The organism is Sulfuricurvum sp. (genome assembly GCF_041651515.1).
In the GTDB taxonomy this organism is placed as follows: Bacteria; Campylobacterota; Campylobacteria; order Campylobacterales; family Sulfurimonadaceae; genus Sulfuricurvum.
The window spans coordinates 57,672-115,342 of the sequence record NZ_JBAZJF010000005.1; the positions used below are offsets into that span (position 1 = coordinate 57,672).

56 protein-coding genes and 1 tRNA gene (2 of these 57 cut by a window edge) are annotated in these 57,671 nt (G+C 42.2%); 28 read left to right on the forward strand and 29 right to left on the reverse strand.

Going from position 1 to position 57,671, the window contains the following annotated elements:
• The 7 genes in view from WC407_RS10490 to WC407_RS10520 are tightly spaced (at most 52 nt apart) and all read right to left on the reverse strand, a layout consistent with a single transcriptional unit that may run on beyond the window.
• Positions 1-233: the beginning of a 6-phosphofructokinase gene (locus WC407_RS10490; protein WP_373022597.1), read on the reverse strand. Its footprint begins 748 nt before the window's first position; the window shows 233 of its 981 coding nt (coding positions 1-233); the start codon lies at positions 231-233; its stop codon lies off the left edge, out of view.
• Entirely contained in the window at positions 221-832 is a 612-nt protein-coding gene (locus tag WC407_RS10495; RefSeq protein WP_373022598.1) for an ABC-type transport auxiliary lipoprotein family protein, read from the reverse strand. Before WC407_RS10495 ends, WC407_RS10490 begins: the two co-directional genes overlap by 13 nt.
• A 2-nt stretch (positions 833-834) precedes the next feature.
• Positions 835-1,803 (reverse strand): MlaD family protein, encoded by a 969-nt coding sequence (locus WC407_RS10500; protein WP_373022599.1) that lies wholly within the window; start codon positions 1,801-1,803, stop codon positions 835-837.
• Positions 1,787-2,566, reverse strand: a complete 780-nt coding sequence (locus WC407_RS10505) for an ABC transporter ATP-binding protein (protein ID WP_373022600.1) — start codon at positions 2,564-2,566, stop codon at positions 1,787-1,789. The genes WC407_RS10500 and WC407_RS10505 overlap by 17 nt, the downstream gene beginning before the upstream one ends.
• Complete coding sequence (locus WC407_RS10510) at positions 2,563-3,681, reverse strand: ABC transporter permease (protein WP_373022601.1); 1,119 nt, start codon at positions 3,679-3,681, stop codon at positions 2,563-2,565. Before WC407_RS10510 ends, WC407_RS10505 begins: the two co-directional genes overlap by 4 nt.
• Before the next feature lie 24 nt (positions 3,682-3,705).
• Complete coding sequence (locus WC407_RS10515) at positions 3,706-5,781, reverse strand: TonB-dependent receptor plug domain-containing protein (protein ID WP_373022602.1); 2,076 nt, start codon at positions 5,779-5,781, stop codon at positions 3,706-3,708.
• Positions 5,782-5,833: 52 nt separating this feature from the next.
• Positions 5,834-6,121 carry a hypothetical protein gene (locus WC407_RS10520; RefSeq protein ID WP_373022603.1) on the reverse strand — a complete coding sequence of 96 codons (288 nt, stop codon included), beginning with the start codon at positions 6,119-6,121 and terminating at the stop codon, positions 5,834-5,836.
• 63 nt (positions 6,122-6,184) lie between these two features.
• Between WC407_RS10520 and WC407_RS10525 the strand changes: the two genes are divergently transcribed.
• Complete coding sequence (locus tag WC407_RS10525; protein WP_373022604.1) at positions 6,185-6,985, forward strand: D-alanyl-D-alanine carboxypeptidase family protein; 801 nt, start codon at positions 6,185-6,187, stop codon at positions 6,983-6,985.
• Here WC407_RS10525 and WC407_RS10530 read toward each other — a convergent pair.
• Positions 6,974-7,453, reverse strand: a complete 480-nt coding sequence (locus WC407_RS10530) for a DNA-deoxyinosine glycosylase (protein WP_373022605.1) — start codon at positions 7,451-7,453, stop codon at positions 6,974-6,976. The genes WC407_RS10525 and WC407_RS10530 overlap by 12 nt on opposite strands.
• Before the next feature lie 93 nt (positions 7,454-7,546).
• Here WC407_RS10530 and purH point away from each other — a divergent pair, with 93 nt between their 5' ends.
• The gene (gene purH, locus WC407_RS10535) at positions 7,547-9,082 is read left to right on the forward strand and encodes a bifunctional phosphoribosylaminoimidazolecarboxamide formyltransferase/IMP cyclohydrolase (RefSeq protein ID WP_373022606.1); all 1,536 of its coding nucleotides are present in this window, start codon (positions 7,547-7,549) and stop codon (positions 9,080-9,082) included.
• Between the two features lie 100 nt (positions 9,083-9,182).
• Here purH and WC407_RS10540 read toward each other — a convergent pair whose 3' ends face one another.
• From WC407_RS10540 to WC407_RS10550, 3 genes are read right to left on the reverse strand one after another with little or no spacing between them, the layout of a single operon-like run.
• Positions 9,183-12,209 carry an efflux RND transporter permease subunit gene (locus WC407_RS10540; RefSeq protein ID WP_373022607.1) on the reverse strand — a complete coding sequence of 1,009 codons (3,027 nt, stop codon included), beginning with the start codon at positions 12,207-12,209 and terminating at the stop codon, positions 9,183-9,185.
• A 1-nt stretch (position 12,210) separates the two neighbouring features.
• Positions 12,211-13,269, reverse strand: coding sequence for an efflux RND transporter periplasmic adaptor subunit (locus tag WC407_RS10545; protein WP_373022608.1), 1,059 nt, complete (start codon positions 13,267-13,269; stop codon positions 12,211-12,213).
• Entirely contained in the window at positions 13,269-14,507 is a 1,239-nt protein-coding gene (locus tag WC407_RS10550; RefSeq protein WP_373022609.1) for a TolC family protein, read from the reverse strand. The genes WC407_RS10545 and WC407_RS10550 overlap by 1 nt, the downstream gene beginning before the upstream one ends.
• A 281-nt stretch (positions 14,508-14,788) precedes the next feature.
• Between WC407_RS10550 and WC407_RS10555 the strand changes: the two genes are divergently transcribed.
• Genes WC407_RS10555 through ung form a run of 3 tightly spaced genes read left to right on the forward strand, consistent with a single transcriptional unit; the run spans position 14,789 to position 16,730 of the window.
• Positions 14,789-15,661, forward strand: coding sequence for a DnaJ C-terminal domain-containing protein (locus tag WC407_RS10555; RefSeq protein WP_373022610.1), 873 nt, complete (start codon positions 14,789-14,791; stop codon positions 15,659-15,661).
• A 3-nt stretch (positions 15,662-15,664) separates the two neighbouring features.
• Positions 15,665-16,051, forward strand: a complete 387-nt coding sequence (locus tag WC407_RS10560; protein ID WP_373022611.1) for a heat shock protein transcriptional repressor HspR — start codon at positions 15,665-15,667, stop codon at positions 16,049-16,051.
• 4 nt (positions 16,052-16,055) lie between these two features.
• Complete coding sequence (ung, locus tag WC407_RS10565; protein ID WP_373022612.1) at positions 16,056-16,730, forward strand: uracil-DNA glycosylase; 675 nt, start codon at positions 16,056-16,058, stop codon at positions 16,728-16,730.
• Here ung and WC407_RS10570 read toward each other — a convergent pair.
• From WC407_RS10570 to WC407_RS10580, 3 genes are read right to left on the reverse strand one after another with little or no spacing between them, the layout of a single operon-like run.
• Entirely contained in the window at positions 16,669-17,451 is a 783-nt protein-coding gene (locus WC407_RS10570; protein ID WP_373022613.1) for a CHAD domain-containing protein, read from the reverse strand. The genes ung and WC407_RS10570 overlap by 62 nt on opposite strands.
• Positions 17,452-17,468: 17 nt before the next feature.
• Positions 17,469-18,482, reverse strand: a complete 1,014-nt coding sequence (locus WC407_RS10575; RefSeq protein ID WP_373022614.1) for an endonuclease/exonuclease/phosphatase family protein — start codon at positions 18,480-18,482, stop codon at positions 17,469-17,471.
• Positions 18,482-20,434, reverse strand: a complete 1,953-nt coding sequence (locus WC407_RS10580; protein ID WP_373022615.1) for a M3 family metallopeptidase — start codon at positions 20,432-20,434, stop codon at positions 18,482-18,484. The genes WC407_RS10575 and WC407_RS10580 overlap by 1 nt, the downstream gene beginning before the upstream one ends.
• Positions 20,435-20,522: 88 nt before the next feature.
• On the opposite strand from WC407_RS10580, the gene WC407_RS10585 reads away from it, so the two are divergent.
• On the forward strand, positions 20,523-21,143 hold the full coding sequence (locus WC407_RS10585; RefSeq protein WP_373022616.1) for a DUF502 domain-containing protein: 621 nt from the start codon (positions 20,523-20,525) through the stop codon (positions 21,141-21,143).
• On the opposite strand, the gene WC407_RS10590 is transcribed toward WC407_RS10585, so the two are convergent.
• Together WC407_RS10590 and WC407_RS10595 are read right to left on the reverse strand one after the other, a co-directional pair.
• Complete coding sequence (locus WC407_RS10590; RefSeq protein ID WP_373022617.1) at positions 21,106-22,203, reverse strand: trypsin-like peptidase domain-containing protein; 1,098 nt, start codon at positions 22,201-22,203, stop codon at positions 21,106-21,108. The genes WC407_RS10585 and WC407_RS10590 overlap by 38 nt on opposite strands.
• Before the next feature lie 2 nt (positions 22,204-22,205).
• Complete coding sequence (locus WC407_RS10595; protein ID WP_373022618.1) at positions 22,206-23,534, reverse strand: hypothetical protein; 1,329 nt, start codon at positions 23,532-23,534, stop codon at positions 22,206-22,208.
• A 96-nt stretch (positions 23,535-23,630) separates the two neighbouring features.
• Between WC407_RS10595 and pyrH the strand changes: the two genes are divergently transcribed.
• Genes pyrH through WC407_RS10625 form a run of 6 tightly spaced genes read left to right on the forward strand, consistent with a single transcriptional unit; the run spans position 23,631 to position 30,642 of the window.
• Positions 23,631-24,341, forward strand: a complete 711-nt coding sequence (gene pyrH / locus WC407_RS10600; protein WP_373022619.1) for a UMP kinase — start codon at positions 23,631-23,633, stop codon at positions 24,339-24,341.
• 20 nt (positions 24,342-24,361) lie between these two features.
• Positions 24,362-24,577 carry a DNA-directed RNA polymerase subunit omega gene (locus WC407_RS10605; RefSeq protein ID WP_373022620.1) on the forward strand — a complete coding sequence of 72 codons (216 nt, stop codon included), beginning with the start codon at positions 24,362-24,364 and terminating at the stop codon, positions 24,575-24,577.
• A 20-nt stretch (positions 24,578-24,597) separates the two neighbouring features.
• Positions 24,598-26,763, forward strand: a complete 2,166-nt coding sequence (locus tag WC407_RS10610; protein ID WP_373022622.1) for a bifunctional (p)ppGpp synthetase/guanosine-3',5'-bis(diphosphate) 3'-pyrophosphohydrolase — start codon at positions 24,598-24,600, stop codon at positions 26,761-26,763.
• 2 nt (positions 26,764-26,765) lie between these two features.
• Positions 26,766-27,968: a tyrosine--tRNA ligase gene (gene tyrS, locus WC407_RS10615; protein ID WP_373022623.1), complete on the forward strand. Its 1,203-nt coding sequence runs from the start codon at positions 26,766-26,768 to the stop codon at positions 27,966-27,968.
• Complete coding sequence (locus tag WC407_RS10620) at positions 27,965-29,056, forward strand: nitronate monooxygenase (RefSeq protein WP_373022624.1); 1,092 nt, start codon at positions 27,965-27,967, stop codon at positions 29,054-29,056. The genes tyrS and WC407_RS10620 overlap by 4 nt, the downstream gene beginning before the upstream one ends.
• An 8-nt stretch (positions 29,057-29,064) precedes the next feature.
• The gene (locus tag WC407_RS10625; RefSeq protein ID WP_373022625.1) at positions 29,065-30,642 is read left to right on the forward strand and encodes an N-acetylmuramoyl-L-alanine amidase; all 1,578 of its coding nucleotides are present in this window, start codon (positions 29,065-29,067) and stop codon (positions 30,640-30,642) included.
• A 23-nt stretch (positions 30,643-30,665) separates the two neighbouring features.
• On the opposite strand, the gene galU is transcribed toward WC407_RS10625, so the two are convergent.
• Positions 30,666-31,487, reverse strand: a complete 822-nt coding sequence (galU, locus tag WC407_RS10630; protein ID WP_373022626.1) for a UTP--glucose-1-phosphate uridylyltransferase GalU — start codon at positions 31,485-31,487, stop codon at positions 30,666-30,668.
• Positions 31,488-31,602: 115 nt separating this feature from the next.
• Between galU and WC407_RS10635 the strand changes: the two genes are divergently transcribed.
• From WC407_RS10635 to WC407_RS10695, 13 genes are read left to right on the forward strand one after another with little or no spacing between them, the layout of a single operon-like run.
• Positions 31,603-35,955 (forward strand): LamG-like jellyroll fold domain-containing protein, encoded by a 4,353-nt coding sequence (locus WC407_RS10635; protein ID WP_373022627.1) that lies wholly within the window; start codon positions 31,603-31,605, stop codon positions 35,953-35,955.
• Entirely contained in the window at positions 35,952-36,599 is a 648-nt protein-coding gene (locus tag WC407_RS10640) for a type II secretion system protein (RefSeq protein WP_373022629.1), read from the forward strand. Before WC407_RS10635 ends, WC407_RS10640 begins: the two co-directional genes overlap by 4 nt.
• Complete coding sequence (locus tag WC407_RS10645) at positions 36,599-37,489, forward strand: prepilin-type N-terminal cleavage/methylation domain-containing protein (protein ID WP_373022630.1); 891 nt, start codon at positions 36,599-36,601, stop codon at positions 37,487-37,489. The genes WC407_RS10640 and WC407_RS10645 overlap by 1 nt, the downstream gene beginning before the upstream one ends.
• Complete coding sequence (locus WC407_RS10650; protein WP_373022631.1) at positions 37,489-37,929, forward strand: hypothetical protein; 441 nt, start codon at positions 37,489-37,491, stop codon at positions 37,927-37,929. Before WC407_RS10645 ends, WC407_RS10650 begins: the two co-directional genes overlap by 1 nt.
• The gene (locus WC407_RS10655; RefSeq protein ID WP_373022632.1) at positions 37,926-38,384 is read left to right on the forward strand and encodes a type II secretion system protein; all 459 of its coding nucleotides are present in this window, start codon (positions 37,926-37,928) and stop codon (positions 38,382-38,384) included. The genes WC407_RS10650 and WC407_RS10655 overlap by 4 nt, the downstream gene beginning before the upstream one ends.
• 60 nt (positions 38,385-38,444) lie before the next feature.
• Positions 38,445-39,905 carry a hypothetical protein gene (locus WC407_RS10660; RefSeq protein WP_373022634.1) on the forward strand — a complete coding sequence of 487 codons (1,461 nt, stop codon included), beginning with the start codon at positions 38,445-38,447 and terminating at the stop codon, positions 39,903-39,905.
• The gene (locus WC407_RS10665) at positions 39,902-40,531 is read left to right on the forward strand and encodes a hypothetical protein (RefSeq protein WP_373022635.1); all 630 of its coding nucleotides are present in this window, start codon (positions 39,902-39,904) and stop codon (positions 40,529-40,531) included. The genes WC407_RS10660 and WC407_RS10665 overlap by 4 nt, the downstream gene beginning before the upstream one ends.
• A complete protein-coding gene (locus WC407_RS10670; RefSeq protein ID WP_373022638.1) occupies positions 40,528-40,884 on the forward strand; it encodes a hypothetical protein in 357 nt (118 codons plus the stop codon). The genes WC407_RS10665 and WC407_RS10670 overlap by 4 nt, the downstream gene beginning before the upstream one ends.
• A complete protein-coding gene (locus WC407_RS10675; protein ID WP_373022640.1) occupies positions 40,881-42,419 on the forward strand; it encodes a type II secretion system protein GspD in 1,539 nt (512 codons plus the stop codon). The genes WC407_RS10670 and WC407_RS10675 overlap by 4 nt, the downstream gene beginning before the upstream one ends.
• Entirely contained in the window at positions 42,420-43,214 is a 795-nt protein-coding gene (locus WC407_RS10680) for an AAA family ATPase (RefSeq protein WP_373022641.1), read from the forward strand. It begins immediately after the preceding gene.
• Entirely contained in the window at positions 43,207-43,935 is a 729-nt protein-coding gene (locus tag WC407_RS10685) for a tetratricopeptide repeat protein (protein ID WP_373022643.1), read from the forward strand. The genes WC407_RS10680 and WC407_RS10685 overlap by 8 nt, the downstream gene beginning before the upstream one ends.
• 21 nt (positions 43,936-43,956) lie before the next feature.
• On the forward strand, positions 43,957-45,633 hold the full coding sequence (locus WC407_RS10690) for a GspE/PulE family protein (RefSeq protein ID WP_373022645.1): 1,677 nt from the start codon (positions 43,957-43,959) through the stop codon (positions 45,631-45,633).
• Positions 45,634-46,872 carry a type II secretion system F family protein gene (locus tag WC407_RS10695; RefSeq protein WP_373022646.1) on the forward strand — a complete coding sequence of 413 codons (1,239 nt, stop codon included), beginning with the start codon at positions 45,634-45,636 and terminating at the stop codon, positions 46,870-46,872.
• 158 nt (positions 46,873-47,030) lie between these two features.
• On the opposite strand, the gene WC407_RS10700 is transcribed toward WC407_RS10695, so the two are convergent.
• The 3 genes from WC407_RS10700 to WC407_RS10710 form a co-directional block, all read right to left on the reverse strand.
• Positions 47,031-47,513: a type II secretion system protein gene (locus tag WC407_RS10700; RefSeq protein WP_373022648.1), complete on the reverse strand. Its 483-nt coding sequence runs from the start codon at positions 47,511-47,513 to the stop codon at positions 47,031-47,033.
• A 3-nt stretch (positions 47,514-47,516) separates the two neighbouring features.
• Positions 47,517-47,972, reverse strand: coding sequence for a type II secretion system protein (locus WC407_RS10705; protein WP_373022651.1), 456 nt, complete (start codon positions 47,970-47,972; stop codon positions 47,517-47,519).
• A 234-nt stretch (positions 47,973-48,206) separates the two neighbouring features.
• Complete coding sequence (locus WC407_RS10710) at positions 48,207-49,826, reverse strand: DUF4214 domain-containing protein (protein ID WP_373022653.1); 1,620 nt, start codon at positions 49,824-49,826, stop codon at positions 48,207-48,209.
• Between the two features lie 131 nt (positions 49,827-49,957).
• On the opposite strand from WC407_RS10710, the gene WC407_RS10715 reads away from it, so the two are divergent.
• Both WC407_RS10715 and WC407_RS10720 read left to right on the forward strand, forming a co-directional pair.
• Entirely contained in the window at positions 49,958-50,311 is a 354-nt protein-coding gene (locus WC407_RS10715) for a tyrosine-type recombinase/integrase (RefSeq protein WP_373022655.1), read from the forward strand.
• Positions 50,312-51,092: 781 nt separating this feature from the next.
• Positions 51,093-51,317: a hypothetical protein gene (locus tag WC407_RS10720; protein WP_373022656.1), complete on the forward strand. Its 225-nt coding sequence runs from the start codon at positions 51,093-51,095 to the stop codon at positions 51,315-51,317.
• A 543-nt stretch (positions 51,318-51,860) separates the two neighbouring features.
• On the opposite strand, the gene WC407_RS10725 is transcribed toward WC407_RS10720, so the two are convergent.
• From WC407_RS10725 to pyrF, 9 genes are all read right to left on the reverse strand, one after another.
• Positions 51,861-52,691, reverse strand: coding sequence for a hypothetical protein (locus tag WC407_RS10725; protein WP_373022659.1), 831 nt, complete (start codon positions 52,689-52,691; stop codon positions 51,861-51,863).
• Between the two features lie 7 nt (positions 52,692-52,698).
• Positions 52,699-52,977: a hypothetical protein gene (locus WC407_RS10730; protein ID WP_373022660.1), complete on the reverse strand. Its 279-nt coding sequence runs from the start codon at positions 52,975-52,977 to the stop codon at positions 52,699-52,701.
• A complete protein-coding gene (locus WC407_RS10735; protein ID WP_373022661.1) occupies positions 52,977-53,156 on the reverse strand; it encodes a helix-turn-helix transcriptional regulator in 180 nt (59 codons plus the stop codon). The genes WC407_RS10730 and WC407_RS10735 overlap by 1 nt, the downstream gene beginning before the upstream one ends.
• A 138-nt stretch (positions 53,157-53,294) precedes the next feature.
• The gene (locus WC407_RS10740) at positions 53,295-54,197 is read right to left on the reverse strand and encodes a hypothetical protein (RefSeq protein WP_373022662.1); all 903 of its coding nucleotides are present in this window, start codon (positions 54,195-54,197) and stop codon (positions 53,295-53,297) included.
• Positions 54,198-54,199: 2 nt separating this feature from the next.
• The gene (locus tag WC407_RS10745) at positions 54,200-55,456 is read right to left on the reverse strand and encodes a tyrosine-type recombinase/integrase (RefSeq protein ID WP_373022663.1); all 1,257 of its coding nucleotides are present in this window, start codon (positions 55,454-55,456) and stop codon (positions 54,200-54,202) included.
• A 200-nt stretch (positions 55,457-55,656) separates the two neighbouring features.
• Positions 55,657-55,746 (reverse strand) — tRNA-Ser (locus WC407_RS10750).
• 72 nt (positions 55,747-55,818) lie between these two features.
• Positions 55,819-55,965 carry a hypothetical protein gene (locus tag WC407_RS10755; protein ID WP_373022664.1) on the reverse strand — a complete coding sequence of 49 codons (147 nt, stop codon included), beginning with the start codon at positions 55,963-55,965 and terminating at the stop codon, positions 55,819-55,821.
• Between the two features lie 58 nt (positions 55,966-56,023).
• Positions 56,024-56,743, reverse strand: a complete 720-nt coding sequence (locus tag WC407_RS10760; RefSeq protein WP_373022665.1) for a hypothetical protein — start codon at positions 56,741-56,743, stop codon at positions 56,024-56,026.
• A 59-nt stretch (positions 56,744-56,802) separates the two neighbouring features.
• Positions 56,803-57,486, reverse strand: a complete 684-nt coding sequence (pyrF, locus tag WC407_RS10765) for an orotidine-5'-phosphate decarboxylase (protein ID WP_373022666.1) — start codon at positions 57,484-57,486, stop codon at positions 56,803-56,805.
• Positions 57,487-57,614: 128 nt separating this feature from the next.
• On the opposite strand from pyrF, the gene WC407_RS10770 reads away from it, so the two are divergent.
• Positions 57,615-57,671: the 5' end (the start) of a YceI family protein gene (locus WC407_RS10770; RefSeq protein WP_373022667.1), read on the forward strand. It continues 510 nt past the right edge of the window; the window shows 57 of its 567 coding nt (coding positions 1-57); it begins with the start codon at positions 57,615-57,617; its stop codon lies beyond the right edge, outside the window.

A 57,671-nucleotide genomic window follows, 5' to 3' on the forward strand; every position in this document is an offset into this window, starting at 1 on the left:
TCCTGAAATCGAGATGAACGTGCAGAACGGATTTTTGTCCCCCCTCGGGTGATTATTCCGGCAACGTCTGAGTAGGATGCTGCAACGATTCGATCATCGATTAATCCTTCAAATCCATCGTACACAAAATAGGGTTGAAGGTTCTTTGCATAGGCATATTCGACAAATCGTTTAAGGGCAGGATTCATCCCTGAAACATCACCTCCAGAGCAAAGAATGGCTATTTTATCCATTGATTTTCCCTCGCAACGTTTTCCAACCAAAGTACCGTTTCATCACTTAGTTGCTGTGTAGCACTGCTAAGGGCCTTAACTCCACCTGCCGCATCTTGAGTGGGTGAGGGAGAGGTAATAATAAAGCGTTTTGATGCAACCGTTTTTTTTGTTTTGGAATCGATAAGACGATAGGTAATATCGATTAGCCCTTCGCTTTTTACGTCACTTGGAAAACGGTGATAAAAGGCATGGAGCTCCGATTCCAATGAAAGATCAGCATAGGCACTTGATGTTGTTGGAATCAGTGTTACAAAAAGACGACGGTTTTGAAGAGAAGAGGTTAATGCCGTGTCGATCATACTTGCTGGCGTATCTACCCATCGGCTGTAAAGATAAGAACCGATATGGGTTGTCTCTCGAAGATAGTAAATCTCTTTGGATGAGAGAGATGCGATACTTTTAGTCGATGTGAGTTTGAGCGTCAAATTGGTAGGAACAGCACGTGTATCTGATGGATAATATGGCGGTATAATCGTATATTCATTAATAGCCGGAACGGTAATAGAACATCCTGTAATGAGAAGAGCGAGGATAGTTGCAAGTAGGGTGTTATTCATGATTATTCTCCTGGTCCGGGGGTAGGTTTGGATTGTTTGAACAGTATATCCGATGGGCTGCTTCTAAGGCTTTGGAGAGTACGCTCCATCTCAGCACTTAGTATCCGAGTCTGTTCTAAAAGGGCATTCAGTTCGGAAGTTGTGGGTGAGGTGATTGAATTTAAATCATAATCTCCGCGATCAATGGATTGCTCGATTTTTTGGATGAGCACACGGCTTTTTTCTGATGTTTCATGCATCGATTTGAGGGTCGGTGCCATGTTGTCTCTCATGACGATTTTGAACGTATCGGCAGAGTGATTGACACTATCGGCAGAATCACTCACTTTGCTCATCGTTTGATTTAGATTATTTTCGGTTTGAATGGTATTTTTAAGGAGAAAATCAATTTCTTGTTGGTAATCGGCTGTTTTTTGACTAAAATTTTTCAGATTTTCCAAGGTTTCAGAAATATTTTGGGTGTTTTTTGTACTTAAGGTCTGATTGATATGCTCAAGAGTATCGGTCAAACTTACAGCTACTTGACTCAATGACTCATCGATTCGTTTGATGATGGAGGGGGTCGTCGGTATAACCCCTGGCACATCCGCGGAGGTTTCAAGCAAAGGCGCATTTTTTGTGCCGCCGTTAATCTCTATAAACGCTAAACCGGTAATTCCGAAGAATTTTAAGGTTGCGGTTGAATCAACTTTTATAGGGGTCTCTTTTTTAATTTTAAGGATGAGTTCCACCTCTTCGCTGTTACGCGGATTGATCTCCATCGATTCCACCATTCCGACATCAACACCATGAAATTTGACGGATGCTTCGGGTGAGAGCCCTGAAACCGATTCGGTGATATAGACTTTATAGCGCTGGTATTGGCTCTCATCATCGTTGTATTTTCCCAGCCAAAAGGCAAAAGCAAGCAATGCGGCGCTAAAGAGTAGGACAAAAAGGCCTACGAGGGGGTAATTAACCTTGGATTCCATGTGTCTCCTTCGAATAGGATGAGATGCGTTCCGTTTGGAAAAAATAATCGATAAGGGGATGTTCAATCGAAAGAACTTCGGCGAGTGTCCCCTCCGCAACTACTTTTTTTTCACCCAGAAGGGCAAAACGATCAACAATATGATGTATCGTATCCAAATCATGGGTAACCATGACCACGGTTAGTCCTAGCAGATCGCGTAACTGCTGAATTAACGCATCAAACTGGCGTGAGCTGAGAGGATCAAGACCGGACGTCGGTTCATCTAAAAATAACAGTGTCGGATCGAGGGCAAGGGCGCGAGCAAGTGCGGCACGTTTAGTCATTCCGCCGCTTAGTTCACTTGGGTAAAGGTCTATAGCATGCCGAGGAAGACCCACGAGATCGATTTTAAGCGCCACGAGTTCTTGAATAAGCGTTGCAGGAAGATCGGCATATTCTTTGTACAGGAGTGCGATATTTTCTCCTACCGTTAGGGAAGAGTAGAGGGCGCCGGATTGAAAGAGAACCCCCCATTTCCGCCGTAAATCGTGTGCAGCTGAGGGGGTAATAGACTCAAGGTTATGTCCTAACACTTCAATGGTGCCGCTATGCGGACGGTTAAGCATAATCATCTCACGCATCAAGGTTGATTTTCCCGATCCGCTCCCCCCTAAAAGGGCATAGATCTCATTTTCTTTTACCGTACAGCTGACGTGATCGTGTACAAGGGTATTTCCAAAGGTGGTAACGACGTTTTCCACACGGATGATGGTGCGGCTCACAGACTAAGCTCCGTCAGTAAAATGGAGAACAGTGCATCACACGCTATGACCAAAAAGATGGCATTAACAACGCTTTTGGTGGTATATCGACCGATACTTTCGGTATTGAGCGAGACTTGAAATCCACGGTAGGTACTCACGGTTGCGATCAAAAAGGCGAAAAACGGTCCTTTTACAATTCCGATAATGTAATGTTTGATCGGCAATGCCCCTTGCAGTCGGTGGGTGAATTCGCTAAATGAGATATGCGATTGTGTCTGCGCGATCACCATCCCCCCGAAAATTCCGATAAGATCGGCAAAAAAGATGAGCAAAGGCAAAGCAATCATCAGTGCAAAAATCCGAGGCCATACCAAAAAAACAAACGGATCAAATCCCATGGTTTTCATCGCATCAATTTCTTGGGTCATTTTCATGGCTCCCAGCTGAGCGGTAAAGGCTGATCCGCTTCGTCCTGCTACGACAATAGCCGTTATAAGGGGGGCGAGTTCACGGGTAAGAGAGATACCGATAGTATCGACAATAAATATGTCGGCACCGAATTTTTGAAGCTGTACGATACTTTGGTAGGCGACAACGACACCGATCAAAAAAGCGCTGATGGCAATGATAGGGAGGGCTTCGATACCGGTAGTGAAAATATGGGCAACAATGGCACGGGTACGAATTTTTGAAGGGTGGCGAAGGGTGTAGAGGAGAATGACAAATGCTTCTCCTAGAAAATGGAGAAAATTTCCAATCCCTTGTGCCGCTAAAAATGTTTCACGTCCTAGAGTGTGGAGCCATCCGGGTCGTTTCGGGAGCGATACCTCTTGATGGTTGTTGGAATAGAGAAGATGATAGAGGCGTAAGTGTTCATTTCTGCCCCCGATGACTTCGGTCGAAAGTCCTTTTTTTTCAAAACTACTTTTATGAAGATGCCAGAGGGCAATGCCGGCAGAATCGACTTTGCTGACGCCGCTTATATCCCACGTTAAAGGAGATGTCGGCTGAAGAGATTCAAGTTGAGCTGCAATATCTTTAAGGTAGGTAATTGTCCATGCACCGCTGCATCGTATCAGTGTATGGGACGAATCACTAACAATGCTAAGGGTGGCAGGATCAGTGCTTTGCATCCTCTATTATAACGCAGATACGTTTTAAAATATCATTTTTAGTCCTGCATAAACTGTCCGACCGCGTAAGGGTCCCCAAACATAGGAGGCATTAAAACTACCGTCGGAAGTATAGAATAATGGGGATTCGGTATTTGTCTGAACGTAGTTAAAGAGGTTTTTTGCTCCGGCATAGAGGGTAAAATTCTTACTAACGGTTTTGGAAAGTTTGAGATCAACGGTTGTATACGCTGGCGCAGTCGTATTTTTGGGTGAGGTAAGGGCGAGGTCATTATAACGATTCGCGTAACCGAATGGAGCCAAATCACGTGCACCGACCCATATTGCTTCCGTATATACATTCCATCCGTATAGGTCGTAATTTACACTGAAACGAGTACGCTGTTCAATGGCGGCAAGGGCAAGGTGCGCTTTGTATGCATCATCGTAGTGATACGTTTCATAAGCTCCTGAGAGGGTTAGCGCCTCATTAAGAGCATACCCGATAACGATATCTCCATTTTTAACAGTAACTTCTCCCTCGTAGTTTTTGAGTGTTGGAATGCCTGTTGTATCAACATAAGCGAGATTTTTGACTTTGGTGTAGGCGGTAGAGAGTGTTATGGTTAGTCCGTTTGCATTGTAGGCAAGAGAATAGTTTGCCCCTTTTGATTTTTCAAGTTCAGTAATCCCCATAGCAAATCCGCTGTCAAGCAAGCCGTGCTCCGACTCAAAAAAAGTTAGTGGAGAGCGGTACCCAAGCCCTGCACTTAGACGTGAAGTGAGATCATTGGTATGGTTGTGGCGAAAATGGAAGCGGGGAACGAGCAAGGTTTGATCGATTTCATTTTCTTTTGCTGTTTGTGCAAGCCAGTTGGTCGTAATTTTAGTTCCTCGTAAAGCGAGAGTGAGCTCGTTAGCCGAATCAATCAGCCATGCATCCTGCGCATAAATTCCCAATGCAGAATAATCGAAATCATCTTTGGCTTTTCCTTGATCGACATAATAAAATTTTGACTCCGATCGGGCCTTTTCAATTTTGGCATCGGTTCCATAGGTTACAAAATGGTTGTTGTTAAGGGCATGATCGATTTTTATATCCGTGAAATAGGTTTTATCTACATTGGCATAGTCTGCTCCCTCATACAGAGAGTCTTGTTTTTGCTCAGAATATGCGAGAGTTGTTTGGAGGTTCATGCTATTGTTTAGAATATGGTGTTCTTTGAAATAGAGCTCATTTCGGGTCGTATTGACCCGCTCTAATACAGACATAGGATTGCCGATGAACGTATTTTTAACATTGTCCCCTATAAAAACAGGATTCGTCTGCGTACCGTTATAACGTGCTACGGCGGAACTCTCAGAGACCATAGGCCCTCCGAAGACATTGGAGGTAAAATGGGATGCTTTTAGCTCCATCGAATCGTACAGCGAAAACTCATGGGTCAGCATCAAAGAGAGAGATTGGTTCTCCATGGAGGGCGATTCACTGATGCCGTTATGGTCATTATCAACCTGCCCTTGTGCATGGTAAGCCGTAGATATAAGGATACCTGTCTTTTTATCGCTGGTCATCATTTCCCCGAGTAGGGAATAATTTTTGGTTCCGAGTGTTCCCATGGAAGTATCAATTTCGACTCCGTTACCATGTGGTTTACGCGGGATTATGTTGATTGTTCCGCCAATGGCTTCGGGAGCGGTTAGAGATGCTCCCGCACCACGGGCAATCTCGATACTTTCGATATCCGCAGTGCTGATCGCGTCCATCCCGTAAAAACTGGATACGGTGGAGTTAAAGGGGATACCGTCGACGAGTACGGTTGTATGTTCCCCTTGAAGCCCGTTGATTTGAACCCGTTTGAATCCGCATAATGAATCTCCGGTGGAGACACTGATCCCGGCTTGTTTGCTTATGGCTTCGGCAAGGGTAGCCGACTGAGTTTGGTTGATCTCTTTTTGGTTGATGACTTCAGTCTTTTCGACCAAATCCTTCAGAGCCCCTTTTTGTTGAAAGGTTGAAGTATCGGAGTCTTCAACTGTAATGGTATTAAGCTGAATATCGTTTGCTGAGGCAAATGTGCAGAGTGCTATACATGCAACGCATGAAAGGGTCTTTTTCATAGAAATATCCTAATCGTTTAATAAAAAATGTTAAAGTGGTAATAGATATTGATTAGGAAAGCGGGGGAGAGCGGCTTCGATCTGTGATGGCTGATGCTATCGGTCGGCTTGTTTTGGGAGAGGCAAAAGGTTCATACGATTGTTCGAGCGATACTAACGCGGGAGTATCACTCAATAATGCAGGGGCATGTGCAAGAACACACACTTCACATACATCGCCGTGATGATGGGCATGGCTTAGTTCATGAACTACCCCTACAAAGAGGGAGAGGATAAATAACAGCGCGAAAAATCGTCGAAAACGTCGCATTATCCCCCCTTTTTTTGCGAATTTTAGCATACTCTACCTCGGTTTGGTATATTGTTTGCTAGACTCCGTGAAGAAGATATAAAAGGTTGTTGTATGATTAAAAAATTTACAGGGTTGTGTTTAACGCTCAGTGTGAGTTTATTTGCCGATATTAATAAACATGAATTGAACCAATTGAACATTGATGCTATGGTCGTAAAAGATTTAAACTCCAAACATATTTTATATTCCAAAGAGCCGTTAAAAGAGTTAAAACCGGCAAGTTTGACCAAAGTGATGACGGCGTTGCTCGCAATAAACAGCGGAAAAATGAATCAGTATGTGACGATTACTCGTGAAATGACCCATGTCGAGCCGACAATAGCAGGGTATAAGCGGGGAGATGTGATACTCCTGAGCGATTTGGTGAAGGCGGCAATGATCCAGTCCGATAATGATGCGGCGATGGCAATAGCGATTGCCATCGGGGGTGATGAAGAGAAATTTGTAGCAATGATGAATGCCAAAGCGCGGCAAATCGGCTTGAAGCATACCCATTTCACTAACCCCTGCGGATACGATGACAAAGAGCACTATTCCACGACGAACGATTTACTCACATTAACCGAATACGCGATTAAAAATTCGACCTTTAATGCTATCGGTAAACTGAACGAATATACCTATTATTCCCTCAATTCCCATAAAAAGTTTTTTGCTTATACCCACAACCGCCTTTTGAACCGATATGAATATGCGGTAGGGATCAAAACAGGGTATACGGCAAAAGCGGGTGCGTGTTTAATCGCCAGAGCTAAAAAAGACGGGCATGATTGTGTCATCGTGATGATGCATGCCAAAGTCGATCGTTGGAAAACGGCGAAAAATATTTTTGAGCAAGTATTAAACAGTTAGAAACTGATTTAAAAATGCTTTATAAATAGCGGTTTTTTCTTCCCGTTTCATCGCGGCATGGGCAGGTGAAGTGGAGGGGAGAAGCACCTTCTCGACGCTCAAATTCTTGTAATATTTCAAAAACAGATCATAGCTTTTTTTTCCCGTAAAGGCGAATACCTTGATATTCGGATAATCGTTCAACAGGGTTTCAAAATTGTTAGGGAGACAGTTTTTGAGATTCGTATCGCTCGAATTGCTCCGCTCGCATGAGCTGATGACGTCCCATAACCCGATCCCTTTTTCCAAACAAAAGGTTTTTTTAGCTTCATTCGTTTCTAATCGGACATGAAAAATGATCTTGACACTTGATAAGTTTATTTTAAAGTAGACCTGCTCGAATGAGGCGATACTGGGGAAACTTCCTAAAAAAAGGATACGAGTAGATGCGTTGATGATCGGGGGAAAAGGATGACTATAGGATTCCATGGACGTATTTTAACTCAATTTACCTTCCCCTAAACCACCATTTGTTACAATTCCGCCATTAATTCTGGGTTAAAACCCAATCAAAGGATCTGCATGAAGCGTGCACTGCTAAGTGTCAGCGATAAAAGCAACATCGTTGAATTCGCCAAATCTCTTATCGGTTTGGACTATGAGATCGTCTCAACGGGCGGAACGTACAAAATGTTACGCGATTCAGGTGTAGATGCTATCGAGATAGATGATGTCACCGGATTTCCTGAGATGTTTGACGGACGGGTTAAAACCCTGAACCCGTATATTCACGGCGGTATTTTATTTCGTCGTGATTTGGACTCCCATGTGAATATGGCAATGGAATATGGGATCGTTGAGATCGATTTGGTGTGTGTCAACCTCTATCCGTTCAAAGCGACGATCGAAAAAACCGACGATTTTGAAGAGATCATTGAAAACATCGACATCGGCGGCCCTGCAATGGTCCGTTCTGCGGCGAAAAACTTTAATGACGTATTGATCGTTACCGATCCGAGTGACTACTCCGTAGTCCTTAACGCAATTGAAAATGACGAAAACAGTGTAGAGTTCCGCCGCGATCTGATGATCAAAGCGTATGAGCATACAGCGGCATACGACTCTATGATTGCTAACTATATGAACAAACGTTTTAATAATGGTATGGGGGCTAAACAGTTCATCGTCGGAAACAAGGTGATGGATACCCGTTACGGCGAAAATCCTCACCAAAAGGGTGGATTGTATGAGTTCGAATCGTTCTTCTCTAAAAACTTCAAAACCCTCAAAGGGGAAGCAAGCTTCAATAACCTTACCGATATCAGTGGTGCGGTGAAAATCGCGGCGGCATTCGGGGACGAGAACGCTATCTGTATCGTCAAACACGGTAATCCGTGCGGTTTCGCGATTCGTGAGAATCTTCTTGATGCGTATAACGAGGCACTTAAATGCGATCCGGTATCGGCATTCGGCGGTGTGGTTGCCGTAAACGGTGTCGTTACTAAAGAGCTTGCTGAGAAAATGAACGAAATGTTTCTTGAGGTAATTATTGCAGGATCTATCGATGAGGAAGCACGCGCGGTATTTGAACCGAAAAAACGTCTCAAACTCTTCGAGTATGGTAGTGATCGTATCGCTTTGAGCAACGATGTTATCGATTTCAAACACATCGACGGCGGGTTTGTCTTCCAAGACGCTGATCGTGTTACTGCGGATGAAGTGAAAAATGCTAAGTTGGTGACCAAACATACCGCGAGCGAATCCGCCCTAAAAGATGCTGAGATTGCATACAAAGTGGCATCTTTGACCAAATCAAACTGCGTTGTGTATGTTAAAGATGCGGCAATGGTTGCGGTCGGTATGGGGATGACATCACGTGTCGATGCGGCGCGTTGTGCATTGCGTAAAGCCGAAGAGATGGGATTGGATGTCAGTGGATCAGCTTTGGCTTCTGAAGCGTTTTTCCCGTTCCGTGACTCGATTGATGCGGCAGCGGGTGCCGGTGTTAAAACCGTCATTCAGCCGGGTGGTTCGGTACGTGATGAGGAAGTTATCGCAGCAGCAGATGAACACGGTATGGCGTTGTACTTTACCGGAACTCGCCACTTTCTACACTAATAGCTACGCTTGCCGCTAAGGCACCGAAGCTTGCCTTTATAGAGGCAGAATTTTCTATCTTCGTGCAGCTTCCCGCGATAAGCGGGAAATCTTCTTATTTTTAATATTCTTTTAGTTTAACAAAACGTAATAACGGCGGCATTAGCATCAGTAGGATGAAGGTTCCGATCAGCATTCCCCCTACAACAACAATGGCAAGCGGTTTTTGCACTTGTGAGCCGACACCGGTCGAGAGCATTGCGGGCAATAACCCGATGGAAGCGGTTAATCCCGTCATGAGAATAGCTCTAAATTTATCCGATGCAGTTTGTCGTATGGCATCTTCGGTATCGATTCCATGCTTATGCAATTGCATATAATGAATAACAAAGATGGAGGCATTGAGGATACTGACCCCTAAAATAGAGATAAATCCTACGGATGCCGATACGCTGAGCGATTCTCCCAAAAGAAGGAGAAAGGTTAATCCTCCGAACACGGAAAACAATGCGGCTGTGAGGATAATAACCGTATTTTTAATCGATCCGAAATAGATAAATAAAACCAATGTGATCAGAAACATTGCGGAGGGAGTCATTATTTTTAAACGCCCGAACGCACTTTGCATTTGCTCGAAACGACCGGATAGACTGGTTAGGTACCCATCCGGCATTTTAACCGTATCGATGGCGGCTTGTACTTTTGCTACCGTTCCGGCTAAGTCATTCGAAGCAACCGCAAATTTGATCGGGATAAATCGTTTGAAATTTTCACGGTAAACAAAAGAGGCACCCGTATCGTAATAAATTTTGGTAATTTTGGAGAGGGGAATAACGCCGCCGCTGTCCAAAACGATAGGGATTTCTTTGATATTTTCGATACTTTTTCGGTACGTATCCGGAAATCGGACGACCAAATCGAAACGTTTATCCTGTTCTATAATTTTAGTGATAGCACGGCCATCGAGCGACGATGCGACGACGTCCATCAAATCAACAACGTTAACACCATACAGAGCGGCTTTTTCTCGATCGACTTCGACAATCAAACTCGGTTGTCCGGTCTCTTTGAAAATTCCGACGTCGGTAACACCCTCAATCTTTTTGATTTTAGCTTCCACCTCTTTTGCGAGACGATCGAGTACATAGAGATCATCCCCGAAAATTTTGACCGAGTTTTCCCCTTTTACTCCGGACATCGCTTCGGCAAGATTGTCTTCGATGTATTGGGATACGCTTATATCGGCATTCGGGAATCGGGCTCTAAGTGCTTTGCGAACTTCATCTTCGAGCTCTGGTTTCGTAATACCGCGATGCCAATCTTTATAATCTTTAAGTTTCACAAAATATTCGGTATTGAACGGTCCGGTAGGGTCAGTTCCGTCTTCAGGGCGTCCGGCTTGAAACTCGATGGTTTGCACCTCCGGATACTTCGCTAAAACATCGCGCATTTTTTTAGAGTTCTCATAGCTTTTGTTTAGGCTGATCGAATAGGGGAAAATGGCACGGATATATAAATTCCCCTCATCCATTTTTGGTAAAAATTCAGCACCGAGAATATTTGCAATAAAGAGGGTTAGAACGAGAATTACCCCGGTCGCCATAACCGCCATCTTGCTCGTAATACGAGAAATGGTCTGCATGTATTTTGCTTTTGCCCAATCCAAGAACGGTAAGACTTTTTCATGGGAGTGGAGCAGAAAAGTGTATTTGCTCGCCAATAGAAAACTAAACGTGAGTATAAATGCGAAACTGATCGCGTAGACGTAGGTTTTTGCCATAGGGAGAAAGATTTGTGATTCTGCCCCTTTCATAGCAAAAAGAGGGATGAAAGCAAGAAAAATGATAAGAATCGAAAACATAATCGGCTTGCCCACTTCGGCTGCCGTTTCTTGAATAGCCGGAATATGTTGCCGTCCCTGATGTTTGAGCCGGAAATAGTTTTCAATAACGATCAGTGGAATATCGACAATGATCCCAAAGTCAATTGCTCCTAAGGAGAGTAAATTGGCCGATTCATGCTGATTGGCCATTAATGCGAGGGTATAGAGCAGTGACATTGGAATGATTGCGGCGACAATAAAGGCTGCACGTAGATCACCTAAAAAGACAAGTATAATAAAGAATACTAAGATCATCCCGATCGATGCGGTCTCTTTGAGTTTATCTACAACGGTATGGAGAAGGTCTTGTCGATCATAAAACGGGACGACTTTGATGTCTTTTGGAAGGACTCCGTTATTAAGTTCGTCAATTTTTTTATGGAGCTCTTCCATGGCAGAAACACTGGGTGCATTTTTACGAAGAACAACAACCCCCATGACGATATCATTGGTTTCATTGAGTCCTGCAAGACCGGTACGCGGCATGGTAGAGATGGAAACATCTGCAAGATTTTTGACATAGATAGGGCGATCATTGATAGTGTCAACAATGGTGTTCTCAATATCTTGGGTCGTTTTGATAAGACCGATACCTCGAATCGTATAATATTGGTCTCCGAACTCCAATACACGGCCGCCAACGTTGACATTGCTTTTTGAGAGGGACTGAATTACATCACTGAGAGGAATTTTGTACTTGATAAGATCCTCAGGATGAACGACCACGGAGTAGGCTTTTATCGCTCCACCGTAGCTTCCGATATCGGCAATATTGGGGACGGTTTTGAGATAGCGTGCTACAACCCAGTCTTGATAGGTACGCAACTCACTCATGCTGCGATTTCCGATAACACGGTAGCGCATGATTTCACCGATGGCATTAGGGATGATTTCCGGAGTCACTTCAGCAGGAATATCGGCTTGTGCAAGACGGTTTAAGACCTCCTGTCGAGCATCTTTATAGGAGACATCGTAGGAGAATTTACATTTGATATCAGAAAGCCCATACAGTGAAACACTGTTGATGTTCTCCAATCCAGGCATACCTGCCAAAGCAATTTCCAAAGGGGTCGTAATCTGCTTCTCGATCTCTTCGGCGGAGTGCCCTTCATTGGTGGTAACGACTTCCAAAATCGGAGGTGCCGGATCGGGGAATGCTTCAATATTTAAATCCCGTACGACGACGATACTGACAGCAACGGTGATAGCGGTAAATAACAATACGGCCAGAAAATTATCGATAAAAAAATTGGCGAGACGGCGCATCTTATTCTTTCTCCAACGCAATAGCTTCAAGCGCTATTTGGGTGTTTTCAGGGAGACCTTTAACCAGTGAAAAACTGTCTTTTGGATCATCACTGACAAGGGTAACGTTAAGAGGAGTGAATTGGTTGTCTTTTTTCACAAAAACGATAAATTTTCCTTCTTTATAGAGAAGTGATTTTTTAGGGATGCGGAAAACATCTTTTTTCTCGGTACCGGAGTAGATATTGGCAAACGTATTGATCCGCAGTTCAGAAGAGTCGATGGAGGGCTGAATATAGACTTTGATGGTTTTATTGTCCGGATCAAGAACATCGCTGATATACGTTACCTTACCTTTAATCGGTCCCGTTTCACTGTTTTCAAGTTTTATATCTACCTGTTTTCCGACAAAGAAAGCGGATAAATCTTTTTCATAAACCGTGGCGACCACTACTTTTTTATGAGGATTGGCAATTTTTACCAAAGCTTGCGTTGTATCATTGCTTATTTTTTCCCCCAAGTGGGTTGCTATTTCATACACTACTCCGTTGATTGGAGAATGAAGTGTGAGGGTTTGATCAGAAGCAGCATCGAAATAATTGAGTTTCTGAGAAAATCCTTTTACCATAGCTTCAGCTTGGGTAAGATTGCTTTGCGACAGCGCTAGATCATTGGCCGTAATAGCACCCAGTTTGAAAAGCTCTTTATTCATAGTGTAGATATGTTTAGCTTGGGTATATGCCGCTTTTGCCGAGAGCTGATCGCTTTGTACATCACTGATGTCGGAGGAACGGATGGTGATAAGCGGCGAACCGGAAGAGATTTTATCCCCTACCGCTATATGAATTTTATTGATGGTTCCATCCACGGGTGCAGTGATCGATACAATGCCATCCGGAGAAGGCTGAACCGAGGCGGTTGTTGAAATTTCAGTATTAAAAGTGCCGAATTCCGGTGAAACCAAGGTAATGTCCGGAGCATGGGTTGCAGCTACTTTTTCAGAACCGGACGGAGGTGCTTTATCACATCCGGTGAGTAAAAGCAAAGCAAGTGTACACGACAGAGTAAGGGGGAAACGCATTAATATCCTTTTGAATCAATAAAAGATTGACCTGAGTTTAATTTTAGATGGGCAGTAGCAATATGTAAATCAATAAGGGCGTGAGTCATATTTTTTTGATACTCTCGATAGCTTTTTTGGGCATCAAGGAGTTCAAGTACGGAGATTCCTTTTAGAGCGAAAATCTTTTCTTGTTTCTCTTTGAGCTCTTTGGCTGCACTAAACCCTTCGCTCATAGCTTTATAAACACTTTGTCGCGATTGGGCAGCTTCATAGCTTTGAATAACATCCGACTTCGCCATACGAAGGGTTTTTTCGTAAAGGCTGGAAGCTTGGAGGGTACTGATGCGGGCTTTTTCAATATCCCCTTCGTTTCTATCATAAATCGGAAGGGGCATAGAGACGTTCACTCCGGCTAGAGGCTCATACGTAGGACCGAAGCTGGCATATTCGGCACCAAGCGTAACATTCGGAACACCGTTGGCTTTTTCAAGGCTCAATGCGGCATCCGCAATAGCTAAATTTTGTTTGGCGGCTTTGCAATCGGGGCGTTCGGTGGTTTTTGCCAATAAATCCTCTAACGAGGGGAGTAATAAGGGAGAATCGATCGGTGCAGTAGCGATAATATCTGACGAGGAGAGTGCGAGTAAGGCGGCCAGTGCTTCACGATCTTGCAGTAACGCTAAACGGCTATTCTCCACCTCTTTGGTATAGTCGATAGATTGCAATGAAATTTTTTGGTAATCGATAAGGGAAAGGAATCCATGATCCAATTTTGTTTTTGCAACGGTGACGATATTGTTGTAAGCATTCGTGTTATCTTGGGCATTTGCAAGATCTGCCTGATCACCCAATACCAAATAATAGGCATCGATCAAGGAGATAAGTTGTTCTCGAACGGTTTCATCATAGATTAAATCACTGAACGTGATTGAATGCATTGCCACATCTATACGTCGATCCCGTTTACCCCCCGTTTCAATCGGGTGCGTCAGTAAAACAGTGAGTTGTGCATCGGATCCTCGTGCTGTTGCGTTGAAGCGATTGTTAAGATCCATAAACTCATAAGAACCGAGCAAGACAGGATTCGGACGCTCTTTTGCCGTGATAAGGTCTGCACGAGATTTTTGGGCCGTATGTCGTGCAATCTGAAGATCATAATTGTGTTCTACAAATTGTTTAACGGCTGAATCAATAGTAAGCGAAGTCGCAAATACGTTGGGGACTAAAAATAGCAGCAGTGCCGTGTATCGAGACATACGCAAATGCAATCCTTAATAGGTAATATTTATAGCGCGAATTTTAGCGCAAAAGTGTGAAGTTTATGTGAAGTAGCTTTATCCTTTCTTACATAGATAATAGAAAATGATGTTTTTTGATTCTGAAAACATAGAATTCTTGCGTCTTTGTGACGCAAGTTTAACGCTTCTCTTTCTCCCATGAAATCGAACTTTAGTTTTTAACCTTGATTGACTTTGGCTCAACTTATATGCTATAATTTTTAACAATAAAAATATCTAAATATTTATAGGAATACTTCATGTCAAAAAGTTTATATACTACCCTTGAAATTGCACCTGGCGCGAGCGAAGCGGAAATTAAAAAAGCGTATCGAAAATTGGCGCGTCAGTATCATCCTGATGTGAACAAAGACCCTAAAGCTGAAGAAAAATTCAAAGAGATTAATGCAGCGTATGAAGTTTTGAGTGATAAAGAGAAGCGAGCCAAGTACGATCAGTTCGGTGACTCGATGTTCGGGGGGCAGAATTTCCACGATTTTGCTCGCGGGCAAGGGGGTGGAAATGTTGATTTGGACGATATTTTACGCAATATTTTCGGTCAGGGCGGCGGTGGATTCGGCGGCGGCTTTGGAGGTTCAGGCGGCTTTGGCGGTGGATTCGGCGGCGGTATGAATTTGGACATTGATGCCAATGTGACCATCCCTTTTAGTGTCGGAGTCCTTGGCGGTAAACACTCTATCAGCCTTAGTGGAGAGAGTTTCGATATAAAAATCCCGGCAGGGATAAAAAGCGGTGAAAAACTTCGTGTACGCGGAAAAGGGAAACGTGCCGGAGGGCAAGTCGGAGATCTGTATCTTCGTATTGAAATTTCTCCGAATCCTGAATATGAGCGTGAGGGGGATGCTTTGATTAAAATCTTTAATGTTCCTCTTTACTCAGCACTCTTCGGCGGTAAAGTGAGTGTTCAAACCTTGGATAAAGAGGTAACGCTTAAAGTTCCGGAAAATACCAAAAACGGCCAGCGTTTCCGTCTCAAAGAGATGGGAGCAATGAATCGACAGAGCAATATTCGCGGAGACTTGTATCTTAAAGCAAATATCATATTGCCGAATATCGATAAAATCGATGGTGCTTTAGTCGAACAAATGAAAAAATCCCTTCCTCAGGAGTAGCAGATGCACCATTTTGACGAACCGGTTTATATGATCAGTATTGTGGCAAAGATTTTGGATATTCATCCTCAAACCCTTCGTCAATATGAGAGGGAAAACTTAATCGCCCCCTCCCGTTCAGATGGACGTATCCGTCTATACTCTCAGCGTGATATAGAGAAGATTAAGACCATTCTTCGCCTAACAAGAGAGCTCGGGGTGAATCTTGCCGGAGTCGATGTCGTTATGCGGCTTAAAGATAAAATGGAGATGATGGAGCATGAGCTCTCAGAGCTTCGTATTGAAATAGCGCGTGTACGTAACAGCAACGGTGTCCCACCGGAAAAGGCACTTGTGACAAAACGGAGTATTTATGAGATGGTTATTTTCGAAGACGATATTTTAAAGTAATCCAATGAGTGTTAACCCTATTATCCATGAGAGTTGGAAAAACGTGCTTAAGCACGAGTTTGCTCAACCCTATATGGAGGAGTTGAAAGCTTTTTTGGTCGAAGAAAAAAAACACTATACTCTTTTTCCTCGCGGCAGCGACATATTCAATGCGTTTAACTCTTCCCCTTTTGAATCGGTGAAAGTGGTTATTTTGGGGCAAGATCCTTACCATGGTGCAGGTCAGGCGCATGGGCTCTCTTTTTCCGTTCAATCGGGTGTGCCGCTTCCCCCCTCCTTGCAAAATATTTTCAAAGAGCTTGTCTCGGACATAGAGTGTGATTATCCAAAAAACGGAGATTTAACGTCGTGGGCACAGCAGGGGGTATTGCTTCTTAATACGTTACTCAGCGTTCGATCGGGTGAGCCTTTTTCACATAAAGAGAAAGGGTGGGAACGTTTTACCGATCAGGTGATTCGTACTCTCAGTGAAGAGCGGGAACACCTTGTTTTTATACTTTGGGGGGCACCTGCGGGGAAAAAATCGGCTTTGATTGACGAACGAAAACATTTGATACTTAAAGCCCCTCACCCCTCGCCGCTCTCTTCGTATCGAGGTTTTTTTGGATCAAAACCGTTTAGTCAGACAAATACTTATTTACACCATTGGGGTATTGAACCGGTCGAGTGGTGTCTTTGAGCCGTTTAAGGGCTTTGTTCTGTTGTTTTAAAAGCTCTTTTAGACTGGAAGAGGGGTGACTTTGATAGAGTCTTTCGATCCACTCTACTTGATTTAGGGCATCTTGAACGGCTCCTAAATCATTTTGCAATTGTTTGCAATGTTGAATAACTTTTTTGCATTTGTGTATATTGGAAATTTCTAAGAATTCAAAGCCGTATCGTGCATCTTTAAAGCCGATTCGAAGACGGTGAAGGGCCTTTGGTTTGGCATCCTCTCTGAGGTTTTGATAGGTAGTTAAGCAGTGTTGATAGTGGGTTAGAACACGCTCAACCAATATCTCTGGGATGACAGTTGGATTGGTTTGAGAAATCAGGTCATAGTATTCATCCAACAACGAAAAAATGTGTTCTGCAAACTCGGTAGAAAAAAGAAGTTTAACACTGTCTTTGCGGATTTTGGAGAGTTGTTTGAACAGTTTCGGGTACTCGGCAGAGGAGATGGAACTCATAAGTACATCCACCTCACGGATCGGGTTAGTCGCTTTGATTGCTTCTTTTAGGGGTACAGGAAACGGTATCGAATCATTGAAAAAAAGTTTGATCAGGGAACGAGTCTGGCGCAGTGCAATCCGGAATTCGTGAAGATGCTCTATCTTTTTATTTTCCATAAAAGAGTAGAGCGCAAGACGTGCTTGATAAAGCTGAAAGGCAATATATTTGCTTAAAGGTGAAAGCTTCATAGAACCATTATAGCTTGTTATGAAGTTATTCTGAATACGGCACAAATAGGGAGATGATCCGAATACCCCTCTCCTAAATGATGTTTAGGGTATTTACGGCTTTGCTGCCAACGATAAATCTTTCCGTCATTAAAAAGATAATTGGGCGTTACGCGTGTAAAGCTTCCTCTCACATACTCGATCCCTTTTTCATCCGCTAATGCAGGAGAGATAATGATATTATCCAATGCTTCACCATGCCCTCTAAATTCATGACTCCAACGGGTATCTTCGGGAAGATCATACCAGAGATTATAGAGATAGCTTTTGGATGATTTTAGGGTGGAGAGGGTGATCGGATTTTGATTTTCGTCGATGGTTTGAAGAATATGATTAATTCCGGTAATCCCCTCTGTATCATTGAGACGGCGGCTTCGAAGAAAGGTGCGATACTCTTCGTAATGGGAGTTAAAATCCCCTATTAGGACAAACGGCTCATCGGAAGATAGGGCATTGAGCCGATTCTTGAGTACTTTTGCACTAAGGATGCGCATACTTTCAGGGCCGCTTTTGGATTTCCAGTGGTTGACGAATACCCGCAAACTTTTCCCCTCAATATCGATTTTTACTTCCATAATATCGCGAAACTCACGGCTGGCACTGACAGAGTGATTGGTTACACTTTTGATCGGATATCGGCTGAGTAATGCGACGGAAATTGAAGTGTTTTTGGATCGTGAAAAGGCGTAGTACTGATAATAAAGTCCTTGGCGGTTCAACTCAGCTTTAAGATCTTTGAGTGCGGTTTCGGACTCAATCTCTTCGAGCCCGATGATATCGGCACCGATGTCGTGGATTACTTGTGCGGTATGTTGAAGTTTGGTGCGGTACATCGCATCATTCCACCCCCATGAGGTGTTGGGAATGTACTCTTCGTATTCACTGCCGTCGTCATTCATATCGAAAAGATTTTCGACGTTGTAGGTTGCTATTTTCACTTCGGTTCCTCCCCATAGTGTTGCGCTGATGAGCAATAGCCAAATAAAGCGCATTAGTCGATACCGTTGAGCCGGAGAAGGTTTTTGGTTTCACACTCACGCCCCATCATTTCGACAAAGAGCTCCTGCATGCTTTGGCTCCCCCCTTTGGCCAATATGATTTCTTTGTATTTATGTGCCAGTTCGGAACCGAAAATCCCCTCATCCACGATGGCGAAATAGGCATCGGCACTGAGCACTTCCGCCCATTTGTAGCTGTAATATCCCGCGCTGTAGCCGCCGCTGAAAATATGCGAAAAACTGTTTTGAAATTTATTATATTTTGGCGGTTTGATGAAAGCGGTACGTTCCCGTATCCCATCAAGGAGGGTTTGTATCTCCTCCCCCTGATAGAGACGGGAGTGGAGCATAAAGTCAAACAGTGAAAATTCGAGCTGACGGAGCATAAAAAGCCCACTTTGAAAATTCTTTGCGCGGATGAGTTTTTCAATCATCTCATCACTGAGAACCGCTCCGCTTTCATAATGCTTGGCAAAGAGTTTCAGTACTTTAGGCTCATAGGCAAAGTTCTCCAAAAACTGGGAAGGAAATTCGACTGCATCCCACTCGACTCCGTTAACTCCGCTCACCCCATGCTCTTTTACCTTGCTCAAAAGATGGTGGATGGTATGTCCCATCTCATGAAAGAGGGTAACCACATCATCGTGTCTTAGAAGGGATGGAGAATTTTCAGACGAGGGTGGAAAGTTGCAGACAACAAACGCGCTGGAGAGGTGGTTGCATCCTTGTGTATCTTCGCAGTGCGTCTGGAAATTGTGCATCCATGCGCCGCCCCGTTTGTCCTTGCGTGCTTCAAGATCAAAATAGACCCGGGCAAGAAGTTTTTCCCCTTCATAAACATCATAAGCATGAGCTTTCGCATCCCATAATTCAAGGGCTAATTGCTCAAATCGAATACCGAGAAGTTGCCCCAAAAAGTCAAATAATCCTTTCATGACGCCGTGTTGCTCAAAATAGGGGCGATACTCCTCTTCGTCAATATCGTATTGCGCTTTTTTGAGAATTTCACCGTAATAAGCGGTATCGTAGCTTTGCAGGTCAATATCTTTGGCGATTGCACGGACTTCGCTGATTTCGCGTTCTGCCTGTCCCCGCGACGTTTCGATGAGCTCATTCAAAAATTTTAGGACGCTATCGGTATCGGGGGCCATTTTCGAAGCAAGGGAGTACTCCGAATAGTTTTTATACCCGAGCAATGCGGCACTCTCTTGGCGCAAACGCATCAGTTCATCAATAATATCTCCGTTTTGTGGGGCACGGGTTGTATACGCACGGTAAAGTTCTTCTCGGATGGAACGGTTGGGTCCATAGGTCATATAGGCAATGTAAGAGGGCATTTGGAGGGTAAAACGGTATTTGACAACCCCCTCTTCTTCAAAGCGGGCATCTTCCAAATCTCCTTCGGGAACACCCTCGACATCGGTAAGTGCGGTAATAATTTTTTCATACGTATTGGTCGCATTGAGGAGATTTTGGGAAAAGTCGTTGGTAAGGACACTTTTCCGTTGATCAATCTGGGCAAGACGCTCTTTGGAAGCTTCATCCAGATGGGCCCCTGCAAGTTCAAAATGGAGAATATTAAGATCCAAAATACGTTTTTGTTCGCTGTTTAGCGTATCGTATTCATTGGCTTTAATGTGTTTGAATGCATCATAGATAGCGAGATTTTGACCGATAAATGTCGAATATTCGGTGAGAATCGGAAGGGCATCTGCATACACTTTTTGAGATTCCGGAGAATTTTTGACCGCATTGATATGAGAGAGCGGTGTGAAAAGCAACTCCATATCCTCTTCCATAAAATCAAAAGGGCGGACAAAATTGGTATAAGTTTTGTCCGGTATGGCCAGTAAGTGTTCAATGGTACGACGATTGTTCTTAATAAGGAGCGTTAAATCCTCAATAAAGGTCTCTAAATTCAGTTTAAAATCGGCAAAAGGTTGCATGATGACTCCTATAGTTGCGTTATTGTAGTTAAGTGTTTCAAAAAGTATTCTATAATGCGACAACTTGTCATAATAAAAAGGTTTTTTTATGAGTTCAAAAATTAAATTATTACTCCGTTATATTTTTGTCGGGGCATTATCGCTTTTCCCATTAATTTTAGTGATCGTTGTGGTCAATTATCTCAAAAATCTGGGTGTAAGCGCGTATCTGTCGCTTCATGATTACACCGATTCATTTGAGGTAACATTGGCCTTGATGGCAGGTGTTGTGGGGATATTTGCTCTTCTTGGCTTTTCGATCGAAAAATACGGGCGTTCGATTTTTATCTCAATGATTGATAGTACGTTTGAAAAAATTCCGGCTATCCGCTCCGTTTATTCGGTCTCGAAAAAACTTGCAGCCATGCTTTCGGGTGGTGAAGACGGGACGAAAAAAGAGGTAGTGCTGATTGAATATCCCAAAGAAGGACTTTGGGTACCGGCATACCTGTTGAATCGCCATGAAAATATCTGTGTCGTATTCGTTCCGACTTCACCGAATCCTACGAGCGGATATACGGTTCTTGTGGATGAAGTCCGGATCAAAACAACAACATTAACCCTCCAAGAAGCGTCATCCTTTATTATCAGTATGGGGGCCGATTTTCCTCAAAAAGAGGCGGTGTCAGCTCTTATTCAAACTCATCAAACTTCGGTTCCAACGCTTTAAACTCTTGAATAAGCAACTTATGATAGTGAGGTGCTCCCTCGTACAGTCGGCGTAAAGCACTTAACCCATAGTGTTCGGTGAGAGATGAATCGACGACAATATAGGATAGGAAAACGGTATTTTCGTTAATGGAAAACTGTAAATTCTCTAATGCACTGTTTTCATGCAATAAATAATCATACAGCGGTTCAATATTCTCTTGGGGGATTCGGCAGAGTGCCGAATCGGCAATAACGATACCGTTATCGTAATAGTTGATATCGATTCGGGTGGTAGGTGTTTCGAACCGCCAGCTTCGCTGACTTCGGCGAGAGAGGGTTACATTGATGCCGAGGCTTCCCATTATTTTTTCGACCAAAGCAACGACTCCTGATGGTTTGTACCCTTCGCGGCGACGTTTGGCAACGTCGAGTTTAACACCGCATTTGGGACAGTAGTCGTTTTGAATGGTCGGTTCCTGGATGAGATTTTTACACGAGATACAACGGATGATATCGCCATCATGCAGCGCAAGAAACTGCTCTAGTGCTTCTTGAAGGGTATAGTAGGGGAGGGCAAAGCCCAGATTGTTTGAATTTTGGATGATGAAGGTATTGACCCCGATCACTTCCCCCTCTTCATTGAGAAGCGGTCCTCCGCTGTTTCCCGGATTGATAGCTGCATCAAACTGGATGTATTCGACTTCCCCCTGCATCCGTGATGCTCTGGAGATGATCCCCTCGGTCGTGGAATAATTGAGCCCGTAAGGGTGGCCGATAGCGATAACGCCGTCTCCGTCGTTTATCGGCGAGCTAGAGAGCTTCAAGGGTATATTCGCACCGATAGGCTCAGGGGAGCGGATAAAGGCTAGATCATATGCGGCATCATCGTAAACGACATTGCCGATCGATTTCGGGAGCGTTTTCGTACTGATCAAAACTTCTTTGAGCCCACTCACAACATGGGAGTTGGTAACAATGAGCTCTCCGATTAAAAAACCGCTTCCACTGCCGTAAGGGGTTGTGATCTGGACGATACTTTCGATATTCTTTTCGACTATTTTTTGAGTAGACGCGGTCATTTTTACGCCTCCGTATAATCGAGATTTTTGATTTGCAGATAAAAACTTTGGCTAAAATGTTCCAAGTCACTGTAATTGAGCTCATCGGCAAAATTTTTAAGCCCTTTATAGCGATCGGCATAGGGCTTAATGGCAGAAGCAATCCGCTCTTGTATACTGTTTTTTTGAAATGTTTTAGTCTGCGGATCATAAAGGCGGGTCTCCCCTTCCGCTGCGAAAAAATCACCGGTATAGACTTCAACGTGCAGGTGCAGCAGTGCTCGAAGTGAGGGGTGCAGACCATAGTTGTAGAGAATATACAAAGAGATATAACGATAAATTACGCTGATGACGTAATTGGAATGACTGTTTTTGTACCAACGCACTTTTGCGAGCGATTCGTCGATAAAGGTAGCAATATCATCGTGCATTGCTTGCTCATAAGGGGAAAACGTGGAGGTCGAATCGTACAGTTGGGTAACAAAATGCTCATAACTCATCGTTTCGAGTTCGAAGAGGAAGGTCTCTAAGTCGGCATTTTTATCTTCGGTCAGTTTTTCATCATCTAAAAAGTAGCCGTTGATTTTTTCACTGATATTTTTAGCCATTTTTTTATGGGGAAGGATGAGGTAATCAATTTGGAGCAAGAGGGCTAAATAGCTAAAGGATACCATACCCGTATTATCGTTGGAAAGGAGCCCGAGGAGACTCTCTTTGGTTTGAACAATCCACGTTTGCATAGCGGTATAAAGCCGACGTGCACGCTCCGCATTAATAGGGAGAATGTGATCATATTCAAGCAGTACCGATTCGTCAAATTCACTGGCAATAAACTCTTTTTCAAAATCGGCATTAAGGGCTATTTCGCGGAGTGGAAAAAATATTTTTTGGGGGGTGATCGTAGTGTTGTCCAGCCGAATGGAGAGTTTAATAACCCCTTTTTCTTCACTGAAATGGCAATAGGTAAGCTGAAAATTACGTTCCAAAAAACGGCGTTTAATGGCTACATGCAAAGAAGCACTTTTCGCAATGTCCGCATACGCTTCGAGATATTCCGAGGTTATGTACGCTTTGATGATGGCACTCCCTTGAATCAGTTCAAAACGAAGAGCCCCCTCTTCGGGAATAATTTTGAGATGATGGGGTAAATGAGAAATTTCAGAGTGAACCAAGGAGGCTAAAAAGGATTTGTACCCCTCAAGGACATCACCGCGTATAAAGGCAGAAGAAGCATCATCAAAGAGCTCTTTTTCTCTGGGGTTGGGGAGAGCATGGATCCCTCGTCCGAAAAGTATTACTCTCTCTTTCGGTTTGTGTTTCAGCCATGATAGAGCCAGATCGAATAGATTCACCACATAATCCCCTGTATGTCATAGGTTGTAGTGTAATCAAAGCAACCTTAAAGCGACAATAAAGTATAATACGCGTCAATAACAAGAGGGGGTTGTATGGGCTATAAACGTGTTTTGGTTAAGTTCTCGGGAGAGGCTTTGGCCGGTGAAAACGGTCACGGTATCGATACAAAAATCCTCAAGTTTATTGCAACCGAGATCAAAACCCTTGTAGATGCGGGGATAGAAGTCGGAATCGTTATCGGCGGCGGCAATATTATTCGTGGGGTTACTGCGGCGCAAGACGGGATCATCCGTCGAACGTCGGGTGATTACATGGGTATGCTGGCAACGGTAATTAATGCGATTGCGATCCAAGAAGCCTGTGAACACGAAGGGATGCTTGTCCGTGTCCAAAGTGCTATTAAAATGGAGCAAATCGCGGAAGCCTTTATTGTCCGACGTGCTATGCGACATTTAGAACGGGGCCGGGTGGTGGTATTCGCCGCCGGTACCGGTAACCCGTTTTTCACGACCGATACGGCAGCGACTTTGCGTGCGGTTGAGATCGGGGCAGAGGTTATTATCAAAGCGACGAAAGTGGACGGCGTATACGACAAAGATCCTAAAAAATTTGCCGATGCGGTCAAGCTTCCCGTTTTGGGATATGAACAAGCCCTTCAAGATCATATTAAAGTCATGGACGATACCTCTATCGCCTTGGCTAAAGAGAACAAATTGCCGATCATAGTCTGTGATATGTTTACCGCCGGCAACCTCCTTGAAATCATTCAAGGTAATTTTGAGCGCTGCTCAATCGTACAATAAATTTAACAAAGGGTATTACCATGAGACTAGAACAACTCACCGCAAAAGCGCTTGAAACCGCAAATGTTGATCGTTATGTATTGGCACTTGCTGTCGCTAAACGCTCCGAAGAGCTTCAAAACGGTGCACCGTCAAAAATTAATATTGATATGAAAAAAGCAAAAGCTGCCGATGTCGCTTTGATGGAGATTGCTGAGGGGCATATCACTATCAAAGGTTTTGTTGACAAAGCTTAATAGCTTACAAAGCCGCATCATTGAACACCATCGATATCGAAAAAATAACATACATCAATGATGTCGAAGGTGCTGTTTCGCACCTTTACTCCCTAATTCCCTCTTCTCACGCCATAACAACAGCGCTTAGTTTTGCCCAAGAGGCACATAAAGAGCAATTTCGTAAAAGTGGTGAACCTTATATTGTTCATCCTGTTTTAGTTGCTTCCATTGTTGCTTCCATTACGGGAGATGAAGCAATGGTTATTGCTGCATTGCTGCACGATGTGGTTGAAGATACCCATATCACGATAGATGATGTCGCACGCGATTACGGAGCCGATGTTGCTCATTTGGTTGAAGGTCTTACCAAAATCGATTCAATCCGTGATGCGCAGCTGATTCCTTCTAATTCCGATGAGAAATTAGTGGTTTCAGCCCTTTCCTTTCGTAAGATGCTCGTTGCGTCGATCGAGGATGTTCGGGTATTGGTCGTTAAGCTGTGCGATAGACTTCACAATATGCTCACGCTGGGAGCCCTTAGTGAGGCAAAGCAACACCGTATTGCCGAAGAGACTCTTGTCGTATATGCTCCGATTGCCCACCGTTTAGGGATATCGTTTCTCAAAAATTTATTGGAAGATTTGAGTTTTCAGTATCTATTTACGGAAGACAAACGTCTCATTGATCTGTATCTTGAAGAGAACTACCGCTCTATAGCCGCACGACTCAGTAACTTTTGCGACAAACTGACCACAATGATGTTGGAAAATGGCTTTTGTCAGGAAGACTTTGAAATATTAAGCCGTGTCAAGCACCATTACTCTATTTATTTAAAAATGCAGCGTAAAGGGATTAGTATCGATGAGATACTGGATCTATTGGCCGTTCGTATTTTAATCAAAAAACCGATCGATTGTTATCGTGTTTTCGGTATGGTACACCTCAATTTTCAGCCATTAAGTTCACGCTTTAAAGATTACATTGCTATCCCGAAAGAAAATGGGTATCAAACGCTTCATACAACCGTATTTTATGACAGTGCAATTTTTGAAGTTCAAATTCGCACCCTAGAGATGCATGCAACGGCTGAGCTTGGAGTTGCGGCACACTGGAAATATAAAAACGGCGGTAATAATCCGATCAGCCTCGACTGGCTTCATAATCTTCAATATCAAAGCGAATCGGTCGAAGCGTTTTATGAATTGATCAAAAATGATCTTTTCAGCGATGATATCAGTGTTTTTTCCCCGGTGGGAAAACCTTTCACCTTGCCGCGCGGTGCGGTAGCCTTGGATTTTGCTTATGCGGTTCATACTCAGGTCGGAGACAGTGCAGAGGGGTGTTTGATAAACAAGGAAAAAGCGTCACTTTTAAGTGAACTGCACAACGGTGATATCGTTAAAATTACTACGGCTTCCAATAATAAAAAGATTACTCGATGCAGTTGGATTGATGCGGTTAAAACCTCTCGTGCCAAGGCAAGTATGCGCGCTAACTGTAATCAGCGTATCCGTTCTATCGATACCATAAGCGGTATCAATATCCTATCGGGGGTTTTTCGTCTTAGCGAGGATAAAATTACGGAGTTGTTGAAATCAGAGCATTTAGAAGATCAGGCGTACCGATTGCCACGAGAGCTTGATTTTCTCAAAGAATCGATCCACCGTTTAGGTGAAGAGATGCAAGCGAGCAATCGATTCAGCGCTTTTTTGAGTCGTAACCGCTTTAAGCTCAAGCCTTACGTATTTGCATCCTTAGAGGTTCTTTCTGCACAAAATATTTCGGATGCGGTATTTGATTATTGCTGCCATCCGAAGTCCGGTGATGAAATCGTCGCTTTTTTACAAGAGTCAAAAGCGCATGTTCACCATAAAATGTGTAAAAATGCCGCCGCGATGATTGAGAGACATGAACCGATGGTCTATGTTCGATGGAGAGCGCAAAATTATTATCGCTATCATTTGATCATCAGTATGCAAAGTGCACAAGGTTCCTTGGCGGATCTGCTCACCTATATGGCAAAAATGGGTGCCGATATCAACAGTATTGAACTCGGAAAAGAGCGCTCAGAGCACACTAAATACTGCGAAATGGAGTTTCAAGCCCTAGAGAACGATATTAATCGACTTCGCTCCAAGCTAGAGAAAAAAGGGAAAATCATACAATTTTTTCGGACCGATGACGCGTACCGAAGCCAAGGATAAACATGATAAACGAAGCATTACGAGAAATCAGACGCGGGTGTGCCGAAATTATTGACGAAGCACGACTCGAAACTCTCCTCAAAAACTATTTTGAAAAAGGGGAGACCTACACGGTTAAAGCGGGGTTTGATCCTACTGCACCTGATTTGCATTTAGGACATACGGTATTGCTGCATAAGCTGGCAACCTTTCAAAAATACGGCGGACGTATTCAATTCTTGATCGGCGATTTTACGGCACAGATCGGTGATCCGACCGGCAAAAGTGAAACCCGTAAAATCCTCCTTCCTGCACAAATTCTGGAAAATGCCCAAAGTTATAAGGATCAGGTTTTTAAAATTCTTGATCCCGAAAAAACCAGTGTCGTTTTTAATGCGGAGTGGATTAATCCTCTGGGTGCAGCAGGGATGTTGGAACTTACCACTACGTTCAATGTGGCGCGTATGTTGGAACGGGATGATTTTGACAAACGGTACAAAGGGGGAATCTCCATCTCCATCAGCGAGTTTTTGTATCCGTTGCTGCAAGGGTATGACAGCGTACATCTTAAAAGCGACATTGAGATCGGAGGGACCGATCAGAAGTTCAATCTCCTGATGGGCCGCCACTTGCAACGTGCGTATGAGATCGGAAAAGAGCAAGCCGTTCTTATGATGCCGATTCTAGAAGGGTTGGACGGCGTTCAAAAAATGTCGAAGAGTTTGGGTAATTATATTGCCGTTGCCGATGCTCCCAATGATATGTTCGGGAAAATTCTCAGTATCAGTGATACGCTCATGTGGCGCTATTATGAACTCCTCAGTGCACAATCGCTTGATCAGATCGAAGCGCTAAAAACCGGTGTTGAAGAGGGGACGCTTCATCCGAAAAAGGTGAAAGAGGCATTAGCTCTTGAAATCACGGCACGTTTTCATTCAGAAGCGGAGGCACATGAAGCGAGCGCCGAATTTGAACGGGTACACGCACAGAGTGAAATTCCTACCGAGATGGATGAATTTACTCTCGAAGGACCGATTTGGGTTGCAAAAGCACTCGTCGATTGTGCCTTGAGTCCTTCTACTTCACAATCACGTCGGGAGATTAAGCAAGGCTCTGTTAAAATCGATCAACAAAAAATAAGCGATGAGCAATATCAACTGGAAGCGGGTGAGTACGTTTTGCAGGTTGGAAAACGGAAATTTGCGCGATTAAAGGTAATTTTATGAGTTTCAAACCACTTCAAATCGGCAAATATATGCTGAAATTCCCTATCGTACAGGGGGGAATGGGTGTAGGTATCAGTTGGGATAAATTGGCTGGAACCGTTTCAGCAGAGGGCGGTTTAGGCGTTATTAGTGCTGTAGGTACAGGATATTATGAAGATAAAGTTCACGTAAATCGTTTGGTTGCAAATCGGCCGTTAGACGCTGAAAATTTCTATTCCAAAAAAGGGTTGAGCGCTATTGTTGCAAATGCACGCAAAATTTGTGGCGATGCACCGCTTGCCTGCAATGTATTGTATGCAATCAATGATTATGGGCGAGTCGTACAAGATGCGTGTGAGGCAGGGGTAGATATCATTATTACGGGAGCGGGTCTGCCGACCAATATGCCTGAGTTTACAGCTGAATATCCTGATGTTGCATTAGTACCTATTGTTTCATCGGCAAAAGCGCTTTCTATTATTTGCAAACGATGGCAAAAGCGCTATAACCGTCTCCCTGATGCTGTTGTTCTAGAGGGACCTAAAAGCGGTGGACATCAGGGGTTTACGTACGAGCAGTGTGAAATGGATGAGTTTCAACTTGAAAATTTGGTAAAACCCGTTGTTGCAGAAGCTGCATTGTGGGGTAATATCCCTGTTATCGCTGCCGGAGGAATCTGGGATAAAAACGATATTGAAGAGATGATGGCTTTGGGTGCAAGCGGTGTTCAAATGGGGACCCGTTTTATTGGCACATTCGAATGTGATGCCCATGAAAACTTTAAACAGGTTTTGATTGATGCGAAAGAAGAAGATATTACTCTGATGAAATCGCCGGTCGGATATCCGGCTCGCGGTGTACGGACGAATTTGCGCGATCTTGTCGATACCCGAACAGGACCTTCGATTAAATGTATTTCCAACTGCGTTGCCCCTTGTAATCGCGGTGTTGAAGCCAAAGAGGTCGGTTTTTGTATTGCGGATCGTCTAAGTGATGCGTATGCGGGTAATTTAGAATTGGGTCTCTTTTTCTCAGGTTCCAACGGTTATCGCATCGATAAAGTTATCTCCGTCAAAGAGTTGATGCAAAAATTGACTCTTGGGGAGTAGTTCTTTCTGTGCTTAAGCGTCTCTTTTTACTCAGTTTATTAATTGTTTCTCTATCCGTATGGGGTGCGGACGATGGTACACGACTCGCTTCTGCAAAAAAAGCACTGCAAAGCAGTGATGAAATTGAACAATTTCGCGGATATAATGAATGTAAGACTATCTACTTGCGGGCCAGTTTGGATAAAAACAGTTCTTTGCTGCGTGAATCGCTTGAGGGTATTGTTGAGGGGGGCGAAAAATTAGGGATTGATGTCTCAAAATATCAGGCCGATCTTGCTAAATTAGTTCCTGCGGTAAAAAGTATAGCTAAAATAGATTCTTCTGATAAACCCGTTGAAGTGGCAGTAAAATCTGTTCCGGTTCTTAAATTTCCTTCATCACTGTCTGTAAAATCTGTTGAAAATTCTGCTAAATTCTTAACTCCGGCTCCTGAATCGCTTAAGCTTTCTACTCCTAAAGCAATGGATGAAGTTTCGATGACGATGCGTCATCGTTTGATTGATGCACGATGGAAGGATTCGGGGATCGAATTGATCTTTGATTCTCCTGTAAAGGGCGATGAGATAAAAATGACAAAAATCATTGAATCCGACAAGCAGCGATTTCGTTATATCATTGATATTGCTTCTTCAACTCTGTCGAAAAGTCAAACGTTAGAGCACAAAGAGATAAATCGTATTCAAATGGCGCAGTTTGATGCCAAAACTCTTCGCCTCGTTATTGAGCATAATCAAGCCATTTCGATTAAATACACACCGAAAGGCTCTTCCGTTTATATCGATCTCTCTTTGGAACCTCAAAAAACGACTGCTCCTTTAGCCAGCTTTCCGCTTCAGCCGACTGTTCAAGAACCGCCGTTGGTCGCGGCACTTCCTCCCCTTGTAACGGTAACGCCACGGGACCGAAGTAAAAAAGTGATTGTTATTGATGCCGGTCATGGGGGCAAAGACAGCGGTGCCGTAGGGAACGGTTTTATGGAAAAAGAGATTGTTATTCATATTGCTACTCAACTTGTAGAGAGTCTTCGTGCTGTGGGATATACGGTTCACATGACTCGTGGAAACGATACGTTTGTCGAATTAAAAGATCGTACGAAATTTGCCAATGACAAGCAAGCGGATTTATTTATTTCTATCCACGCCAACTCAATTCCAAAAACCAGTGATCCGGCCGCTGCTCAGGGAATAGAAACCTATTTTCTCTCTCCTGCGAGGAGTGAGCGCTCTATGCGGGTAGCTGCATTGGAGAACTCCGAGGATATGGGAGAGATGGGACAGTACGGCAAACTTAGTTTTCTGAGTTTTATGAATAAAGAAAAAATCATTGCATCCAATAAACTTGCCATCGATATACAAAAAGGGATGCTTTCAAATTTGCATAAACAGTTTCCGAATGTTCATGATAACGGTGTCAGAGAAGCTCCTTTCTGGGTCTTGGTCGGTGCTCAAATGCCCGCTGTTTTGGTTGAAGTCGGATATATTTCTCATCCTGAAGAGTCGATTCGTATTGCGGATGAAAAATATCAAAAATGGATGGTCGAAGGGCTAGTAGAAGGAGTAGGCCGTTATTTTACTAATAACGGCTAATGGTTCTTATTTGCTGATCTGAATCACTTGTTTTTTTCATGGAAATAGTTTGTCGCTTCGACAAATCCTTCAACACTTCCGCAGTCAAATCGTTTCCCTTTAAACTTATACGCTAAGACCATACCGTTTGTAGCTTGCCTCATGAGGGCGTCGGTAATTTGGATTTCTCCCCCTTTACCTGGAGGGGTATTTTCGATAATAGCGAAAATATCAGGGGTTAGGATATATCGTCCGATAATGGCAAGATTACTTGGTGCGACAGAGGGATCAGGTTTCTCGACCATGTTACTGATCATGTAAACCCCATTTTCAATCTCTTTTCCTTCAATGATCCCGTAGCGGTTGGTTTGGCTTCGATCTATCTCTTCAATGGCGACGATTGAGCATTTATATTTATTAAACAACTCAACCATTTGTGAAAGAACTCCTCCTTCTCCGTTACCGTCGCATAAGTCATCGGCGAGGATCACGGCAAAAGGCTCATTTCCGATCAGTGTTTCTCCTGTGAGTATAGCATGACCAAGCCCTTTCATCTCATTTTGGCGTGTATAGGAGAAGGTACATTGATCGATGAGCGCGCGAATTTCGGTGAGGTAATGTTCTTTATCGGAACCTTTGATTTGGTGTTCGAGCTCATAGCTGACATCAAAATGATCTTCCAACGCCCGCTTTCCCCGTCCGGTGACGATAGCCATTGTATGCATTCCCGCTTCAACCGCTTCTTCAACACCGTATTGAATCAAAGGCTTTGTAAGCACAGGGAGCATCTCCTTTGGCATCGCTTTGGTTGCAGGTAAAAAACGGGTACCGTATCCGGCAGCGGGGAAAAGACATTTTTTGATCATACTAACTCCTGATATTGGATGTGATTATAGCAAAACACCGCTCTGATAATAACTTTTAGAACATTTTTCATCGAACTGTATTATAATGAGAAGAGCTAGCAAAAAAGGTGAGGATGTGAATATATTATTAAAGCAAACAAATTTATCCTTTTTAATAAGTTTCCTTTTTTGGATGGTGCTTTTGACGACAAAATCGTATGGTGCTGCCACAATTACCTCAGCAGCCTTCAACGGGACCGCTTCTACTACCGTTTATGCCTCAGATGCTGTTACGGTAGACCTCAATGTCACCGTTCCCAGCAACAATAGTGCTGATGCATGGAAATCTACTGCCTATCGTATCGGCAGCAGTGGAAGTTATACGTGTGTCAATACCGCTGATTACACCAGTGCCGGAAACCATTCTGCTTCTTTTTCGATCACAGCACCCGCTACGACCGGCAGTTATTCTGTCAGCCTTATCGCCTATAGCGATAAATCTTGTTCTTCAAATACGAGCAATACCTATACCAAGGTCAATGCGATAACGGTCATTGCCGATCCGACTACTTACAGTAACACACGTGCTTTTGCGCTACGCCATACACTCAATGCTCGCGGTGACATTTCAGTGATCGGAAATACAGTTCTCTGTAAAAGTACTAATCAAACAAGTGGAAGATGGGAAAGCGGGAGTTGTACTAAGCCTGGTGACACAGAGGCAAACAATGATTTTTATGCCATTAATAACATTCTCGACCCGGCACGGACCAATTCCAGTTCTGCTAATTTAGCACTCCCGTCTGGATCAAAAATTTTATGGGCTGAACTTTATTGGCAAGGAATCTTCCCCACAAATTTTGCAACCGATAAAAATACCGCCAAAACCATCAAATTCAAAATACCAGGGACTTCTACCTATAACACAGTTACCGCTTCACAGCTTGATTACTCGGGATCGGCATATCAAGGGATCGCCGATGTCACCTCACTGCTCAATCTCAATAATCCAAATGGGGATTATGACGTTGCCGACATGGTGACCAAACTGGGTAAAAGTGCGTATGGTGCATGGGCTTTGAGCATCATGTACGAAGATGACAATGACAACTTAAAAAATATGACGGCATATGATGGGTTTAAAGCAATTTTTGCGAGTAGTTCCACCCAGACCGTAGATGTTTCGGGATTTCGCACCCCTTTAAGCGGTCCTATTGCGTCAACCTTTTTCATATTTGCTGCGGAAGGGGATGCCGCGTATACCGGTGAAGGGCTCCAAATCAAAAATGGTGCAGGTGTTTTTCAAAATATCTATAACTCACTTAATCCCAGCAATAACCAGTTTAATTCTAATATCACGTACAAAGGGAACCTTGTTACAAACCGCAATCCCAGCTGGCCGAATACTGCGGGGAATGATATTGATACATACGATGTTTCTGGGATTTTAGAAAACAATCAAACCTCTACGCAAATCAAACTGATAGGGGGGGGAAACGATCAATACTATGTTGGTACGTTCGGTTTTTCGACCCAAATTTATTCTCCTACCATTGGGCACTTTGATAAAAATGCGACCGTTACGTATGCCTCTAACTCTTCCTGTAGTATCGGGAAAGATCTTCGAGGTGCTACCATCCATTATTCCATGACGTTTCAAAACACCGGTACGGAAGCAGCGTCCAACGTAAAAGTGTATGATGATTTTCAAAGCAACAATATTTTGAGCTATCTTGATATGAACCAAACGACTATACCGACCGTACAATTGCTAAGCGGTACTGGAGCTTCAACAGTCACCTGCGATAAAAACAGTACGGCAATTTACTGTAATTTCGACCGTATCGCCATTAATACACAATATAAAATAAGTTTTGACGTCAAAGTTAAAAGTTCTCTTTCCACAGCCAATGACATCACGCTAACCAATACCGCCAACGCACACTATTACAATGCCAGCACGGGAGACGAAATCACCCAAATCGCAACCAGTAATATGCAAATGGCGGGGGGAATATGCGCCATTTTACCTGTTGCCGATTATCGCTTTGATGAGTGTTCTTGGAAAGGGATAAGCGGCGAAGTGAGTGACAGCAGCGGAAACGGCTATAACGGGTCGATCAATCAAGCTCTTACCACGAGCAGCGGGGGAGCACTCTGTCAAACGACCATTTTCAATGGCACTTCCCAATACATTTCTGTTCCTCAAACGGCTACGAATACATTACTTTCAACTGCTTCATTAAGTTTCTGGATCAAAACAACCCAAACGGGGAACGATACAGACTGGTTAGCACCGGGGGTCACAGGCGTCGAGCAAGCAGGGACTAATAATGATATTTTTTGGGGATGGCTTGACGGCAGCGGCAAAATCGGCCTGAATGCATTGGGAGACGGCGTGCAAGCCAAATCATCTATCAGCATAAATGACGGCACATGGAGACATATCGTTTTAACGCGAGACGCTTCAACAGGATTATTACAAATCTACATCAATGGAGTTCTTAATGCATCTGCAACGAGTGGGACAGGAACCGTTGGAACAACATTTTCGAGTATTGGACGGATTGAAGATACCGGAGGAACACCCGCTTATTTTAGTGGTTCTCTCGATGAAGTGAAAATTTTTGATCGGGTATTAAATCCAGACGAAATTGCAACAATCTATTCTAACGAATCTGCTGGCGATAATTTCAACGGTTCTGTACGAACATGCAATGATTGTACCATCATACCTACAGCGGTAGCATTTGATGCATGGGATATATTCCGCTCAATCAGTGACCGCAAAATATCAACCAAAATCGTAGGCAAAGATTTCAATCTCGCAGTCACTTCTTTAGATCAAACACTATCAGCTTTACAAAGTTTTAATGGTACCGTTTGCGTGCAATTACTCACGTTTGCAACCAACAGTGAGCTTGCTCGACAATGTAAAGCGTGGAGTAATGTTACCACCAATACATACGGTCCATTTAATATTTTACAAGCATCTGATGATACAAAAGTGAGAATAGCCTGGAAAAAAGATGATATGAGTGGTACCTTCAATGTTGGCAGTGAGGATAACAGTAGTATTGCATCGGATTATTTTGCTATCCGTCCTGATTCCTTCGCCATTACAGCCTCGAATGCCATAGCTGGAACCGGCTTTAATATAATATTTAGTGCGCCGGTCTTCAATGTTCCAAATACTCCTTCTTCTTCGTACAACGAAACCTCCGGAAACAGTTTCGATGTTAATATTTCAGAACATAATGTAAGTTGTACGCAGGGGATATTCACCGCAACCGCAACCCCTGCAAGTTTCAGTTTTTTCAACGGTACCACAACAGTTACTACCCACTACAGCGAAGTGGGAATCCTCGATATTAATATCTCTGACCTTTCTAAGCCATGTACTTCACGTTTTGCACATGTAGACTGTAATGATGCAAATGTCGCCGGATACTACAACTCTACTATCGACTTGCCGATCGGTTTTGCACAAAAATCGATCACAGTGACCCCGCATCATTTCGACGTCATTGCGGCACTATCCAATGCTGTAACTGGCTTTACCTATCTCTCTACGGATCTCAATATGTCTGCTGATCTCAATATAACGGTAACGGCGCAAACCGAAGGGAACACCACCACCAAAAATTATAATACACTTTGTTATGCACAACCCACTAACTATTCAATCCAATACTTACCACTGTCCATTGCTCCATCAGGTAATCTCGCTAACCTTAATTATTTTGAAACCAATACGTCAACATCCAGTAGTGTTGCTACTGTGGCAACAGCTTTTAATCTTAATAATCTACCCAATAGTATCTTCGGTACCGATATCAATGGCTCAGCTAAATTGAATATTAAAATTAATTTTGATCGTAGTAGTTCGAAACCAGTCAATCCATTTGATCTTAATATTGCCTCAGTCATTGCTACCGATAGCAGTGTGTCGGGAAACGATAGTGCTGGTATCGGTAATGCTACTTTCATCTATGGCCGTGTACACCCTTATGACATTACGAATAATGTAGGCTATGCCCCGAATCCAGTCGAATTCGAAGTTTACAGTACTGCTTCGAATGGATATTATGTGAACGGTATGCCTCAAAATGTACTCCACTGGTATCGTAATACCAATCATAGCTCCAATATTGGAGGAAGCGTAAGGGCTGGAGGCTTCAGTGCTGGACTGAACGATATAAATGTATCTCCTGGTTCTTTCCAAAATGGAACACAAATTGTTACTGTCACGTCTTCAGTAGACCAAACCGTCCATTTGGATATAAACTCGTGGTTATGGTATTCTCTTAATCCTATAAAAAGTTATAATTATGGAACGGATTGTACACAACACCCTTGTTTTCAATACAAGTATACCAATACAACTGGAGGGGTCAAGGGGGTTAGCAGTGGCAGCTTTCAAGGGAGTGATTTTGGCATGACACCAGCTCAAAATATCACCAATAAAGGGGTAAAACTCTTTCGATGAGAAAAGCACTCACCCTTATAGAATTAATCTTATCAATGGTGATTATTGCGATTGTTTTTACCATTATTCCGCGTCTTGTGCAGTCGATGAACCAAAGTACACAAACAACGATTAAAGAGGAAGCAATGTACAATGCCATGGCACAAATCGGGATGATTATCAATCTACCTTGGGATAATAATAATACCCAAAATCCCCAAATTTTAGGTGTTTCCAATGGTGATCCGGCATACGATTGTAACGCTACGAGTGGCTATCGTGTCGGCGGCTTTGTTGGGGGACGTAACTGCATTAAACCTATAGGGATCAACTATAACGCCTCTAGTGTGATAGGAAAAGAAGATGCTCAGTACAACGATATTGATGATTATCACGATACTAATATCAGTGCCGATAAAAACTGCTCCGGAGTGGTAAAAGGGCTTTTTAAAATCGGGACTACGGTAACCTATGTTGCTGACCCTGCACCGATCGGTAATGCCGTTTTAAATACGCTAGATGTCAACCAGTCTTCCAACACTAAACGGGTATTAGTCCGTGTCGGCTATGGACCGGACAGTAAACAAGTTGGATGTATCACATCCCTTGAATATCACTCATTTAATCTTGGTAATATCCAAATCAATTCGCGGAATTGGAACTGATGATGCGCCGCGGCTATACCCTCATCGAAATTATAATCACCATTGCCATTACTGGAATTCTTTCAGTCGGTATGTTTAAGGCGTTTGAAGCGATCACTCTGCGATCTGAAAAAGCAAAAATCCTCGCTACCCTCTCGATTGATTCTCAAAGTGCACTGGATCAAATCAGCATCCTCCTCTATAACCGTGCTCCCATGTCGGTGCAAGGGTGCGATAATGCGGGTCATTGCGAGCCGTTGGATGGCACCCTTTATACTAAAACAATATTGACATGGTACGGAACGGCAAGTGAAAGCTATGAGGCAGGAGATTACAGTGCCTTTGTGGATATGAACCGCTCCGATTATGGAACTAAAATGCTCTACACCCCAAATACCGATTTCAACGCCATCCAAACAACCCAAACCAATAAATGGGGAGCATTTACATGGAACAATATCGGCCTAATTTTTTCAGGGACATTTGATCAGGGAAACCCTTCTACGTATCAAATCAGCATGAGTCAAAGTAACCAAATACTGTTTACCGGTGTTGCCCCTACAACCATATATGAAAAATATAACCTTGTAGATTCTGCCTATGCAGTCGCCCGTGGTGCCGATATCGATAAAACAGCACCCTGCATTACGGCATTGAACCTAAGTGCAACTGCATTGGATAATACACTCTTTTTATTTGATGATTACCGTCCGTGGAAAACTCCTACAGAAAGTTTTTGTGCCGACAGTGCAGCAGCCAATCGTGTCGGGAAAGTCAGTATTCTTGCTACTCAAGTAAACGCTTTTCGTGCTCAAACAATCAACGGCACAATCCGCCTCTCTATTGATACCAATCGTACCGTTCGTGGTGGAAATCCAGTGCGACTATCCAAACAAAAGGTGGTATTCTGATGCGTCTCGCGTTTGGCCTGCCCCAAGTATTGCTCATTATTCTCTTTATCGGGGGAATCGTTAGTGTCACAATGCGCTATGCCTCCTTGGGTGCTCGCCATTACGCCGACAGCTATACCCGAGAACAGGCAGAATTATTTTTACAAAGTTCGACCGAAGTAGCACTCCTAAGGATCAGTGATTATAATCGTAGTTCTGGTGGATGCATGAGTAGTGTGAACGTCATCTCATCAGATGGCCGTTTTAATGCCGTTGTTACGATAGAACAGTACTATTTGGCCGATGGCAGTATATGTAACAACGGAGTCGCCTATACTCCGATCCAAACGGAAGAGTCGCACGGAATGGTCAGTATGAAAGTTGTCGTTACCTCGGATAATACCAATCCTAAAATTCTCCATCCTATCCGATTAGAGCGAAGGAGTTTGCAACGCCCATGAGACATGCTTTTTCATTACTTGAACTTATTTTCGTGATTGTGCTCATTGGGATAATCAGTGGTATTGGTTTTTATATGAGTCGTCCCGATTATGCGCGGCAAGATGCTCAATATACACTTCTTAAACTCAAAGAAGCTCGATATCGTGCGATTGGTTATCAAAGTCCTAATGGTTTTGGTGTGGATGGAGGCTGCGTTACTTTGACTGCAATAGCACTTTCAAATAGCGATGAATCACCTCGCCATGAAATTAAAGCAACTATCTCTCCTATTAATACACTTACACCAGAACAAAATATTTGTTTCGATGCTCTTGGTCGCCCACATGATGGAAACTCTACATCATTATTAACCCTTTTACCGACTGATTTAAATATTACTTTTGTGTATGGTGATAAAAACAGCACTGTTCGCCTTTATTGTGGAACAGGTTATGCTATAATCCCTTGTAAATAATTAATTTTTTTTTTTAATATTGCCGATATAGGCAAAGACAAAAACGTGGCAAGCAGGGCAATGGAACACCAAAAAATCCTTTATCTCGAACATGACCGATCTCGTACCTATCAAGAGAGTGGATTTGAAGCGTGTGTAGCGAGTGACTTCAAATCTCTTTTTTCCGGTGCGATAATACCGTTGTCGTTGCTCAATATTCATACTCTTAAACTTTCTGATCGTCTTAGTGCTGAAGAACTAAAAATTCAAGTCGAAATTCGGATGTTTGAGGAGGGGAACCTCAGTAGTGATGATGAGTACACAATCGATTTCGTCCGGAATACGATTAATAACGATGATGATGCTCTCATCGAAGTCTTTGCCCTTTCTCATACCAAAGCGCGTGATTATTTTGCTGACGTACTTACTAAAACCAGTGCAATTGATATAATAACCCCTGCTTTTATGGTTTATGGTTCTCTTTATGATACCCTCCCAAAAGGAAATGATCTTTTTATTTATCTTGGAGAAGAAGAGTCCTATGGAGCTATTTACCAAGAGGGTCACTACATTGCCCATCGCAGCATTGAAACGCTTACTTCAATCGCGGTTGAAACAGGTTTGGATATTGCTAAACTTAAAAATCATTTACAATCTAAAGGACTTATAGAAGAGAACTATCTTCCCGAAGAACTCAATAAATTTATCCTGATCCAAGAGAGAGTTGCCAAAAATATTGAGCGGCTTGTTCACACAATCAACCATAAACGAGGTCTTTTCGGCCTCAGTGGAATTGATCACATCTTTCTTGACTTTGAAGGGGAAGGGATTCCTGGTTTAGAAGCTGTTTTCAGTGCTTATGGTATTGCTGATACGAAAGTAATCCCCCTTACTCTTGAAGGTGTTTCTCGCGAGCAACTCCATGAAACACTCTGTGCTTCCTACCTTTTACATGCCACAGCTCCCCTTAACCTCTCTCCCTATGAGCGTAAAGCAGCATGGTATGCTAGAGAGAGTGGAAAATTTTTAGGACTCAGTGGAGGATCAGTTCTTATTGTCCTAATGGCATCATTAATGGTAGGATGGATGATTTCTTCAGAGGAAACACGCCATGAAGAACTCACATCCAAACTCGAAGCACTACAACACGAGACCGCGAGTTTCTCGAAAACATTAAAAAAGAATACCTCTCTTCTGCAGGAGCAACAAGCGAAAAGTGAAGCCCTCCAAGAAGAGATCGCCCTCTATCATGCTGCCGAAGAGACAGCAGTGCTAATCGATGATATGCATGCCAAGCGGCAGCAATTTCTCCTTGATACGACGGCCGAGTTAGGTCGATACCACTTGGGCGCCCTCTTAATGGAGCAAAACAGCTCAAAACAGATGAATTTGTACGTTGTTTCCGATTATGCTAAAAGAGATGACATAGCCAAACTCATGAGCGGTCTGTATGAACGAGGATATCAGGATGTCCAAACACATGAAATCAAACTGGATAACAATAATACAACGTACAATAGCCTTGTAAAGGTGATCCGATGAATGATTTAGAAGCACAACTTGACAATCTTGATGAACAACTCCTCGCGTATGAACCAAAAACACGCTGGGCACTATACATCATTACAGCACTTGGCATAGTGTTGATGGGTTGGATGTTTTATCTCTCTGACGCGTTAGATGAATTAAGTACTTTTCAAGAACAAAATCAAGAACTCACAAAGCAAATTAGTGACAATTCTCCGGAAGCTTACCGCACTAAAATAGCCAACAGCTCCGCCGCAATCCTTAGGGAACAACACCATAGTGTCGCGCTAGAGAATGAAAAGCAAGCCCTTCTATTGCAAATGGCCTCTTCAAAAGGTCTTGTTTTTGATAATCGCCAGTATGCAAAAACCCTCGATCTCCTGTTAGAGCGTTCTATCAAACTGGGACTTAAAGTTGAGTTGATGGAATCGGAAGATACCAATCAAACATTTTACGGGAAAGTCAAACAATTTAAAAAACTGACCATAAGCGGATTAGGAAGCTTCCCTGCTATTGCTGATTTCCTCACCTTTATTGAATCCCGAAATACGTTGATTCAAATCCAGAGCGTCCAAATTCGCTCAGATGAAACCAAACCCCGTTTTGAAGCGGTAATCCTCTATATGGGGGTTGCATTATGAGTAAGTTGACGATTTGGGTCATTGCATATTTGTGTTTCACACACCTACTGCACGCACAAATATACGATCCTTTTCTTAAAACTGCTAAGTCGCGTGCCGCATCCATAACGGGTCTTTTACCTCCACCTCCGATGATAGATGCCCTACCGGTGATCCCACCCACGGTTGTGAGCGCTGTTATGAATAATAAAGCGTTTATCAACGGTGCATGGTATTGTGTTGGTGATCGGGTCAACAACCAAGAAGTAACCTATATCCATAGCAATTTCGTCGGTCTCAAAGAGGGGAATCGACTCACTATGATCGCCGTCGGCGGAGCACGCCGCGTACTTAGCACTAAGGAAGTTCAATGAAAAAAATTCTATTACTTTTGGTATTTTTATTAACATTTTCACAGGCTCACGAATGTGACAACAAACGATTCAGTCTCAGTGCCTATCAGAATAAAGGCTCTGCCTTGAGCTTGATGGATCTGTTACGCGATGTTGCTCAGACTTGTAATATCAGTGTTGTATTTGAAGACCACCGTGCTAAAGAGCGTCTCTCTCAACCTCTTGATATGGTCAATATCAGTGATTATACCGTCCCAGAACTTTTTGCATTTATCTTTGACGATCATAACCTTTTTTATACCTACGATGAAGCCAAAGGTGTCATTCGTGTTTCATACACCAAAACTGTCAATTTTAATGTCGATTACATCAATATGCGAGAGCTAACTACCACCTCTTCCAAATCAATCACTGTTGGGCCAGGGAGCAGTGGTAGTTCAATGGGAGGCGGTGTAGGTGGAATGCCAGGTGGAAGTCCAATGGGTGGGCTTCCAAGTGCGATGCCAGGCGGAGTAGGATCATCAGGAACAGGTATGCAGGGCAGTGGTTCTAATACGGACTATACAAATGTCAAAGCAATTTCTACTTTTACATTTTGGGATCAATTACATGATCATATTCAACAAATTTTAGAAGTTGACGATGAATACAATGCGGCACTTAATAAAACTCTTGTAAGCCGTGATGCAACAGTAGTCACGGTATCTGGGACCAAACGCCAAATTGATTCAGTTAAAGGATACCTAAATAAACTTGAAACACGTATGCATTCTCAAGTGATGATCGAAGCGTACTTAATCGAACTTACCTACAATGATTTTAATACTACTGGAGTCAATTGGAGTAATTTCAGTCTTTCGTTGGCCGGTAATTATGCCAATAGTTATAATAATATGGGTATTGCTCATCCAGCATACACTTTCGGTGTTAATTTTGATCCAATGGGGCTTATTGATTTTCTAAACCGTTATGGACATGTTGAAGTTCTCTCAAATCCAAAGGTATTAACTCTCAGTAATCAACCTGCTGTAATCAATGTTGGAAAACAACTAAGTTATCTCTATACCAATGGTACAATTGCAGCTGCAAATAGTCTAAGCCTTGCAACGACGACTAACACACTAGGTTCCGTTTTTGTCGGACTAACCTTAAATATCATTCCGGAAGTTACTGAAGATGGGTATATTGTTATGAGGATTAATCCGGTATCGAGTGAACTTCTTGGAGAAGATGTCAATGCATCTAATTTCGACGGTTCAAATGTAATTAGTGCTGATAGAACAATGCCGCCTGACACCCGTATTAAACAAATGACTTCAATTGTAAAAGTTAAAGATTCACAAAAAGTACTTATCGGTGGGTTGATTGAGAAAAAAACATCACACAAAGACAGCAAAGTCCCAATTCTTGGGGATATTCCATATTTTGGGAGACTTTTTCATGGTTCTACAGTATCAACGCAGAAAAGTGAACTTTTTATACTGATTACCCCTACTTTGATTAAAAAAGATATTTTTCCTTCCATAGATGATGCTATCATCAATAGGGCAAATTAGATGTCTAAATGGCTTGATGCAGCAAACCAATTTGAAGAGGGGAGAAATAGTACTGATTATTTTGAAGTACAAGGCTCCCTTGGAGCCATTGAAAAGATTCAAACTATTCTTTCTAAAACTTTTCGTCAACTCATTTTCCTATTAGGTGAACCCGGCAGTGGGAAAAGTTTTTTACTTCACCATCTTAAAACAATTTGGCGTGATGAACTTGATGTTTTACTTATCGAAACGCCGTTTCTTACCCCTTTGGATTTGTTAAAAAAACTGTTAAATCATAAAGGGATCACCGTTTATGATAATGATTTTGAAAAACTTCGAATTAAGGCGACGGAGCTTTACTCCAATAGCAATCACATTATTATGATCGATGAAGCACAGCTTTTAAGCGCTGAGATGAAAGAGTTTATCCGTATTCTTAGTGATTCAAAAGCGTTTTGGTTTATCCTTGCAATGCATCGTAGTGAAGGGGTATCGATACTTCGTGCACCCCATTTTAAAAGCCGACCACATCGCATCATTGAACTTTTTCCTCTCAATATTGTTGAAGGGAAAAATTATATCCATCGCGAATTGGTGCGGATCGGGTATGGTGAAATTACCGATGAGTTCAACAATAAGCTTATTGTGAAGGCGCATCACCTGAGCCAAGGAAATTTCCGTAATTTTAAAAAGATTTTTTATCATCTTTTTCATATTCTTCACTATACTAATACCCATAATAAAGAAAAATATCTACGACCGTCATCGTGTACTATCACAATGGCAGCGATGAGTGCGGGACTACTTAATGATTGATAATTTTGACCAACTTGTAGAACGATGTTCTGCCCGTCGTCGCCGGCATATGATTCATCTCTCATTCCTTATTGTAGGGGGAATACTTTTGCTCATTGCCCTTATTGCAGGATACATGGAGTGGTCTTCAATAACCAATGGTATCTCAAAGCCGCTTCCTAAAGTGCAACATATCACCCCTGTTTCTGTCCCTTTTAGTGAGTCAAATACTACCATTGTGCCATCCGATGTTAATAAAACCATCCTACCTCTCCCTAAAAAAACAACGCCCTCTAGTTCAACGGTAGAGGTCATCAAGCCAATAAACAATGCTATTGCAGTAGCGGTAACGAATACTTCTGCTGTAGCCGAAAAACCGCTCCAATCACCTTCTCCTATATTACCAAAACCGCAGAATAGCCGCTTTTTTGATGTCAATAATGACACAAAAACATCAACACTTGATCCTCTTAAAACGTTTGACAATAATCCGAAATACGAAACAGCTCTCGCCGTTGCACGTGATTATTACGGGAAAAATAATTTTGTAGAAGCTGCTGTTTGGGCAAAAAAAGCGAATCAAATGAATCGTGAAGGGGAAGAGGCATGGATGTTGTATGCCAGATCCTATTATGCACAAGGTCGTAAAACGGATGCCATTGGCGTATTGGAGCTGTATCTTAATTTTAAAGATTCTAAAGCAGCGCTTGAATTACTCCGAACGTGGAAACAAAACCCCTAAACAAATGCAAGGAGAGAGAGTATGATTCGTCAACAAGTTCGATTAGGAGATTTACTCATTGCAGAGGGTCTCATCACGCAAGAACAGCTCGAGCATGCCCTTCAAGAACAAAAAAACTCAGGGTTTTCAAAAAAACTCGGAGAAGTTCTGGTAGAGGAAGGGATGGTCTCGCATAAAGAGATGGCTCTGCTCCTCTCCAAACAGCTGAAAATTGATTTTGTTGACCTCTTTGGTGAAAAAATTGATTTTACTGCGTTATCGAAATTTTCTATGCCTCTCCTTATTGCGGCCAAAGCAATCCCTTTCAAAGAAGATGAAGATTACGTTTATATTGCTACCTCTGATCCGCTTAATTTTGATGCGCTTGAATCACTTGAACGTAATATTGCGACCAAACCACTCAAAGTCTACTTATCACTGAGTGAAGATATTAACCATATATTTCAACGTCTTGAGATTATCAAGAAAACACAAACCATTGCCGCAGAAGTCAAACGAGAAATTAATAATGAAGGGGCAAAAGGGGGAGAAGGGGATGCCAGTGCCGTCATGCAGCTTATCAGTCTCATTATCAAAGATGCTGTTTTACGGCGTGCCAGTGACCTGCACATCGAACCGGAACTTCAATCCATGTCGGTACGTACACGTGTCGACGGAATTTTACAAGAGACCTTCGTATTTGATTTGGACATATACACCGCTTTGAATTCACGGATTAAACTACTGGGTAATCTCGATATTTCCGAGCGGCGAAAAGCACAAGATGGCCGTTTCAGCCTCGATGTAGCTGGAGGTAAGTACGATTTTCGTCTATCAACTACTCCGACACTTTTCGGCGAGTCGATTGTTATGCGTATTCTAGATCAGCAAAAAATTCTCCTAAAACTCCATGAACTTGGATTTGAAGGTAGAAATTTAGAAAAATTTGATGAAATCATCCATGCCCCATTCGGGATTGTCCTGATCACAGGACCTACCGGAAGCGGTAAAACCACTACTCTCTATGCTGCACTCAATGAGGTCAAAAGCATCGAAAACAAAGTACTGACCATTGAAGATCCGATCGAATATCAGCTTCCTCTTGTACAGCAAGTACAAGTCAATGATAGGGTAGGATTCGGATTTTTAGAAGCACTTAAATCGTTTTTACGTCAAGATCCGGATATTATTCTGGTCGGCGAGATTCGTGATTTTGAAACCCTAAATTCGGCAGCACAAGCATCACTTACGGGGCATCTTGTATTTTCGACGCTTCATACTAACGATGCTCCAAGTGCGATTGGACGGATGGTTCAGATGGGACTTCAATCGTATCTTATTGCAGATTCATTGGTCGGAATTGTTGCCCAGCGGCTAGTACGTAAAATATGTCCTGAATGTAAAGCAGAGATCAAACCGCACAAAAATTTATTGCGCAGAGTAGAGCGATGGATTAGTGATGACAGTAAATTTTACGCAGGTAAGGGGTGCGCCAAATGTTCCAATACCGGATACCACGGACGATTGCTCATTTCCGAGATTCTAATGGTGAACGAAGCGATTGCTAAAATGGTTGCGGAAGAATCTTCAAAATATGACATTGCTCGCTATGCCCAAGAACATGAAGGATTTGAACCCATGATTGTGGATGGACTCACTAAAGCATTACGTGGAATCACAACGCTTGAAGAAGTTTTACGTGTTACCAAGGAGCTGTAGGTGAAATTCTTTCGAGTGCGTTATAAACAGGCCAAAAAACGCTCTTCTATCACAGTAGAAGCGGCACATAAAGCCGAAGCACTCAAATTATTTCGCAATAAAAGCCTAGGTGTCCCATTGGATGTTCAAGAGGTAGCTGAGCCTTTTTCTATGAAATTCGATCGATTTAAAAGCCGTTTTACCAGTCCCGTCAAAAATCGGCGTGTCAAAGATGAATCATATATCGCTTTTTTGGATCAGCTCTCGACGATGCTCGATGCCGGAATGCCGATCAATACCTGTTTGGCTGAATGTATCACAGACACCGATGATGCTATGATACGCTTCATTTTTACCGAAGTACTTCACGATATTGAAAGCGGTCAAAGCCTTAGCCGCTCCGTCATAGGATATCAGCGTCAACTCGGAACTCTGTCTCTCTCTATGTTTGAATTGGGAGAGCAAACGGGAACACTCAGCAACGCTATCGGCAAACTCTCTAGCATACTGCAACAGATTTATGAAAATCGCCAAAAGCTTAAAAAAGCGACTCGGTATCCTCTCTTTATTTTGGTGGCAATGAGTATCGCATTTACCGTTGTCATCACCTTCGTTGTTCCGCAATTCAAAGCTTTTTTTGAGCAATCTGGATTAGAACTTCCGTTTCCCACGAAAATGCTTTTATGGACAGAACACGCCATTCGTACTTATGGCCCTTATATTTTAACTACTTCGGTTGTCTTGGCAACCGCCTTTAGTTATGCTTATTCCAAGAATCCAGCGCTCCGTCTCAAAACCGATCAATACATGCTCAAAATTTATATTGTCGGTAAAGTGACCTATTATGCCATGATCGGTCGTTTCATTTATCTCTTCAACGTCCTAACTGAAGCTGGTATACCGATGATTGAAGCACTTCAAATCGCTATGGGCGTTGTCGAAAACGACTTTATCAAGCAAGAACTGAAAAAAATCCCTCTAGCGATCGAAGACGGTCGCTCTTTGGCGCAGGGATTTACCGAAAGTGCCCAGTTTGAAGGGATGATTTTACAAATGATTAAAGCCGGAGAGAGCAGCGGATCGCTGGGGGTGATGCTGAGTAAAGTTAATCGGGTGTATAATAATCGTTATACTTATATCGTCGATAATGTCGCCACTATGATCGAGCCGATCCTCATCGCTGCGATAGCCGGATTTGTCTTGGTTCTCGCACTGGGGATTTTTATGCCGATGTGGTCGATGGTCGATCTCGCAGGATAATAACATGGAACTTGAAACCGGAACCATCACCGTTGCGATTATTAGCACCCTTATCCTCTCTTTTGGGCTGTGGATAATTCACAAAATCACCAATCTTTGAGAGTGTTTTGTAGATAATAAAAAATTGCTCTTATTGAGAAGCTAATAACGCAGCGCTATTACGGATTGACATCGATAAGTTTAAATGTTCCAGCGGTAGCATTGTATTCCCAGTAATCATTTCCCTCAGGCTTGTAGGCAATATTTCTGTCTTTGGTGCTTGTCCCATTTTTAGTTGCAGGACCATAATAGCTTGTTCCTACCTGTGCCCAATCTCCATTATCTGTATTTTTGAGAATATAATTGAGGGGATGTGCATTATCTGCACCAAGATTAGTTGGATAACCGGTCGCATTTAATGGATTCGTCGCAGTATTTTGTCCATTTCCCCAATCAAAATCGCACGTATTGCTAATCCATTCGCCATGGATCGCATCGAGTGCACTTTGGACTGATGAGGCGGTTGCAAGTTCGGAAGCACTTTTGGAATTGTCGGTGAGGTTGACAAATTTTGGTATTGCCACCGCCGAGAGAATCCCGATGATGACGATAACGAAGATCAGCTCAATAAGGGTAAATCCGGAATGAGCTGATCCTTTCATATGTTAAAAGTTAATAGTAGTATTGGTGTCATATGTAGTGTCAGTAGTATTAGAACTATTCAAATCACTACGGCATTTAGTTTTTGAGATACTATCATAAAAGCTACCACAAATAACCGTATATAAAACATTACGATTTACTGGATCAAGTACAATAGTAGAAACAACAGTTGATGATGCTGGGTCTGTATAAGTTATCGTATTACCACTTGTCTGCCACCCTTTTCCTTTTACACTTACAACATCTGCTAATGTAAAAGTTGTATTATTTTCCAAGTCTTTTTGGTTAACAGCGGCATTTGCTGCACCAGACGCTGTATCAATTGTCGTCTTTATAACGGCTTTTACTTCAGCATTCTGCTTAAGATTTTTAAACTGCGGCACGGCAACAGCAGCCAATATACCGATAATAACGATCACGAAGATCAACTCGACAAGTGTAAATGCATTACGTTTCATTAGAACCCCTGGATTTAATGCGTACAGCTAGTACACATAATAAGATTGGGGTATTATCGTCATATTAAGCTTAAGCTTTAATAACATAATTAATCATTTAGACTAACAAAGCTTATATTTCTAATCATATTTATTTTTGCAGTATACGTGAACATCTTGAATGAGTGAAATTTGACTATAAAATGCAAAATGATTGAATAATAAATTGTTTTTCCTGATTCCAATAGGTATTATTTATGCAAGTGTGATTACAGAACTCATACCACTAATAACCGCTGCTGTTTGGGCACCTGCTTGGTAACCAACTAAGATGATGGTTTCAGCAGTAGTAGTACCAACTATGCCATTTGAGTCATATGTTAATGCCGTATCGTGGCCGTTTATATTATAGGTAAATGTATGCCCTATTGAATCGTATGTTCCCATTGTAAAAACTGCTTTATTATCGCCACCTGATGCAAGATTAGTACCGGCAAGAGTAATTTGTATTGGGGATGTAGCAAAATAGTTTCCTACATCAATTTTATCACCTGCGACTAAGCCATTAATAATATCAAACGTCGATGTCAATTCTGACGTTTGGTTTGTCATCACTGTATTTGTACCAGAGTCACCAACTCCTTGGGTGATTACCGATGTATTACCTGAAATAGTAATAGTATCTGCACCTCTACCGGCTTCAATTACATCTGCACCGCCACCACCTATGATTATATCAGCGGCAGAACCACCGATAATAGTATCATTACCTGTTCCTCCAGTAATGTGGTTGGAGTGCATTGCACTGCCGCTAAGAAAATTTGTACCTTTTGTTTCAGTAATAGATACAGGAACATATGCTGCAAAAGCATCAATGTGATCTCCACCATTGGCACTACCTGTAATGGTAGCAGTCGTCGTTCCTGAAAGAGTACCAGTAGTCCATACAAAACCGGTACCAACTGTACCAGTACCGTCACCCTTTACCCCATTTGCATTTACACTAGAAATTGTTAAGTCATGAGAGTCAACAAGCGTAAAACCTGTTAGATTTCCGGTGGTTATATTGATTGCTACAGTATACCCAAGTGTTGGCTGAGCAGTTAGTGTTAGTGTTTGCATAATTGCATTTGCACCGAGCGTTGTAGAATTTAAGTTAGTAGCACCAATATTGATAGTCTCAAAATTTGAAGTAGTTAAAGTATCATTCAGTGCTGTTGTAGATATTAGTGAAACAGATACTGGGTCCATCCATCCTAATGCACTTGCATCACTATATGTTATCGTATGTGTAGTGGTATTTGTAAACTGAATATCAGCTGGTGGCGTGCTTGCTGTCACTGGTGGTGTAAGAGTGATTGCTTGGGTAGTAGTTGCTATGGCCGTTGCAATTGTAGTAGTATCTGAAGTAATATTTACTAAGTGTTCCGTAGCAGAAGTAATATCTAAATTAGATAATACTGCATCCACTGCATACGTTGCTTGGTTCTCTACTTTAAGACCATCTGTACTACCGTTTGCTTTTGCTGCATTGAGCATTTCATTTATCAGGGCTGCATGGGACAAATGATCTACTGCAGTTACAGCATCATCCAAACGTCCTGTCCAGTATATTTTTCCACCTAAATCAGACCCACGTCCAAATACATTATTATAAATAGCATCTACATAGTTTGAACTTGTTTGGGAAGAGGGATATTTAGCAGCATATTCTGCAGAACCTGCAAATCCTTGAGCGATTGCATTTAATGACGCACCTTTATTTGCATAAACATCTGTCCAATAAACTAAACCTACATCATCAGGAACACGGTTGAATGTTGCGAGATAAATTTTTGCTATTTCTTTCTCTGCTGTTACTGTATCAATTGCCATCTGCACCCTTAAATATGGTTATTTTAAATACTATAGCATAACTTTATATATGGGTACCTCTAAAAACTCACCTAAAAAGTTAATAAGTGCCGATTCGATAAAATCAAGATACCACTCCTAAGCGTGAATCTATGCGTGATATTCCGATACTCGATTTTCTTTTGCCTCTTATTGAGGAACTGTATAACCTACACGATCACGATTACCTTTTCAAAACTCAATACAATCAACCATACAGAGACACAAACGTCTTTGTTGATCGCTACTGGAAACCACTACTTGAAGAACTCAAAATTGATTATCGACGGCCATATAATACACGCCATACCTACGCCACAAATATGCTTTATCGTAATTTAGTAACACCCGTTGAACTTGCACAGCTCTTAGGACACGTTTCGACTGAAATGGTTTTCAATGTTTATGTAGCTTATCTCGATCAAAATTACAAAGCTTTTGACAGATCAATTTCGGTTTATAGTTAAGTTTGGGGTAGGTAAGAAAAATTCGGGGTTTTTAAAAAGGCTTTGAAAGTCCCTAAAATAGGCACTTGTGGCCGAGGAGAGATTCACGAATTGCCTATTTTTGGATGTTTTAAAGGTGCTACTTTTAAATAGGTACATTAAAAGGTACATTAACTCAAAAGTGTCTCTATAAACTACCACTTTGATAGTCTTATTCTATCAATCAATAACTTAATAATTTCAATACCTACCGCTCACATTTTTGTGATTTGTTCCACGCTTCCCTCTAAGGAATACTTTAGCACGGAATTGTGCAGTCCTTTAGGGGTGTATCCAAATTTGGATATACCTATTGCACTCCATCCGTTTACCCTTGGCTAAACCTTGATTGTTTTAGGTGTGAATTATTTTACCCGAAACCCTTACAAATACCGTCATAATGGTGTTTTGTGTTACTCATAACTCGTGAATTTTCTATCGGACTTTTGTATGCCCATTAACGTGTTCATTTGGCTATTCACTATCTCTGATAATCTCCTCATGCACGGGCTTTGCTTATTCGCTTTGTGTTCATAATATCGCCCAAATTTTGCTGTTCCCTTTTGCTTACAAAGCACGATAATAAGGGGGTTTTAGCGTTTCCTTTAGTGTTCCCTTTTTCTTTTGATCCTACCATTAACCTTATCGTTCCCATTCGGATAACCTTGTTGTGTTTACTGTAGAATTTATAGCAGTTAGACTTAACATTAATTAAGATAGTAATATATGTTAATATTGTTGGAAATTTATAAAGGTAAATGAGATGAAGTTAATTGGTAAAATACTATTATTTATATATGTGGCAAATGCTTCCGTATATATATTTTTTGGATTAATTGAGGGGGCGATAATTAAACCATTAAATATATGTATTGTCACCACAAATTTAATTTTTCACTCTGATTTTGACAAAATAGATGATATTATCGAAATTAATAAAGATTCTGCAAAATATGAGCATTCAAATAATAATGACTTTTATCAATAAGCCCATACATATCAAATTGTTAAGATAATAAAGACTTGGACTCATATTCAATGCGTTTACTGTTCCTTTTTTCTTTTAACCCTACCCGTAACCTCACCGTTCACCCTTAGTGTAACCTTAGTATTCAAAGCCTTAAAACCTTGCCCTAACCTTGCCGTTTATCCCTTGCGGTAACATTGGGGTTATAAAGTATTTTACCCTTGCTAATACATTGTGTATTTTTATTCACACCTTGTTGTAATATTGTTATAAACCTCACCCAAACCTAACCATTAACCTCGTTAAAATCTCGTTGTTTCCTTGCCGTAATCTTGCCGTTCATTTGGTGTTTCCTTTTGTCTGCAAAGTACGGTAATTGCGGGGTTTAAGTGTGTCCTTTTTGTTTCATTTGATATTGAAGCAATAAGTAGTTAAAAAGTGGGAAATAAGCAAAAGTGGGAAATTAGACTTTGCTAAAGAGATACTCTAAATTCGCTATCTTCACCACCTCTTATAAATCCCTATCTTTTGGGTTTTGTTTAAAAAGTGGGAAAATAGACTTTGCTAAATGGTAGCCCCTCTCTCACTACCCCCTAAAGAGTAAGGGAATAATGAGGGAAAATCACACGCGGGTCTAATCCATAAAATAACGATCATCATCGCCATTACAAGAGGGAGCAAAGTAAATATTGTCCGTCTGTCTACGTTCAAATAATCGGCTAACTTTGTTTTGTTAATCTCTCCGTTTGGTTTGGTGAAGTCTCCTTTGTTTATAGCCTCTTTGATCTGAATAACTCGATCTTGTTTTTGGGCTTGGAGCTGTTCGGCTCTTTGCTTTCCTAAATCGCTTCTAACTGCTCTTAACGCCTCTTTTGGTAGTTTGGTATCCCATTGATCGGATTGAGCCAAAATATCATTTGTGAGGCGTTGCAGTGTTCTTACTTTGTGCTGTTCCGTTTTCTTCATTTTGGAGTTCATTGCCGATAATGCTCCCATCATAGACGGATAACACAAAAGCCCCTCATACTTCAAACGCTTGGCATAAGTAAACGCTTTACTTCTAAATGTCTTTTTACTTGTAGCCCATCGAATAATCACGGGATAGGCTCTCTCATCGGTCGGGAATACTTTTAGCTCTTGGAGCGTGTAAGCCGTTCCGTTACTCTCCCATCCATCGCCCTCTATGATGAGGTGATCGTCAAACGTAACCGCGCTAATCATTGCTTGATACATTCTTTGTATATCCGCGATAAAATACCAATCATTCGATTTAGTCGGCTTGTACTTTAATTCATAAGCCACTTGGATTTTATTGCCCGTGTGACTTGTAAGTGTTCGTTGATACGAGGGGAGCTGTAACACTCTCCCCCATCGCTCCCACTCTGTAACGGGCATAATAATACTAATGTACCTCATCCGTTTTTCGCTTCTTTGGCTTGTACTTTTTTCTACAATCATATTGTGGGTTATCTTCGAGTAGCTGATTTTTAATTCTGCTTACCGTTGAAAGAACACTATAAAATCTCGGCTCTAACTGCATTACGTGACTGTCTGCATGAAACTCGTTTGCGTATTCGTGCATGATATTTGCGTTACTATTATCACTACCAAACTTTTGAGGGTTTGATTTGATTTTCTCAAGTGTCCAAACGTCAAGTTGTTTTTTAAAGAACTTATCCATTACGCCACCGCCATACGTGAAGCGATAAACGCATCTAAATCGGACTTCGCCCACACCGTCACACGGTCGCTTAACTTGATTGCTTTGATTTTCCCTTGCTTACTGAATAGCCAAATTGTAGATTTAGCCACACCTAAATATTGTGATGCCTCTTTGTCTCGTAGGTATTGATTTTCCATTTAAGTACCCCTATGGAGTGAGATACTTAACGCGCTAAGTTCGGAGAGTATTATTTCGTATTAGAGGGAGTGATAATAGACGTTTCTTATTGGGGGGTTAATAACCCCCTTTATGGAATTGATGGTGTATTGGGAGTATTATTCTTTGACACCAGTTAAAAAATGTTCATAGCCTCGACCATCAATCTGATCTTTGGCAAATTTCAAATATTCTGTATATGTGTTTTTGCTGATCTTCTCTCTGTGGATATTTTTAACCTCATTCCAATACCGATCGATTTCATGCATCACATATTCTTGTGTCAATCTTAATCGATTACAGTCATAAATGAAAAGCACATCTGCTAATCGACCTGCCAAAGGCTTTGGACTTTTATGCTTGTAAATATCGCATTGTGTGATATCGCATTTATATGGTTCACGGATAGGACTGATACCCAAGTATTCATCAAGACTTTGAATAATGGAATGATTTTTATCGAAACGGTTCTTTAGCGTCGATACGATGGCAATTATCTCTTCAAGCGGTTTAGTGAAATCTATCTGAACCAATGCTGATTTTCTCGGTAGATGGTTCATAAAGCTTTGATAATCAGGTATGAAAATAGGTAAATTATGGGTATCATGGCCACTGAAATGATTAGCTTCCTCCCATTCCTTCTTAAGTTGCTCTTTCTCTGCAGAGCTTAGATCGTAATAATCGTTTTGTTTCTCAATAAGTGCTTGATCATCAAGCTTGAAACCGATCTGTCTGACTTTTTCTACAAGGTAGTTTTCGCAATAATAAGGGCCGAACAACCCTGATTCACGTTCTAATCCTAAGTTATAGTTTTTTCCTATGTGATCGATTATGCCTTGAAAATTTTCATCTCTCCATTCACAATGACTTGCAAACGGATAGCCAACAAAACAATCATGTCCATATTCATTTTCTGTTTTATTACCCTCTTCTTCAAATTCAATGTAGAAAGGTGCATCCCTTCGGAAACACTTTTCTATTTCTATTCTTTTTGCAATTTCTTCTTTAGTAGGTCGTGCCATTTTTATTTACTCCCCTTTACCTCATCGAGATAATCCGCCCACCATTGCATAAGTCCTAAGCGTTCTTCGGAGTATTGAGCATGATTGTAAGCCCCTTTAACCTTGTTACTCTCGACGTGAGCCAAACATCGCTCTATTACGTCCGTGTGGTATCCGTGTACGGTTATGTTCTCGTTCGCTATGGTGCTAAACATCGCTCTAAACCCGTGGGATACAATTTCCTCTTTTGCATAGCCTAAACGTCTTAGTGCTTGGTTCATAGTATTTTCGCTGATAGGTTTAATGGCAGTATGGAGAGAGTGAAACAAATATTTACTTTTGTGTTGAGTGTGTGGGCGTAGTGCTTCAATCACTTTTTTTACTTGCTTCGTTATCGGTACGATATGGGGGCGTTTCATCTTCATTTTTTCAGCGGGGATAATCCACTCATCTTTTTCTAAATCAAACTCCTCCCATTCTGCAAAGCGGATATTATAAGGGCGTTGAGCCGTGAGGGTCGCTAATTGTAAAGCACTCTTAACGATTATTTCGCCGTGGTAATCGTCTATTGCATTTAACAGTATTCCTACCTTTTTAGGGTCGGTGATCGTCGGCATATTGGTACGTTCTATTTTTCCGATTACAAAGCGTTTATCAATATCGGCGGTGATGTTATGAGGGGTGATTTCACGGGTTACGGCATAGCGGTACACTTGGGAGATAATATTAAGGGTTCTTAGTGCGGTATCGGCTTTGTTCGCTAACTTCAATCTATCCAAACACTCGATTATCATCATACGGGTTACGTCGTTGATCGGTTTATCTCCTATGTAGGGGAAGATATGATTTTCAAGTCGTGCGAGTTTAAGAGAGTGATAGCGGGGTACAAGTTCGCCCGTGATACTGTCGATAAATTCCCGTGATACTTTTTCAAAGGTGTTTAATAATACGACGGTTTCGGCTTTGGCTTCTTCCTCTTGAATACGCTTTTGTTCTTTAAGCTCTTGCTTCTCCCTGATCGGGTCGATACCGTTTATAACTTTCGCTTTGAGTTCGTCACGCTTCGCTCTTGCTTTTGATAATGACGTGGCGGGGTAGGCTCCCCCCGTTGTTTTTTTCGCTTTGCCCTCGACGGTGTAGCGTATCTCCCAAACTTTGCGCCCGTCGGGTTTGATGTTGAGCTGTAAGCCGTTTCCATCGGGTAGGGTGTATTCTTTTTCTTTGGGTTTAGCGTTCTTTATAGCCGTATCGGTGAGCGGTGTAACCTGTCTATTCGCCATAATGTACCCCTAATTAATGTACCTTTTTTAGGTATTGATGAGGTACATTATACGAAAGTACATTAAAAAGTACATTAATAATGTGGATGTTGTTGTATCAGATAAATACGTATTAGAGGCTAAATAGCGTTAAAATTGCCTATTTAAGGGGTTTGTAGTTGTCTTTTTGGATTGTATTAGAGGGGATTGATTTGATGTGGTGGCGGACGAGGAGAGATTCGAACTCTCGGTACCGTTGCCAGTACGTCTCCTTAGCAGGGAGGTGGATTCAGCCGCTTTCCTACTCGTCCAGTTATGTTAAAGAGGGCGTAATTATAAGCAGGTGTACATAACAAGCACCTTAAATCGGTGCTTGCATAAGCTTAAATCGCTGGAGAATTTTTAGGTGTGGTGAGAATTTGATCTAAAAGGGCTTGTAATTGGTCGGCAAGTGCGTCATTAGTGGCTTTTGCTTCCGCAATTTTCTCTTTGAGTTTGACAACAAGCTCGATTTTTTCTAAAAATTTCATGAAGGCTCCTCGCAAATATTTGCTCTGTTTAAGCAAGGAGTATTCCAAATGTATTGTTTTAGATAGAAGGTAAAAGTTGGAGTTCGCTTTTGATAGCATAGGCATTGGTGCGTAAACGGTTGATCCGTTCATATCCGATATCCTTATACGTTTCAGTTATAGCATCAAAATAATTTTTGTGATTATCTAGATAGGTAAAGAGCGGTTTTTCAATAGCGGTGTCTAGATAGAGTTCGCTAATGATGCCACGAATCCGTGCATATTCTGTTTCATAAGCTACTTTAGCGGTATCCGTAGGCTCTTTAACGTAGTTCTTTCGCATCAAATCCAGATTGTGATATGCCGATTTAAGTTCATACAGACCGATTTGGTCGATGGAGATAATAAAAGGTTCTTCATGTGACTGCTCAAATTGATCACATTGATGTAAGCGGCTTAAGAGAGGGACAAACTTTTCGCTTAAAAGCGCAGAGTCTTCTTGGTACAGTGAGAGGATATGTTCAAGTTTGGTGGTTCCAAATCCTTGCTTTTTATAGGCTGCAAGTTTTGTTTTCATAGTGTCTAACGAGGTACGCAGCAAGAGAACCGATTTTTCATCGCCGTGCCAAACAATTTGACGGAGAGAGTGTTCGCTTTGCGCAAAAAGCTCTCGCTCTCCCATAGGTATCTGTACCGCAGAGGCTTGAGCATTTTTCGGGATTCCTTTTTCGGTTGTAACCCAAAAAATACCCGTCGCAGCTAAAAGTCCCATCGGGATAAGCAGTAAAAACTTTTTCATCTCAGAGCTCCTTTTTTGGAAGTCTAATCAAAAAAAATTACCTTTTTATTACGGATAAATTAGAGGTTTTTTAGGATTTTTTCCACCACTTGAGCCGGATTTTCTGCTTTATAGATCGGACGTCCTACGACGATAAAATCCACCTTTTCAGTATGTGCAGTTTCTATAGTGGCAACACGCTCTTGGTCTCCGGCATCTTCACCAAAAGGGCGTATTCCGGGGGTGAGGGTGATGAAAGAATCTGCGGTCAGTGATTTAATAGAAGCACTTTCATAGGCACTGCAAACGACACCATCCAATCCTGCTTCATGCGCATCTTGCGCAAAGCGGTCAGCTTTTGATGCTATGGTCTCTCCATAGACGTGTCTGAATTCACCCTCTTCGAATGAGGTTAGGGCAGTTACGGCGAGGACTAGGGGACGATTTTCATACGGTTCGAGCCGTTTCATTACTTCACGCATTGCTTTACGCCCGGCCGAAGCATGCACATTAAACATATCGACTCCGAGGCTCATGATTGATTCAGCGGCATCCGCCATCGTATTGGGGATATCATAAAGTTTGAGATCAAGGAAGATTTTAAATTCAGGGTTGATCGTTTTGATCGCATCGATGAAAGGTTTGCCATCGCGGATATACGAGCGTAAACCCACTTTGAGCCACACGGGATAATTTTTTATTTTTTCAATAAGGGCTAGATTCTCTTCTTGTGAAGGGAGATCAAGAGCGACACATAATTGCATATAAGGCCTTTAAAGGGAGTGTAAAAGTATAACAAAGCTTAAATTTATTGCTCATTATTTTTATGTTAATAATTCATTGAGAAAAACACCTTACAATGTTCAAATATTAACTCCTCAAAGGATATTCTATGAAGAAGAATTTTATAGTTACGGTTTTAGCCGGATTATTAATTGGCTCAAGTTGT

Excerpts from the sequence above, each read along its gene's own strand:
- galU (WP_373022626.1), bottom strand. The coding sequence starts at position 31,487 with ATGATCAAAAAATGTCTTTTCCCCGCTGCCGGATACGGTACCCGTTTT.
- WC407_RS10515 (WP_373022602.1), bottom strand. The coding sequence starts at position 5,781 with ATGAAAAAGACCCTTTCATGCGTTGCATGTATAGCACTCTGCACATTT.
- pyrF (WP_373022666.1), bottom strand. The coding sequence starts at position 57,486 with ATGCAATTATGTGTCGCTCTTGATCTCCCTTCACAAGAAGAGAATCTA.
- WC407_RS10590 (WP_373022617.1), bottom strand. The coding sequence starts at position 22,203 with ATGACCGCGTCTACTCAAAAAATAGTCGAAAAGAATATCGAAAGTATC.
- WC407_RS10605 (WP_373022620.1), top strand. The coding sequence starts at position 24,362 with ATGAGACTAGAACAACTCACCGCAAAAGCGCTTGAAACCGCAAATGTT.
- tyrS (WP_373022623.1), top strand. The coding sequence starts at position 26,766 with ATGATAAACGAAGCATTACGAGAAATCAGACGCGGGTGTGCCGAAATT.
- WC407_RS10740 (WP_373022662.1), bottom strand. The coding sequence starts at position 54,197 with ATGGCACGACCTACTAAAGAAGAAATTGCAAAAAGAATAGAAATAGAA.
- ung (WP_373022612.1), top strand. The coding sequence starts at position 16,056 with ATGAGTGTTAACCCTATTATCCATGAGAGTTGGAAAAACGTGCTTAAG.
- WC407_RS10725 (WP_373022659.1), bottom strand. The coding sequence starts at position 52,691 with ATGCCCGTTACAGAGTGGGAGCGATGGGGGAGAGTGTTACAGCTCCCC.
- WC407_RS10510 (WP_373022601.1), bottom strand. The coding sequence starts at position 3,681 with ATGCAAAGCACTGATCCTGCCACCCTTAGCATTGTTAGTGATTCGTCC.
- WC407_RS10680 (WP_373022641.1), top strand. The coding sequence starts at position 42,420 with ATGTCTAAATGGCTTGATGCAGCAAACCAATTTGAAGAGGGGAGAAAT.
- WC407_RS10640 (WP_373022629.1), top strand. The coding sequence starts at position 35,952 with ATGAGAAAAGCACTCACCCTTATAGAATTAATCTTATCAATGGTGATT.
- WC407_RS10555 (WP_373022610.1), top strand. The coding sequence starts at position 14,789 with ATGTCAAAAAGTTTATATACTACCCTTGAAATTGCACCTGGCGCGAGC.
- WC407_RS10660 (WP_373022634.1), top strand. The coding sequence starts at position 38,445 with ATGGAACACCAAAAAATCCTTTATCTCGAACATGACCGATCTCGTACC.
- WC407_RS10760 (WP_373022665.1), bottom strand. The coding sequence starts at position 56,743 with ATGAAAAAGTTTTTACTGCTTATCCCGATGGGACTTTTAGCTGCGACG.
- WC407_RS10710 (WP_373022653.1), bottom strand. The coding sequence starts at position 49,826 with ATGGCAATTGATACAGTAACAGCAGAGAAAGAAATAGCAAAAATTTAT.
- WC407_RS10550 (WP_373022609.1), bottom strand. The coding sequence starts at position 14,507 with ATGTCTCGATACACGGCACTGCTGCTATTTTTAGTCCCCAACGTATTT.
- WC407_RS10690 (WP_373022645.1), top strand. The coding sequence starts at position 43,957 with ATGATTCGTCAACAAGTTCGATTAGGAGATTTACTCATTGCAGAGGGT.
- WC407_RS10560 (WP_373022611.1), top strand. The coding sequence starts at position 15,665 with ATGCACCATTTTGACGAACCGGTTTATATGATCAGTATTGTGGCAAAG.
- WC407_RS10645 (WP_373022630.1), top strand. The coding sequence starts at position 36,599 with ATGATGCGCCGCGGCTATACCCTCATCGAAATTATAATCACCATTGCC.
- WC407_RS10685 (WP_373022643.1), top strand. The coding sequence starts at position 43,207 with ATGATTGATAATTTTGACCAACTTGTAGAACGATGTTCTGCCCGTCGT.
- WC407_RS10570 (WP_373022613.1), bottom strand. The coding sequence starts at position 17,451 with ATGAAGCTTTCACCTTTAAGCAAATATATTGCCTTTCAGCTTTATCAA.
- WC407_RS10500 (WP_373022599.1), bottom strand. The coding sequence starts at position 1,803 with ATGGAATCCAAGGTTAATTACCCCCTCGTAGGCCTTTTTGTCCTACTC.
- WC407_RS10730 (WP_373022660.1), bottom strand. The coding sequence starts at position 52,977 with ATGGATAAGTTCTTTAAAAAACAACTTGACGTTTGGACACTTGAGAAA.
- WC407_RS10745 (WP_373022663.1), bottom strand. The coding sequence starts at position 55,456 with ATGGCGAATAGACAGGTTACACCGCTCACCGATACGGCTATAAAGAAC.
- WC407_RS10540 (WP_373022607.1), bottom strand. The coding sequence starts at position 12,209 with ATGCGCCGTCTCGCCAATTTTTTTATCGATAATTTTCTGGCCGTATTG.
- WC407_RS10530 (WP_373022605.1), bottom strand. The coding sequence starts at position 7,453 with ATGGAATCCTATAGTCATCCTTTTCCCCCGATCATCAACGCATCTACT.
- WC407_RS10655 (WP_373022632.1), top strand. The coding sequence starts at position 37,926 with ATGAGACATGCTTTTTCATTACTTGAACTTATTTTCGTGATTGTGCTC.
- pyrH (WP_373022619.1), top strand. The coding sequence starts at position 23,631 with ATGGGCTATAAACGTGTTTTGGTTAAGTTCTCGGGAGAGGCTTTGGCC.
- WC407_RS10705 (WP_373022651.1), bottom strand. The coding sequence starts at position 47,972 with ATGAAACGTAATGCATTTACACTTGTCGAGTTGATCTTCGTGATCGTT.
- WC407_RS10585 (WP_373022616.1), top strand. The coding sequence starts at position 20,523 with ATGAGTTCAAAAATTAAATTATTACTCCGTTATATTTTTGTCGGGGCA.
- WC407_RS10620 (WP_373022624.1), top strand. The coding sequence starts at position 27,965 with ATGAGTTTCAAACCACTTCAAATCGGCAAATATATGCTGAAATTCCCT.
- WC407_RS10735 (WP_373022661.1), bottom strand. The coding sequence starts at position 53,156 with ATGGAAAATCAATACCTACGAGACAAAGAGGCATCACAATATTTAGGT.
- WC407_RS10545 (WP_373022608.1), bottom strand. The coding sequence starts at position 13,269 with ATGCGTTTCCCCCTTACTCTGTCGTGTACACTTGCTTTGCTTTTACTC.
- WC407_RS10715 (WP_373022655.1), top strand. The coding sequence starts at position 49,958 with ATGCGTGATATTCCGATACTCGATTTTCTTTTGCCTCTTATTGAGGAA.
- WC407_RS10675 (WP_373022640.1), top strand. The coding sequence starts at position 40,881 with ATGAAAAAAATTCTATTACTTTTGGTATTTTTATTAACATTTTCACAG.
- WC407_RS10580 (WP_373022615.1), bottom strand. The coding sequence starts at position 20,434 with ATGCAACCTTTTGCCGATTTTAAACTGAATTTAGAGACCTTTATTGAG.
- WC407_RS10670 (WP_373022638.1), top strand. The coding sequence starts at position 40,528 with ATGAGTAAGTTGACGATTTGGGTCATTGCATATTTGTGTTTCACACAC.
- WC407_RS10575 (WP_373022614.1), bottom strand. The coding sequence starts at position 18,482 with ATGCGCTTTATTTGGCTATTGCTCATCAGCGCAACACTATGGGGAGGA.
- WC407_RS10650 (WP_373022631.1), top strand. The coding sequence starts at position 37,489 with ATGCGTCTCGCGTTTGGCCTGCCCCAAGTATTGCTCATTATTCTCTTT.
- WC407_RS10755 (WP_373022664.1), bottom strand. The coding sequence starts at position 55,965 with ATGAAATTTTTAGAAAAAATCGAGCTTGTTGTCAAACTCAAAGAGAAA.
- WC407_RS10495 (WP_373022598.1), bottom strand. The coding sequence starts at position 832 with ATGAATAACACCCTACTTGCAACTATCCTCGCTCTTCTCATTACAGGA.
- WC407_RS10525 (WP_373022604.1), top strand. The coding sequence starts at position 6,185 with ATGATTAAAAAATTTACAGGGTTGTGTTTAACGCTCAGTGTGAGTTTA.
- WC407_RS10665 (WP_373022635.1), top strand. The coding sequence starts at position 39,902 with ATGAATGATTTAGAAGCACAACTTGACAATCTTGATGAACAACTCCTC.
- WC407_RS10720 (WP_373022656.1), top strand. The coding sequence starts at position 51,093 with ATGAAGTTAATTGGTAAAATACTATTATTTATATATGTGGCAAATGCT.
- WC407_RS10700 (WP_373022648.1), bottom strand. The coding sequence starts at position 47,513 with ATGAAAGGATCAGCTCATTCCGGATTTACCCTTATTGAGCTGATCTTC.
- WC407_RS10520 (WP_373022603.1), bottom strand. The coding sequence starts at position 6,121 with ATGCTAAAATTCGCAAAAAAAGGGGGGATAATGCGACGTTTTCGACGA.
- purH (WP_373022606.1), top strand. The coding sequence starts at position 7,547 with ATGAAGCGTGCACTGCTAAGTGTCAGCGATAAAAGCAACATCGTTGAA.